The sequence below is a fragment of the Micromonospora andamanensis genome (assembly GCF_016863495.1).
Lineage (GTDB): Bacteria > Actinomycetota > Actinomycetes > Mycobacteriales > Micromonosporaceae > Micromonospora > Micromonospora andamanensis.
Genome location: NZ_BOOZ01000044.1, coordinates 1 through 56,419, shown reverse-complemented (window position 1 = coordinate 56,419; position 56,419 = coordinate 1). Strand labels below are relative to the sequence as shown.

Annotated in this window: 53 protein-coding genes and 1 pseudogene; 21 read left to right on the top strand and 33 right to left on the bottom strand. The window is 70.3% G+C overall.

Features of this window, described 5'->3' with window-relative positions:
- Window positions 1-490: 490 nt before the first annotated feature.
- Window positions 491-1,216 (bottom strand): annotated as a pseudogene (locus Van01_RS33255) (mechanosensitive ion channel family protein); the annotation flags it as partial.
- Window positions 1,217-1,386: 170 nt separating this feature from the next.
- Window positions 1,387-1,992, bottom strand: a complete 606-nt coding sequence (locus Van01_RS26790) for a lytic polysaccharide monooxygenase auxiliary activity family 9 protein (RefSeq protein WP_239099322.1) — start codon at window positions 1,990-1,992, stop codon at window positions 1,387-1,389.
- Window positions 1,993-2,419: 427 nt separating this feature from the next.
- On the opposite strand from Van01_RS26790, the gene Van01_RS26785 reads away from it, so the two are divergent.
- Window positions 2,420-3,628 (top strand): RNA polymerase sigma factor, encoded by a 1,209-nt coding sequence (locus Van01_RS26785; RefSeq protein ID WP_239099321.1) that lies wholly within the window; start codon window positions 2,420-2,422, stop codon window positions 3,626-3,628.
- Window positions 3,629-3,649: 21 nt separating this feature from the next.
- Here the strand turns inward: Van01_RS26785 and Van01_RS26780 are convergent, their stop codons facing one another.
- Window positions 3,650-4,009, bottom strand: a complete 360-nt coding sequence (locus Van01_RS26780) for a YciI family protein (protein ID WP_099845733.1) — start codon at window positions 4,007-4,009, stop codon at window positions 3,650-3,652.
- Window positions 4,010-4,168: 159 nt separating this feature from the next.
- On the opposite strand from Van01_RS26780, the gene Van01_RS26775 reads away from it, so the two are divergent.
- Window positions 4,169-5,743: an FMN-binding glutamate synthase family protein gene (locus Van01_RS26775; RefSeq protein WP_204013222.1), complete on the top strand. Its 1,575-nt coding sequence runs from the start codon at window positions 4,169-4,171 to the stop codon at window positions 5,741-5,743.
- A 108-nt stretch (window positions 5,744-5,851) separates the two neighbouring features.
- On the opposite strand, the gene Van01_RS26770 is transcribed toward Van01_RS26775, so the two are convergent.
- Window positions 5,852-6,550, bottom strand: coding sequence for a hypothetical protein (locus Van01_RS26770; RefSeq protein WP_204013219.1), 699 nt, complete (start codon window positions 6,548-6,550; stop codon window positions 5,852-5,854).
- A 163-nt stretch (window positions 6,551-6,713) separates the two neighbouring features.
- The gene (locus Van01_RS26765; protein WP_204013216.1) at window positions 6,714-8,039 is read right to left on the bottom strand and encodes a hypothetical protein; all 1,326 of its coding nucleotides are present in this window, start codon (window positions 8,037-8,039) and stop codon (window positions 6,714-6,716) included.
- A 153-nt stretch (window positions 8,040-8,192) separates the two neighbouring features.
- Here Van01_RS26765 and Van01_RS26760 point away from each other — a divergent pair, with 153 nt between their 5' ends.
- Genes Van01_RS26760 through Van01_RS26750 form a run of 3 tightly spaced genes read left to right on the top strand, consistent with a single transcriptional unit; the run spans window position 8,193 to window position 10,449 of the window.
- The gene (locus Van01_RS26760; RefSeq protein ID WP_204013213.1) at window positions 8,193-8,909 is read left to right on the top strand and encodes a FadR/GntR family transcriptional regulator; all 717 of its coding nucleotides are present in this window, start codon (window positions 8,193-8,195) and stop codon (window positions 8,907-8,909) included.
- Window positions 8,906-9,733 carry a sterol desaturase family protein gene (locus Van01_RS26755; RefSeq protein ID WP_204013210.1) on the top strand — a complete coding sequence of 276 codons (828 nt, stop codon included), beginning with the start codon at window positions 8,906-8,908 and terminating at the stop codon, window positions 9,731-9,733. Before Van01_RS26760 ends, Van01_RS26755 begins: the two co-directional genes overlap by 4 nt.
- A complete protein-coding gene (locus Van01_RS26750) occupies window positions 9,730-10,449 on the top strand; it encodes a lysoplasmalogenase (protein WP_239099320.1) in 720 nt (239 codons plus the stop codon). The genes Van01_RS26755 and Van01_RS26750 overlap by 4 nt, the downstream gene beginning before the upstream one ends.
- Here Van01_RS26750 and Van01_RS26745 read toward each other — a convergent pair.
- The 9 genes from Van01_RS26745 to Van01_RS26705 form a co-directional block, all read right to left on the bottom strand.
- Window positions 10,385-12,214 (bottom strand): AMP-dependent synthetase/ligase, encoded by a 1,830-nt coding sequence (locus Van01_RS26745; RefSeq protein ID WP_204013208.1) that lies wholly within the window; start codon window positions 12,212-12,214, stop codon window positions 10,385-10,387. The two genes, Van01_RS26750 and Van01_RS26745, sit on opposite strands and share 65 nt — an antisense overlap.
- Window positions 12,215-12,453: 239 nt before the next feature.
- Window positions 12,454-12,981 (bottom strand): gluconokinase, encoded by a 528-nt coding sequence (locus Van01_RS26740; RefSeq protein WP_204013206.1) that lies wholly within the window; start codon window positions 12,979-12,981, stop codon window positions 12,454-12,456.
- Entirely contained in the window at window positions 12,971-14,200 is a 1,230-nt protein-coding gene (gene manD / locus Van01_RS26735; protein ID WP_204013204.1) for a D-mannonate dehydratase ManD, read from the bottom strand. The genes Van01_RS26740 and manD overlap by 11 nt, the downstream gene beginning before the upstream one ends.
- 27 nt (window positions 14,201-14,227) lie before the next feature.
- Entirely contained in the window at window positions 14,228-15,187 is a 960-nt protein-coding gene (locus tag Van01_RS26730; RefSeq protein ID WP_204013202.1) for a sugar kinase, read from the bottom strand.
- Window positions 15,184-15,819, bottom strand: a complete 636-nt coding sequence (locus Van01_RS26725) for a bifunctional 4-hydroxy-2-oxoglutarate aldolase/2-dehydro-3-deoxy-phosphogluconate aldolase (RefSeq protein WP_239099319.1) — start codon at window positions 15,817-15,819, stop codon at window positions 15,184-15,186. Before Van01_RS26725 ends, Van01_RS26730 begins: the two co-directional genes overlap by 4 nt.
- 2 nt (window positions 15,820-15,821) lie before the next feature.
- Window positions 15,822-16,970 carry a galactonate dehydratase gene (gene dgoD / locus Van01_RS26720; protein ID WP_204013198.1) on the bottom strand — a complete coding sequence of 383 codons (1,149 nt, stop codon included), beginning with the start codon at window positions 16,968-16,970 and terminating at the stop codon, window positions 15,822-15,824.
- 7 nt (window positions 16,971-16,977) lie between these two features.
- Window positions 16,978-17,793: a carbohydrate ABC transporter permease gene (locus Van01_RS26715; protein WP_204013194.1), complete on the bottom strand. Its 816-nt coding sequence runs from the start codon at window positions 17,791-17,793 to the stop codon at window positions 16,978-16,980.
- The gene (locus tag Van01_RS26710; RefSeq protein ID WP_239099318.1) at window positions 17,790-18,737 is read right to left on the bottom strand and encodes a carbohydrate ABC transporter permease; all 948 of its coding nucleotides are present in this window, start codon (window positions 18,735-18,737) and stop codon (window positions 17,790-17,792) included. The genes Van01_RS26715 and Van01_RS26710 overlap by 4 nt, the downstream gene beginning before the upstream one ends.
- Before the next feature lie 71 nt (window positions 18,738-18,808).
- Window positions 18,809-20,047 (bottom strand): ABC transporter substrate-binding protein, encoded by a 1,239-nt coding sequence (locus Van01_RS26705; protein ID WP_239099317.1) that lies wholly within the window; start codon window positions 20,045-20,047, stop codon window positions 18,809-18,811.
- 188 nt (window positions 20,048-20,235) lie between these two features.
- Here Van01_RS26705 and Van01_RS26700 point away from each other — a divergent pair, with 188 nt between their 5' ends.
- Complete coding sequence (locus Van01_RS26700; protein ID WP_239099316.1) at window positions 20,236-21,003, top strand: FadR/GntR family transcriptional regulator; 768 nt, start codon at window positions 20,236-20,238, stop codon at window positions 21,001-21,003.
- A gap of 175 nt (window positions 21,004-21,178) precedes the next feature.
- Here the strand turns inward: Van01_RS26700 and Van01_RS26695 are convergent, their stop codons facing one another.
- Both Van01_RS26695 and Van01_RS26690 read right to left on the bottom strand, forming a co-directional pair.
- Window positions 21,179-21,643: a VOC family protein gene (locus Van01_RS26695; protein ID WP_204013189.1), complete on the bottom strand. Its 465-nt coding sequence runs from the start codon at window positions 21,641-21,643 to the stop codon at window positions 21,179-21,181.
- Window positions 21,644-21,719: 76 nt separating this feature from the next.
- Entirely contained in the window at window positions 21,720-22,502 is a 783-nt protein-coding gene (locus Van01_RS26690; RefSeq protein WP_204013187.1) for an aminoglycoside adenylyltransferase family protein, read from the bottom strand.
- 95 nt (window positions 22,503-22,597) lie between these two features.
- Here Van01_RS26690 and Van01_RS26685 point away from each other — a divergent pair, with 95 nt between their 5' ends.
- Window positions 22,598-23,215: a CG0192-related protein gene (locus tag Van01_RS26685; RefSeq protein ID WP_204013185.1), complete on the top strand. Its 618-nt coding sequence runs from the start codon at window positions 22,598-22,600 to the stop codon at window positions 23,213-23,215.
- A 111-nt stretch (window positions 23,216-23,326) separates the two neighbouring features.
- Here the strand turns inward: Van01_RS26685 and sigJ are convergent, their stop codons facing one another.
- From sigJ to Van01_RS26670, 3 genes are all read right to left on the bottom strand, one after another.
- Window positions 23,327-24,208, bottom strand: coding sequence for an RNA polymerase sigma factor SigJ (gene sigJ / locus Van01_RS26680; protein WP_204013183.1), 882 nt, complete (start codon window positions 24,206-24,208; stop codon window positions 23,327-23,329).
- A gap of 108 nt (window positions 24,209-24,316) precedes the next feature.
- Complete coding sequence (locus Van01_RS26675) at window positions 24,317-25,333, bottom strand: CehA/McbA family metallohydrolase (RefSeq protein WP_204013182.1); 1,017 nt, start codon at window positions 25,331-25,333, stop codon at window positions 24,317-24,319.
- On the bottom strand, window positions 25,326-25,451 hold the full coding sequence (locus Van01_RS26670) for a CBS domain-containing protein (protein WP_204013179.1): 126 nt from the start codon (window positions 25,449-25,451) through the stop codon (window positions 25,326-25,328). Before Van01_RS26670 ends, Van01_RS26675 begins: the two co-directional genes overlap by 8 nt.
- 182 nt (window positions 25,452-25,633) lie before the next feature.
- Here Van01_RS26670 and Van01_RS26665 point away from each other — a divergent pair, with 182 nt between their 5' ends.
- The 4 genes from Van01_RS26665 to Van01_RS26650 are packed head-to-tail and all read left to right on the top strand — an operon-like array spanning window position 25,634 to window position 28,953.
- On the top strand, window positions 25,634-26,692 hold the full coding sequence (locus Van01_RS26665; RefSeq protein WP_239099315.1) for a hypothetical protein: 1,059 nt from the start codon (window positions 25,634-25,636) through the stop codon (window positions 26,690-26,692).
- On the top strand, window positions 26,689-27,144 hold the full coding sequence (locus Van01_RS26660) for an ABA4-like family protein (RefSeq protein ID WP_204013176.1): 456 nt from the start codon (window positions 26,689-26,691) through the stop codon (window positions 27,142-27,144). The genes Van01_RS26665 and Van01_RS26660 overlap by 4 nt, the downstream gene beginning before the upstream one ends.
- Before the next feature lie 4 nt (window positions 27,145-27,148).
- Window positions 27,149-28,330 (top strand): sensor histidine kinase, encoded by a 1,182-nt coding sequence (locus Van01_RS26655; RefSeq protein WP_204013172.1) that lies wholly within the window; start codon window positions 27,149-27,151, stop codon window positions 28,328-28,330.
- On the top strand, window positions 28,327-28,953 hold the full coding sequence (locus tag Van01_RS26650) for a response regulator transcription factor (protein ID WP_204013169.1): 627 nt from the start codon (window positions 28,327-28,329) through the stop codon (window positions 28,951-28,953). The genes Van01_RS26655 and Van01_RS26650 overlap by 4 nt, the downstream gene beginning before the upstream one ends.
- 24 nt (window positions 28,954-28,977) lie before the next feature.
- Here Van01_RS26650 and Van01_RS26645 read toward each other — a convergent pair whose 3' ends face one another.
- Together Van01_RS26645 and Van01_RS26640 are read right to left on the bottom strand one after the other, a co-directional pair.
- Complete coding sequence (locus Van01_RS26645; protein WP_204013166.1) at window positions 28,978-29,280, bottom strand: MoaD/ThiS family protein; 303 nt, start codon at window positions 29,278-29,280, stop codon at window positions 28,978-28,980.
- Entirely contained in the window at window positions 29,277-30,392 is a 1,116-nt protein-coding gene (locus Van01_RS26640; RefSeq protein ID WP_204013163.1) for a WD40/YVTN/BNR-like repeat-containing protein, read from the bottom strand. Before Van01_RS26640 ends, Van01_RS26645 begins: the two co-directional genes overlap by 4 nt.
- 240 nt (window positions 30,393-30,632) lie before the next feature.
- Between Van01_RS26640 and Van01_RS26635 the strand changes: the two genes are divergently transcribed.
- Both Van01_RS26635 and Van01_RS26630 read left to right on the top strand, forming a co-directional pair.
- Entirely contained in the window at window positions 30,633-31,058 is a 426-nt protein-coding gene (locus Van01_RS26635) for a hypothetical protein (protein ID WP_204013160.1), read from the top strand.
- Window positions 31,059-31,073: 15 nt separating this feature from the next.
- Window positions 31,074-33,671, top strand: coding sequence for a caspase, EACC1-associated type (locus Van01_RS26630; RefSeq protein WP_204013157.1), 2,598 nt, complete (start codon window positions 31,074-31,076; stop codon window positions 33,669-33,671).
- 19 nt (window positions 33,672-33,690) lie between these two features.
- Here the strand turns inward: Van01_RS26630 and Van01_RS26625 are convergent, their stop codons facing one another.
- The 6 genes from Van01_RS26625 to Van01_RS26600 form a co-directional block, all read right to left on the bottom strand.
- On the bottom strand, window positions 33,691-34,191 hold the full coding sequence (locus tag Van01_RS26625; RefSeq protein WP_204013154.1) for a hypothetical protein: 501 nt from the start codon (window positions 34,189-34,191) through the stop codon (window positions 33,691-33,693).
- Window positions 34,181-35,983: a RyR domain-containing protein gene (locus Van01_RS26620; RefSeq protein ID WP_204013150.1), complete on the bottom strand. Its 1,803-nt coding sequence runs from the start codon at window positions 35,981-35,983 to the stop codon at window positions 34,181-34,183. Before Van01_RS26620 ends, Van01_RS26625 begins: the two co-directional genes overlap by 11 nt.
- 133 nt (window positions 35,984-36,116) lie before the next feature.
- Entirely contained in the window at window positions 36,117-37,730 is a 1,614-nt protein-coding gene (locus tag Van01_RS26615) for a flavin monoamine oxidase family protein (RefSeq protein ID WP_204013146.1), read from the bottom strand.
- Window positions 37,731-37,857: 127 nt separating this feature from the next.
- Window positions 37,858-39,402 (bottom strand): arabinofuranosidase catalytic domain-containing protein, encoded by a 1,545-nt coding sequence (locus Van01_RS26610; protein WP_204013144.1) that lies wholly within the window; start codon window positions 39,400-39,402, stop codon window positions 37,858-37,860.
- A 116-nt stretch (window positions 39,403-39,518) separates the two neighbouring features.
- Window positions 39,519-40,622 (bottom strand): erythromycin esterase family protein, encoded by a 1,104-nt coding sequence (locus Van01_RS26605; protein WP_204013142.1) that lies wholly within the window; start codon window positions 40,620-40,622, stop codon window positions 39,519-39,521.
- A gap of 69 nt (window positions 40,623-40,691) precedes the next feature.
- Complete coding sequence (locus Van01_RS26600; RefSeq protein WP_204013140.1) at window positions 40,692-41,081, bottom strand: MerR family transcriptional regulator; 390 nt, start codon at window positions 41,079-41,081, stop codon at window positions 40,692-40,694.
- 63 nt (window positions 41,082-41,144) lie between these two features.
- Between Van01_RS26600 and Van01_RS26595 the strand changes: the two genes are divergently transcribed.
- Complete coding sequence (locus Van01_RS26595) at window positions 41,145-41,738, top strand: NADPH-dependent FMN reductase (RefSeq protein ID WP_204013138.1); 594 nt, start codon at window positions 41,145-41,147, stop codon at window positions 41,736-41,738.
- Window positions 41,739-41,777: 39 nt separating this feature from the next.
- Here Van01_RS26595 and Van01_RS26590 read toward each other — a convergent pair whose 3' ends face one another.
- A complete protein-coding gene (locus Van01_RS26590) occupies window positions 41,778-42,680 on the bottom strand; it encodes a LysR family transcriptional regulator (protein ID WP_204013135.1) in 903 nt (300 codons plus the stop codon).
- A 79-nt stretch (window positions 42,681-42,759) separates the two neighbouring features.
- Here Van01_RS26590 and Van01_RS26585 point away from each other — a divergent pair, with 79 nt between their 5' ends.
- Together Van01_RS26585 and Van01_RS26580 are read left to right on the top strand one after the other, a co-directional pair.
- The gene (locus Van01_RS26585) at window positions 42,760-43,683 is read left to right on the top strand and encodes an EamA family transporter (protein ID WP_239099314.1); all 924 of its coding nucleotides are present in this window, start codon (window positions 42,760-42,762) and stop codon (window positions 43,681-43,683) included.
- Window positions 43,680-44,306 carry an NAD(P)-dependent oxidoreductase gene (locus Van01_RS26580; protein ID WP_204013129.1) on the top strand — a complete coding sequence of 209 codons (627 nt, stop codon included), beginning with the start codon at window positions 43,680-43,682 and terminating at the stop codon, window positions 44,304-44,306. Before Van01_RS26585 ends, Van01_RS26580 begins: the two co-directional genes overlap by 4 nt.
- Before the next feature lie 5 nt (window positions 44,307-44,311).
- Here the strand turns inward: Van01_RS26580 and Van01_RS26575 are convergent, their stop codons facing one another.
- Entirely contained in the window at window positions 44,312-45,598 is a 1,287-nt protein-coding gene (locus Van01_RS26575) for a serpin family protein (protein ID WP_204013126.1), read from the bottom strand.
- A gap of 337 nt (window positions 45,599-45,935) precedes the next feature.
- On the opposite strand from Van01_RS26575, the gene Van01_RS26570 reads away from it, so the two are divergent.
- Window positions 45,936-49,034: an N-6 DNA methylase gene (locus Van01_RS26570; protein WP_204013123.1), complete on the top strand. Its 3,099-nt coding sequence runs from the start codon at window positions 45,936-45,938 to the stop codon at window positions 49,032-49,034.
- 30 nt (window positions 49,035-49,064) lie between these two features.
- Here the strand turns inward: Van01_RS26570 and Van01_RS26565 are convergent, their stop codons facing one another.
- The 4 genes from Van01_RS26565 to Van01_RS26550 form a co-directional block, all read right to left on the bottom strand.
- Window positions 49,065-50,183 carry a hypothetical protein gene (locus tag Van01_RS26565; RefSeq protein WP_204013120.1) on the bottom strand — a complete coding sequence of 373 codons (1,119 nt, stop codon included), beginning with the start codon at window positions 50,181-50,183 and terminating at the stop codon, window positions 49,065-49,067.
- Between the two features lie 108 nt (window positions 50,184-50,291).
- Window positions 50,292-50,672: a hypothetical protein gene (locus Van01_RS26560; RefSeq protein ID WP_204013117.1), complete on the bottom strand. Its 381-nt coding sequence runs from the start codon at window positions 50,670-50,672 to the stop codon at window positions 50,292-50,294.
- The gene (locus Van01_RS26555; RefSeq protein WP_204013114.1) at window positions 50,669-51,001 is read right to left on the bottom strand and encodes a hypothetical protein; all 333 of its coding nucleotides are present in this window, start codon (window positions 50,999-51,001) and stop codon (window positions 50,669-50,671) included. The genes Van01_RS26560 and Van01_RS26555 overlap by 4 nt, the downstream gene beginning before the upstream one ends.
- A gap of 60 nt (window positions 51,002-51,061) precedes the next feature.
- Complete coding sequence (locus tag Van01_RS26550; RefSeq protein WP_204013111.1) at window positions 51,062-51,316, bottom strand: DivIVA domain-containing protein; 255 nt, start codon at window positions 51,314-51,316, stop codon at window positions 51,062-51,064.
- Window positions 51,317-51,541: 225 nt separating this feature from the next.
- Between Van01_RS26550 and Van01_RS26545 the strand changes: the two genes are divergently transcribed.
- From Van01_RS26545 to fxsT, 4 genes are all read left to right on the top strand, one after another.
- The gene (locus tag Van01_RS26545; protein ID WP_204013108.1) at window positions 51,542-52,429 is read left to right on the top strand and encodes a helix-turn-helix domain-containing protein; all 888 of its coding nucleotides are present in this window, start codon (window positions 51,542-51,544) and stop codon (window positions 52,427-52,429) included.
- On the top strand, window positions 52,422-52,634 hold the full coding sequence (locus tag Van01_RS26540) for a DUF397 domain-containing protein (protein WP_204013106.1): 213 nt from the start codon (window positions 52,422-52,424) through the stop codon (window positions 52,632-52,634). The genes Van01_RS26545 and Van01_RS26540 overlap by 8 nt, the downstream gene beginning before the upstream one ends.
- A 176-nt stretch (window positions 52,635-52,810) precedes the next feature.
- Window positions 52,811-53,110: a trypco2 family protein gene (locus tag Van01_RS26535; RefSeq protein WP_204013104.1), complete on the top strand. Its 300-nt coding sequence runs from the start codon at window positions 52,811-52,813 to the stop codon at window positions 53,108-53,110.
- A 9-nt stretch (window positions 53,111-53,119) separates the two neighbouring features.
- On the top strand, window positions 53,120-56,419 hold a 3,300-nt coding region (gene fxsT, locus Van01_RS26530), incomplete at its 3' end, for an FxSxx-COOH system tetratricopeptide repeat protein (protein ID WP_204013102.1).

Here is a 56,419-nt window from a genome sequence, read left to right as displayed (position 1 = left end):
CGGATGACGGATCAATGTCGCCAGGTCATGCCGTGATGCTAACCCTCACTCGGCGATCTCGGTGAGCTGGACCCGGCCGGGGCGGAACGGGACCGCCGTTGGTCCCGTTCCGCCCCGGTGCTCAGCGCTGCTCGCCGGTCTTTGGCAGCACGATCGTCGAATCGCTGTCGGCGGAGTCGCGTTGCACCGGCACCTGCGCAGAGTTCGGCACCACCTGGGTGGCGTCCGGGTCGCTCGCCAGCGACGCCGAGGACTCCGGCCCGGTCTGTGGAGTGGCCGGGTCCTGACGCGGCAGCGGAGTGGTCGCGTCGGGGTCGATGGCGGGTGCGGTGACGACCTGCGTCGCCTCCGGGTCGTCCCCGGTGACCGGCGAGCCGGCGGCGGTCGGTGCGGTGCGGTCAGCCGGCTCGCCGGCCACCGGCTGGATGGTGCTGGACTCGGCGGTGGCCGGCGCGAACGCGGACGCGCCGGCATCCGACGCGGGGTACGGGTCGACGGGCGGCTCGGCGGTGTCGCGGCGGCCGGCGGAGTAGGCCCGGGCGTGCTCGGCGATGGTCCGCGACTCCTGCTCGGCCCGGGCGAGCCAGGACTCCCACCGGCTCTGCATCGGACGGACAAGTCCCCCGCCGACGCCGACCACCAGGATGCCGCCGATGGTGGCGAGCACCGCGATCAGCACCGGCGTGGTCACCGCGGTGGCGACGCCGATCTGGTTGAGCGCGGCGATGATGCCGAGACCGAGAATGAACGCCGAGGCTACGGTGGCCAGCAGCCGCCCGTAGGACAGCCCGCCCAGCGCGCCGGAGATGATGTCCTTCACCGCGCTCGCGATGGCCGCGGCGACCACCACGATGACGATCGCCACGAAGGCACGCGGCAACCAGGCGATGACCCCGCCAATCAGGTCGGAGATCGGGTTCGGCCCCCAGACCCCGAAGGCCAGGTAGAGGGTGAGCAGCAGAATCCCGTAGTAGGCGAGCCTAGCGACGATGTCGCTGGCGTCGTAGCGGGACCGGGCCAGGGCTCGACGGATGCCGCCGCGTTCCACCGCGCGGTCGAAGCCGACCCGTTCGAGCAGTCGGTTCACCAGCTTCAGCGCGGCCTTGGCGATCAGCCAGCCGACCACCAGGATCGCCACGAAGGCGAGCGCCTTGGGCAGGAAGAGAAGTATCGAGCGGAGGGTATCCCCCACCGCGTCGCCGAAATTGTCTCGCATCGGATGGTCCTTCACAGAGGGGGCGGGTGGTTCGTCCGGCCCGACCTACCCGGACACACCGGAACAGAAACACCGCCCCGTCGACGCGCCCGTCTGCCATCGAACAGCACTCCGACCCAGGACGGCAGGTCCTGGGTCGGAGTGCTGGGACGGGTTGTCGAGCTTGTCGATCAGACGAAGTTCACGTCACTGCACCACATGTACGCCTGGTCGAGGTGCGAAGCCTGCCAGATGACGAAGACGATGTGGCGTCCGGTGTAGCCGGAGGTCGAGACGTTGAACGAGATGTTCTGCGCAGGCGCGTACCTGCCGGTCTGCGTGATGAAGTCGAGGTTGCCCCAGCCGAGCTGCTGGGTGGTGGGGTCGAACCCCTGCTTGCTGACGTAGACGCGGAAGTAGTCGGCGCCGTGGCTGGCCTGGTCGTACAGCTGGACGGTGAAGTTGCGACTCACGTTCGTCGCCCGCCACGCGCCAGGCTGGTTCAGGCTGTTGTTCCGGGACAGGCCGTTGCTGCACAGCTGCCCGTCTGGGGTGCGGCCCTGGAAGTTCCCGCCCAGCCCGTCGCGCAGCGCGCTCATCCAGTTCCACATGGTGTCGGGATTCGCCTGGAACGCCTGCCAACACATGGGGTCCTGCTGCTGCATGGCCGGATTCGTGTGCTGGCTGCCCCAGCTCTGCCAGCATTGGTAGGCGCGGGAGGCCGGGTTGATGATGGTGCCGTGGGCCTGGACCGGGCTGCTCCAGGGCAGCACGCCGACCATCATCGCGAGCAGCACGGCAAGCACCCGAAGGGGCTGGCGAACGGCCGGCCGGGATCGCCTGCCGGTCTGATCGGGCCTGCTTGAAGGCATGGTGCGTCCTCCGTTTCTTCGGCGGTGTCGGTGTGGGAGCGCTTCCAACCACAGACAAGCATCGGTCTGGATAAATGTCAACAATGATCTATTTTGGTATTGGTGTGTGCCGAGTTGGTCGGAGTCGGGGCTAAGGCCGACATTGCGGCATCTACCTGGGACGACGGGGCGTCCAACGGCCTGAACCTCGGCCGATCGACGCGCCGGATCGAAACTTTCGGTGGTTGACACCGCCCGACCCTGACTGCGGCGGCAGCCCGGTCTCGAGGTACCCGCGGCACACACCACATTGACAGCCGGCAACCGGGACGGGCGGACGCAGCAGCGCCCGCCGGTGTTGCAGGCTGGGGCGGTGGACGACGTGGCGGATCTGCTCGACCGGCTCTGGCGGACGGACGCGGTTGGGATGCTCGGTGCGCTCAGCCGACGGCTCGGTGACTTCGACCGGGCCGAGGAGGCGCTGTCGGACGCGCTGTCCGAGGCTCTCAAGCGCTGGCCCGAGGAGGGTGTGCCGGGCAGCCCCACAGGTTGGCTGGTCACCACGGGTTGGCGCAAGGCGCTGGATCGGCTGCGCCGCGAGAGGGTCGGACGCGACAAGGCCACGCTTGTGGCGACGGAGCCACCCCGCGAGCCGGGCGTGGACGATCGACTGGCCACGATCTTCGCCTGCTGTCACCCGGCTCTGGCCGAACCGTCCCGGGTCGCGCTCACCCTCTACGCCGCCAGCGGCCTCAGCGCAGCCGAGATCGCCGCCGCGTTCCTCGTACCCCAGCCGACGATGGCGCAGCGGCTGTCCCGGGCGAAGCGGCAGCTACGCGAGCTCGGCATCCGGTTCGAGGTGCCGGCGCCTGACGAGTACGCCGACCGGCTGCCGGCCGTACTCGCGGTGATCTATCTGGTGTTCAACGAGGGCTACCTGTCCAGCGGCCGGTCCACCCAGCGGCGCGAGCTCGCCCGGGAGGGAGTCGAGCTGGCCGGTCAGCTCGCCGGGTTGCTGCCCGCCGAACCCGAGGCCGCCGGGCTGGCCGCGCTGCTGGAGCTGCACCAGGCCCGGGCCGCGGCACGGTTCGACTCCTGGGGGCGGATCGTGCTGCTCGACAAGCAGGATCGGCGGCTGTGGGACCGGGCGGCGATCGAGCGGGCGGCGCTGCGGTTACGGGCGGCGGTACGCCAGGGCCGGCCCGGGCCGTACCAGTTGCAGGCCGGCATCGCCGCGCTGCACGCCCTGGCCGGATCGTACGAGGCCACCAACTGGACCGAGGTTCGCGCGCTGTACGACAGGTTGTACGCGGTGAACCCGTCGCCCGTGGTGCTGCTGAACCGCGCGGTGGCCACCCGGTTCACGCTCGGCGCGTCCACGGCGCTGACCGAGGTGGACGCGCTGGCGGACCGGCTCGCCGGTTACCACCTGTGGCACGCCACCCGGGCCGACCTGCTTGTCACTCTCGACCGGCCGGCCGAGGCACTGGTGGCGGCGGAGCGGGCGCTGGAGCTGGCGACGAACCCGGCCGAACGGGAGCTGATGTCCCGCCGGGTGGGTGAGCTGAGGCACCGGCCGTGAGACCGGTGCCCCGCCGCACCGCTATTCGCGGCTCATCACCGGACGGATCTCCACGGCGCTCATCCCCGCGCCGAGTGGCCAGGTGGCCGCGACCCTGGTGGCCTCGTCGAGGTCGTCGCACTCCAGGATGACGATCCCGCCGATGATCTCCTTGAGTTCCAGGTACGGCCCGTCGGTGATGACCGGCTGGCCGTTCCCGCCGGCGCGTACCGTCTTCGCCGTGGTCCGAGGCTCCAACTCGGCACCACCATCGGCGATCTTGCCGGCCGGCTGCCACCGCTCGTACCACGCGTAGACCTGCTTCATCAGGTCCTCCTCGTCGGCCGGGGACAGGGCGGTCCACTCACGGTCATCGCCGAAGATCAGCATCGCGTACCTCATCGTCGCTCCTCATCGTGGGAAGGGTCATCGTCCAGGTGACGAACGGCGGGCACCCGTCCTCGACACGGTCCACCGGAATTTTCGCGCACCTCGGTGAACCGGCCCTGAGCTGCGCGGTCAGGACGTTTGACCGGCGCCGGTGGCGGAAAGTGTGGCGGGATGAGATGGGCCCGTCACGCCGTACCCGCCGCCGTCACCGCCCTCGCCGCGCTCGCCGCCCGTGACCTGCTGCAACGCGAGCACGCGTTGCGACGAAACTTCCCGCTCCTGGGTCGGGCCCGCTACCTGCTCGAATCACTCGGGCCGGAACTGCGGCAGTACATCGTGGCCGGCAACAACGAGGAGCGGCCGTTCACCCGGGACCAGCGCCGCTGGGTGTACGCCTCGGCGAAGCGGCAGAACAACTACTTCGGGTTCGGCACCGACAACGACATCGAGTACACCCCCGGATATCCGATCATCAAGCACCGCACCTTCGGCCGAGCGGTACCTGCGTCGACGCCGACGATCGGGCACGAGGTGCGGCTGCCGTCGGCGAAGGTGCTCGGGGCGGCCCGGCGTCGCGCCCACGCGTTCCGCCCCGAATCCGTGGTGACCATCTCGGGGATGAGTTTCGGCTCCCTGTCCGGTCCCGCCGTGGAGGCGTTGAACCGTGGCGCGGCGATCGCCGGCTGCCTGCACAACACCGGTGAGGGCGGGCTGTCGCCGTACCACCGCCACGGCGGCGAGCTGATCCTGCAACTCGGCACCGCCTACTTCGGCTGCCGCGACGATCGGGGCCGGTTCGACCTCGCCCGACTCAAGGACGTGGTGGCCGGCGCACCGGTACGCGCACTGGAGATCAAGCTGAGCCAGGGTGCCAAGCCCAGCCTGGGCGGCCTGCTGCCGGCGGCGAAGGTGTCGGCGGAGATCGCCGCGACCCGGGGCATCCCGACCGGCCGGGACTGCGTCAGCCCGTCGCGGCACGCGGAGTTCTCCGACTGCGACAGCCTGCTCGACTGGGTGGAACTCCTGGCCGCCGAGACCGGCCTGCCGGTCGGCATCAAGTCCGCAGTGGGCGACCTCGACTTCTGGACCGAGCTGGCCGACCTGATGCGCGACACCGACCGGGGCGTCGACTTCGTCACCGTCGACGGCGGCGAGGGCGGCACCGGCGCGGCACCGCTGATCTTCACCGACTCCGTGTCGCTGCCGTTCCAGCAGGGCTTCGCCCGGATCTACCCCATCTTCGCCGAACGTGACCTGCACGAGCAGGTCGTCTTCATCGGCTCGGGCAAGCTCGGCCTGCCCGACAACGCGGTGGTCGCGTTCGCGCTCGGCTGCGACATGGTGGCCGTCGGCCGGGAGGCGATGCTGGCGATCGGCTGCATCCAGGCGCAGAAATGCCACACCGACACCTGCCCCACCGGAGTGGCCACCCAGAACGCCTGGCTGGCCCGAGGGCTGGACCCGGCATCGAAGGCCGTCCGAGCGGCGCACTACATCAAGACGCTGCGACGGGACCTGACGAAGGTCGCCGAGGCGTGCGGGGTGGAGCATCCGGGGCTCATCGATACCGACGCCGTGGAGATTCTCGGCGGACGGACAAGCGCCACCCCGCTGCGCGAGGTGTACGGGTACCGCCCGGGCTGGGGTCTACCGTCGGCGGCCGACCGCCAGGCGGTGGTGAAGCTGATGTCCACCGAGGCACCCCAGGGCGGCAGCGCTCCCCCCTCGCCTACCGCCCAGCGCTGAGACCCACCGTCCCGGCGGGTCAGCCCGACCCTTCGGCGGCCGTTCCGTGAGCCGCAGCGCGCGGGTCGGCCGGGGCCGACCCGCGCGCGTCCGTGCCGTCCGGACGGATCAGCCGCAGGCGACGCCCTCGGCGGCGGCTACCCCCACCGGCCCGGTCAGAGCCGGTGGCCCGGCGGGTCGTACCTGTCGCGCCGGAGCCGTGGACGGGGTGATCCGGACCGACGGTGCCGGCCGCCAGAGCAGGTTGATCGTGACTCCGTCAGGACGCGACAGACGGTGCCGGACCCGGTAGCCGAGTCGCCGGTAGAGGCGGATGTCGTCGGGGCCGTGCACCTCCGCGTAGCTGGGCAGGCCGAGATTGTCCATGTACCGGTGACTGCCGGCGAGGACAGCGGCGGCCTGACCGGCCCGGTCGGCATCCGGGGGTGCGGCGAGGAAGGCGAGGTGGTTGTGCGCCTCGACGGGACGCCGCGCGGCGAGGATGTGATCGACCCGGCGGAAGCGCACGGCATGTTCGCCGCTGGCGTCGTCGAGCCGCTCGTCGTAGCGAGGTGGCGGCGGGATCGGGCGATAGCGGTGGAACCAGACGGTGGCGGCGGTCCCGTCCTTGAGCAGGAACGCGTCGCCGAACAGCAGGGCGTGCTCGGTCCAGATGCGGGCCACGGCGGCGATCACGGCCGGGCGTCGGCGCTTGTCGGGTACGAGCCACGCGCCGAGGGCGGTCGGGACGATCGTGGCGGTGAGCAGGTCGACGATCCAGTCGAGGTCGCACCATCGGGCACGGTTGACCGGCAGGGTGACGTGCATGGGTACTCCTGGTTGGGCGTGAGGTCGCGAGGATGGTGTCGAGGCCGGCACCGCGAGGCTGTGCGGGCGGGCCGGGGACGGTCGGCGGGGTACGGCCGACGTCAGGTGTCGCGCCACGAGGCCACTACCGCCGTGGCGGCACGGGCGGTGGCGGGCGCTGCGGTCAAGCCGGTCGGCTGCCCGGGCGCGGCGAGCGGGAGGGCCGGTGCCGGGTGGGCGGCAGCCGGGTCAACCGGCTACTGACCGCAGGCGGCGACCAACCGGCCGCCGCCGTGTCGGCCGAGCCGCTGTGCGAGATCGGGGTCTGCTCGGCGCCGCTTGTCCCCGGTGCCGGCGACAGGGGCGGCTGCCCCGACGGACGTTCGGCCTGCCGGTCCCGGTCGTGCTGTCCCCCGGCCTCGATGGATCGTGACAACGATGCTGGCGAGCCGCGGTGCCCGTGCCTGGTGATCTGGTCGGCGGAGCGGACCAGCCGCGCGGTGTCCTGGCCGGGGTGGGCCCGGACCGGTGCGACCGGCGGCACCGGGTCGACTCCCGCTCCCGGTGGCTCGACGGGATCCGGCTCGGGCTGGGTGCCCGGATCGGCAGGCGTCGGCACCGGGGCGGGCTGGGGTGGACCGTCGGCTGGTGGCAGCACGTCGAGCACCGGTTCCAGCAGGTCGAGGATCGGGGCCAGGACAGGATCCAAACCACCCACGACGGAGTCGAGCGACCCGGAGCCCAGGAGTTCCTCGAGGACGGCGAGCAGCGGGTCGGTGAGGGGCCCCGCGGCAGCGACCACGGCGGCCACCTCGTCGCGTACCGCCTCGGGTAGTGGCTCGAGCAGTCGTGCCACCGTCTCCGCGGACCGGTCGTGCGGGCTCGGTGCCGGTGGCCCGGCCACCCGGTCGGCTGGCGGCGCCTGATCCGCCCGGTCGGGAGCAGCCCGAGGTGACGCCGGGTGCGAGGGTGCCGGGCCCGACGTGGTCGGATCGGTCGACAGTGGAGCGCTCCCGGCCGGGGTTGTCGCGACAGGCGGTGACGCGGTGTCCTGCGGCGGCTGCCCACCGGCAGGCGCCGGCAGTTCGGCCGGGCCGGCGGCGGGAGGTCCGGGCTGGCCCCCCGGCGGCGCCTGGTCGGCCGGCCCCGCCGGCACCTGTCGCCCGGGCGGCTCCGCAGGCGCGTCACCCGTCGGTGGTGGCGCGGGCGCGGGCCGCCCCGGGCGCTCGTCGGACGAGGGCGGTCGCGGCGGATCGGCCACCTGCGGAGGGGGCGGTGCGACGGGTTCCGGGGCGGGCCGATTCGCGGCGAGCACGGGCGTGAGCAGGTCCCGGACGAGGTCGGCGGTGCGGGTCACAGGGCCGTCCTGGGTGGCCGCCGGCGGCTTCTCGGCGGCCCGGGCCGGAGCCGCCGACGCGGCGTCATAGGCGCACCAGGCGGCCCCGGCGAGCACGGTCAGGAAACCCAGGCGCAGGACCGCGCGAACGAGGCCACGCCGTCGTCTCGTCACCGACGCCTCCCGTGCCCGTCCGCCACCCGCTGCCAACGCACCCTAACTCACCGCGACGGTCCGGTCACGAGTCGCCGGGCGTGTCGATATCGAGCGTCGCCTACTGGTCCAACCAGTTGACGGGTTGATATGTGCTGGGCCACACTGCCCGGCATGGCATTCGTCCCCGTCACCCGGGCCTCCGTCGCCGACCTGGTCTTCGGGCAGCTGCGCGACGCCATCGTCAGCGGCACCTACCGCACCGACGACACCCTGCCCGGTGAGCGCGAATTGGCCGCGACCTTCCAGGTGAACCGGCACGCGGTACGGGAGGCGCTGGGTCGGTTGCAGCAACTCGGCCTGGTCCGGGTCAGCCAGGGCGGGGCCACCCGGGTGTTGGACTGGCGGGTGCACGCCGGCCTGGACCTGGCGCTGTCCCTTGTCCGCTCCGGCGACGTCCTGCCGGTCACGACCCTGGTGCGCGACATGATGGACATGCGGGCCTGCATCGGCGTGGACGCGGCCCGTCTCTGCGCCCGCCGGGCCGACGACGCGACGCGCCGGCGGATCGTCCGCGCGGTCGAGGAGTTCGCCGACCTCGCGCCCGACCTGACCGCGATGGGCGAGGCCAACATCGCCGTGTGGCGGCTCATCCTGGACGGCTGTGGCAACACCGCGTACCTGCTGGCCTTCAACAGCCTGGTGGCCGGCGCGCTGGCGGTGGCCGAGGTGCCGCCGCAGCGACGCGCCACCGAACTGCTCGACGTCGCCGGGCACCGCCGGCTGGCCTCGGCCGTCGCCGACGGCCGGGACGTCGAGGCCGCCGAACAGGCCCGCTCGCTGCTCACCGCCGCGCTCGCCGCCCCGACCAGAAAGGACAGCCGGGCATGATCCCCGCCGTGCTCTACGCCATCCCCGCGTTCCTCCTGCTCATCACCGTCGAGGCGCTGTCGTACCGGTTCGCGCCCGACGACGCCGAGCGGGGCTACGAGGCCCGGGACACCGCCACCAGCCTGACCATGGGCGCCGGCAGCCAGGTCATCGGTGTGCCCTGGAAGCTGCTCACGGTCGGTCTGTACGCCGCCGCCTACACCATCTCGCCGTGGCAACTCTCCCCCGGCGACTGGTGGGTCTGGGTGCTGCTGTTCTTCGCCGACGACTTCGCCTACTACTGGTTCCACCGGGCGCACCACGAGGTCCGGCTCCTGTGGGCGGGGCACGTGGTGCACCACTCAAGCGTGTTCTTCAACTTCTCCACGGCGCTGCGGCAGAGCTGGACACCCATGACGTCCCTGCCCTTCTGGCTGGGCCTGGCCCTGCTCGGCATCCCTCCGTGGATGATCTTCCTTCAGCAGTCGATAAGTCTGCTCTACCAGTTCTTCCTGCACACCGAGCGGGTCAACCTGCTGCCCCGACCTGTCGAGCTGGTGTTCAACACCCCGTCGCACCACCGGGTCCATCACGGCTCGAACGCCGATTACCTGGACCGCAACTACGGCGGCATCCTGATCATCTGGGACCGGCTCTTCGGGACCTTTCAGGCCGAGGGAGACCCGGTCCGGTACGGCCTGACCAAGAACATCGCCACCTACAACCCGCTGCGGGTGGCGACCCACGAGTACGCGGCGATCTGGCGGGACCTGCGTACCGCCAGGTCCTGGCGGGAACGGCTCGGGTATCTGCTGGGCCGCCCGGGCTGGCAGCCGGCCCGGTGAACACCGCGACCGGCGCCGACCCGAGGCGACGACCCGCTGTCGTACGGTGGCCGGACCGGGACGCGGCATTGCTCTGGGCATTCGCCGTCGTGGCGGCCGTCGAACTGGTAGCCGTCGCCACCGACGTGCCCGCGGCGCAGTGGTTGGCCAAGCCGCTGCTGGCGCCGCTGTTGCTGGCCTGGCTCTGGCAGGTCCACGCGGCCGACCGGCCGATCGCCGTGGGTCTGGTCCTCGCCACCGCCGGGGACGTCGCGTTGCTGATCCCGTCGGACACCGCGTTCCTGGTCGGGATGGGCTGCTTCCTCGGCACCCAGGTCGCGTTCAGCACCGCCTTCATCGGTCACCGCCGGCCCCGACCGGCGGCGGTGGCCGGCTACCTGACGCTGTGGGCGGTGGCGAACGCACTGCTCTGGCCCCGACTGGGCGACCTGCGGCTACCGGTGCTCGGGTACAGCCTGGCGCTGAGCCTGATGGCGGCGACCGCCACCGCCGTCGGCCGGCGGGTCGCGGCCGGCGGTGCGCTGTTCCTCTTCTCGGACCTGCTGATCGGGCTCGGCGCGGGCGGTACCCGGCTGCCCGGGCACGACGTGCTGGTGATGGCGACCTACAGCGCCGCGCTCTTCATGATCAGCATCGGCTGGGCGGCGCGCGCTAGTGACCGTGGTAGAGGGCGGCGACCTCGTCGGCGAAGTGGTCCCGCACGGCCTCCCGCTTGATCTTGAGAGTGGGGGTGAGTTCCCCGTCGGCCTCGGTGACATCCCGGTGCAGGATCCGAAAGGTCTTAACCTGCTCGGCCCGGGAGACGCTCCGGTTGGCCCGGTCGATCGCGACCTGGATCTCCCCCCGCAGCCTCGGGTCGTCCCGCGCCGCCGACACCGACGCACCGGGGAGCCCGTGCTGCTCCCGCCAGCGCGTCCACGCCTGCGGGTCCACTGTGACAAGTGCGGCGACGTACGGGCGGCCGTCGGCGACCAGCATCACCTGGCTGACAAGTGGATGCGCGCGGATCCGCTCCTCGATGGGTGCCGGCGCGACGTTCTTACCGGCGGCCGTGACCATGATCTCCTTGGTCCGGCCGGTGATCCGCAGAAAACCGTCATCGTCGATCCTGCCGAGATCGCCGGTGCGCAGCCACCCGTCCTCGGTCAACGCCGCCCGGGTGGCCTCCGGGTTGTGCCAGTAGCCACCGAAGACCACCTCGCCCCGGGCGTGGACCTCGCCGTCGTCGGCGAGCCGGATCCGGACCCCCGGCAGTGGCCGTCCGACAGTGCCGATCCGCATCGCCGTCGGCAGGTTCGCGGTCAGCGCCGGCGAGGTCTCGGTCAACCCGTACCCCTCCAGTACCGTGATGCCCGCCCCCCGGAAGAAGTGCCCCAGCCGCTCCCCCAGCGGCGCGCCGCCCACGATCGCCATCCGGCACCGCCCGCCGAGCGCGGCGCGCAACCGGCGGTACGCGGCGAACTCGAACACCAGGTGCGCCAGGCGGAGCAGTCTTCCGGGCCCATGCGCAGTGTCCAGCGCGCGGCTGTACCGCACGGCAACCCACTCGGCGAGACCGAACAGCCATCCCCGGTGTGCGTCCTCGGCGGTCTGGCGGGCCTGGTCGTGCATCTTCTCGAACATCCGGGGCACGGCGAGGATGAAGGTGGGCCGGAACCGGCGCAACTGGTCGAGCACCCCGGAGATGTCGGCGCTGTGCACCATCGTCGCCCGGGTGTGCACCATGCCGACCTGGATCAGCCGGGCGAAGGCGTGCGCCAGCGGCAGGAACAGCACAGTCATCGCACCCGGATGCAGGAGCTGGGGCAGCACCGCCGTGGCGTTGCCGATGTCCGCGGAGAGGTTTCGGTGGGCCAGGACGCAGCCCTTCGGTGGCCCGGTGGTGCCGCTGGTGTAGACGATCGTGGCGATGTCGTCGCCGGTCACCGCGGCCCGGCGAGCGTCCACCTCGGCCACGTCGACGGCACGGCCCTGCGCCACCAGCTCGATGAGCTCGCCGGCATCGATGCGCCAGGTCTGCCGCAACTCGGGCAGCTCCGACCGCAGCGCGGCCACGCTGACGGCGTGGTCGGCGGTCTCCAGTACGCAACCGACCGCACCGGAGTCGCCGAGCATCCAGCCGATCTGTTCGTCGCTGGAGGTGTCGTAGATCGGCACGGTCACCGCACCTATCGACCAGAGGGCGTAGTCGACAAGCGTCCACTCGTACCGGGTGCGGCTGAGCAGACCGACCCGGTCGCCGTGCGCGACACCGGCGGCGACGAGACCACGGGCCACCGCCAGCACGTCGTCGCGGAACTGCCGGCAGGTCACCGGCAGGGCGCCGCCCCGACCGGAGCGGCGGACCGGCCACGACCGGGGGTCCGGGTCGGGCCGCACGAACTGCACCGCGTCCGGATCCTCATCCGCGTTGCGCCACACCCGCTCCGCCAGGCTGCCGTCGTCACCACTGACGATCGGCTCGACCGCTGTCTCCCGCACGCCCGCCCACCTGCCGTCGCGTCACCGCCAACCGTTCCCGGCCAACGCCCCAGATGGTCACCCGTCACCCCCCTCCCCACCCCCAAAACCCCCAAACCCACCCCCAACCCCACCCCCCCGTGCTACCCACCCCACCCCCACCCCGTCGATCTTGCACTTTCGGTCGCCGAAGTACCCCTTTCACGAAAAGTGCAAGATCGACGCGCGCTGGGTGGCGCGCTGGGTGGGGTGGGGTGGGGTCAGGGGTGGTGGGGGAGGTTTAGGTGGTTGACGGTTTTGGTGATCAGGTCGTCGGTGGACAGTCGCAGGTCCAGGACGAGGGCCTGTTCGTCGGGGCTGAGCGGCTCCAGGGTGGCGGTCTGGGAATCGAGCAGGCTCGCCGGCATGTAGTGGCCGGCGCGCAACGCCAGCCGCTCCCGGATGACCTCGGTCGGCCCGGCCAGGTGCACGAAGTCGACGGCCGGCGGCCCCTGCCGCAGCACGTCCCGGTACGAGCGCCGCAGCGCCGAGCAGGCCAGCACCGTCGACACGCCCTCCCGGTGACGGGCGGTCATCCAGTCGGCAAGGGCACGCAGCCACGGCCAGCGGGCCGCGTCGTCCAGGGGTACGCCGGCCCGCATCCGGGCCACGTTGGCCGCCGAGTGGAACTCGTCGGCCTCGGCGAAGGTCAGCCCGGTGACGGCGGCGACTCCCCGGGCCACAGTCGTCTTCCCGGCACCTGACACACCCATCACCACCACGTGCCGGGTCGCCGGTTCACCAGTCATGGACGGTGCCGTCCTGGAGCCGGTTGAACGGCAGGTACGCCGGCTGGTACGGGAACCGGGCAGCCGCCTCCTCGTCCAACTCGACGCCGATACCCGGCTGCTCACCCGGGTGCAGGTAGCCGTCGGTGAAGCTGAACGACTGACGGAACACCTCGTTGGTGAGCGACCCGTGCCGCATGTACTCCTGGATGCCGAAGTTGTGGATGGCCAGGTCCAGGTGCAGGGCGGCGGCCATGCCGACCGGCGAGATGTCGGTCGGCCCGTGGATACCGGACTTGATCTGGTACTGCGCGGCGAAGTCGAGCAGCTTACGCATCGCGGTGATGCCACCGGTGTGGGTGACTGCCGAGCGGACGTAGTCGATCAACTGTTCCCGGATCAGGGTCTGGTAGTCCCAGACGGTGTTGAAGACCTCGCCGATGGCCAGCGGCGTGGTGGTGTGCTGGCGGACCAGCCGCAGCGCCTCCTGGTTCTCCGCCGGGGTGCAGTCCTCCAGCCAGAACAGGTCGTACGGTTCGAGGGCCTTGCCCAGCTTGGCGGCCTGGATCGGGGTCATCCGGTGGTGGCCGTCGTGCAGCAGCGGCAGCTCCGGCCCGAACTCGTTGCGGACCGCCTCGAAGACGCCGGGCAGGTGACGCAGGTACGCCCGGGTGTCCCAGTCCTCCTCGGCCGGCAGCGGGGTGCGCTGCGCCGGCTCGTAGTCGTACCGCTTGCCGTCGGTGCTGGGCTGCGCGGCGACCCCGTACACGGCGTTGATGCCGGGCACCGACGTCTGCACCCGGATCGACCGGTAGCCCTGGTCCAGGTGCGCCCGGATCGAGTCGAACAACTCCGGCAGGTCCCGCCCCGAGGCGTGACCGTACGCCATGATGCCGGTCCGGGACGCGCCGCCGAGCAGCTGGTAGAGCGGCATGCCCGCGGCCTTGGCCTTGATGTCCCAGAGCGCCACGTCGACCGCGGCGATGGCGGCCATGGTGACCGGTCCGCGCCGCCAGTACGCCGAGCGGTACAGGAACTGCCAGGCGTCCTCGATGCGGTGCGCGTCCCGCCCGATCAGCAGCGGAACGACGTGGTCACGCAGGTACGAGGCGACCGAGAGTTCCCGCCCGTTGAGGGTGCCGTCGCCCAGGCCGGTGATGCCATCCTCGGTTGTGATCTTCAAGGTGACGAAGTTGCGGTCCGGACTGGAGACGATGACGTCCGCAGCGACGATCTTCACGAGGGGTGCCTTTCTCGCAGGTGTTGCTCAGCGAAGGGTGGTGCCGGCGGCGCTGCCGGTGATCAGGGACAACTCGTCGCGGCGGGGCAGGCCCTCCCAGTCGCCGTGGCCGGCGACCGCGAACGCCCCGAGCGCCACCGCGCGCCGGAGCCGGTCGGTCAGGTCCAGCCCGTCGAGATGCCCGGAAAGGTAGCCGGCGGTGAACGCGTCACCCGCACCGACGGTGTCGACGGCGGTGACCGGCACCGCCGGGACCTGCTCCACCCCGTCGGCGGTCCAGGCGCGGGCGCCGTCGGCGCCGAGCTTGACAAGCACCGTCGACACGCCCCGCCGGAGCAGGTCGGTGGCGACGGCGCGCTCGTCGGCCCCGGCCCCGGCGACCAGGTCCAGCTCGTCGGTGGAGGCGACGACGACCGAGGCGTACCCGGCCAGTGGGGTCAGCGTCGCCCGGGCGTCCGCCCGGGACCACAGGCCGGCCCGGTAGTTGACGTCCAGGCTGACCGGGATGCCGGACTCGGCCGCCGCGCGTACCGCCCAGGTCACCGCGTCCCGCGCGCTGGCGGACAGGGCCGGGGTGATGCCGCTCAGGTGCAGCAGGCGGGCACCCGCGGCGAGCGGTGCGCGCAGGTCGTCGACGTCGAGCGCCGCGCCCGCCGATCCGGCCCGGTGGTAGCGCACCCGGGACACGTCGGCGGTCCGCCGCTCCAGGAACATCAGCCCGGTCGGGCGCTGCGGGTCCCGCCGCACGTCGGTGGTGTCGACGCCCTCGGCGCGCAGCTGCCGCAGCACGAACTCGCCAAGCTCGTCGTCGCTGACCCGGCCCGCCCAGGCCGCCCGGTGTCCGAGTCGGGCCAGGCCGATCGCCACGTTGGACTCGGCGCCGGCCAGGTGCATGCTCAACGGCCCGCCGGCGGCCAGCGGACCGGAGGACCGCAGCGACACGAGCGCCTCGCCGACGGTGAGCAGATCCCGCTGCCGCTCGGTCATGACAGTGCTCCCCGCACCGCGTCACGGTATCGGCGGGCGCGGTCGCGCAACGCGTCGAGGTCGCCGCCCGAGGCCGCGTCACCCACCAGCGGGCCGCCGACGCCCACCGCGATCGCCCCGGCCGCCAGGTAGCCGGGCAGCTCGGCCAGGCCCACCCCGCCGACCGCGACGAACGGGATGTCCGGGAACGGGTCACGGACCGCCTTGAGGTAGCCGGGGCCACCGACCGAGGCCGGGAAGAGCTTGACCACGCTCGCCCCGGACCGCACCGCCGCGTACGCCTCGGTCGGGGTCAGCGCGCCGGCCGCGACCGGCAGGCCCCGCCGAGCCGCCTCGGCTATCGACTCGACCACGGCGGGCGTCACCACGAACTGCGCGCCGGCCGCCGCCACGTCGGCCACGTCCGACCCGGTGAGCACCGTGCCGGCACCGACGAGCGTGTCCGCCGGGGCGTCGGCCCGGATGGCCGCGATGGCGTCGAGCGCGCCCGGGGTGGTCAGCGCCACCTCCACCACGCGTACGCCCTCGGCCAGCAGCGCCGTGCCGGCGGCGATGGTGGCGGCGGTGTCGGTGCCCCGGATGATGGCCAGCAGCCGGGTCTCGGCGAGTTCGGCGGCGAGATCCAAGGTCATGGTCACCACTCCGCGTACGCGCCGTCGGGGTGCCGGAAGGTGGGGCTGCGCCACGCGTGGCCGCGCTTGTCGGCCGCGCGTACCGCCTGCTCGTCGATCTCGATGCCCAGCCCCGGCGCGGTGAGGCGCTGCACGTACCCGTCGACGAAGGACAGCGGCTGCTGATCGACGCAGTAGTCGAGCACCTCGGCGCCGAGGTTGTAGTGGATGCCGATGCTCTGCTCCTGGATCAGGTAGTTCGGGGTGGCGAAGCCGACCTGGAGGCAGGCGGCCAGCGCGATCGGTCCGAGCGGGCAGTGCGGGGCGAGTTGCACGTCGTACACCTCGGCCAGCGCGGCGATCTTGCGTACCTCGGTGATGCCGCCGGCGTGCGCGAGGTCCGGCTGGGCCACCGCGATGCCGGCTTGGAGGACCGGCAGGAACTCCTGCCGGCTGTAGAGCCGTTCCCCTGTCGAGACCGGAGTGGTGGTGGCCCGGACGAGTTCGCCGATCAGGTGGGAGTTCTCCGGCACCACCGGCTCCTCCAGGAACAACGGCCGGTACGGCTCGAGCAGCGGCGCGACCCGGCGCGCGTTAGCCAGGGTGAAGCGGCCGTGGAAGTCGACCGCCACGTCCCGGTGCTCGCCGAGCACCTCCCGGGCGGCGGCGACCCGCCGCACCACCGCGTCGAGTTCGGCGACGGAGGCGAGCGGGCTCATCCGACCGGAGGCGTTCATCTTCACCGCGGTGAGGCCGGCCTCCACCCGGCCCGCGATCTGGTCGCGGACCTCGTCGGGCTCGTCGCCGCCGACCCAGCCGTAGACCCGGATGCGGTCCCGCACCGGTCCGCCGAGCAGTTGGTGCACGGGCGCGCCGTACCGCTTGCCGGCGATGTCCCACAGCGCCTGGTCCAGACCGGAGACGGCGCTGGCCAGGATCGGGCCGCCCCGGTAGAAGGACGCCTTGGTCAGCACCTGCCAGTGATCCTCGATCCGCAGCGCGTCCCGGCCGATCAGCAGCTCGCTGAGCTGCTCGACGGCGGTGCGTACGGTCTCGGAGCGGCCCTCGCAGGTCGCCTCGCCCCAGCCGACGATCCCGTCGTCGGTCTCCACCCGGACGAAGAGCCAGCGCGGTGCGACGAGGAAGGTCTCGACGCGAGCGATGGTGGTCATGATCGCCTCAGCCCTTCGTCGCACCGGCGGTGAGGCCGGAGACGATGTACCTCTGCACGAACAGCGCGATGACCATGATCGGCAGGGTGACCACAGTGGTGGCCGCCATCAGGCCGCCCCAGTCGATGCTGGCGTAGCCGACGAAGTCGAAGATCGCCACGGGCAGGGTCTTGGTGTCCGCGCCGGACAGGACCAGGGCGAACATGAAGTTGTTCCAGGAGAAGATGAAGGACAGGATGCCGGCGGTGGCGATGCCCGGTACGGACAACGGCAACGTGATCCGCCGGAAGGCGCCGATGTGGGTGAGGCCGTCGACGAGCGCCGCCTCCTCCAACTCCTCCGGCAGGCCGTCGAAGAAGCCCATCATGATGTAGACGATCAGCGGCAGCGAGACGAACATGTGGCTCAGGATCAGCACGCTGAAGCCGCCGACCATGCGCAGATTCGAGAAGACGTAGTACCAGGGCACCAGCAGCGAGACGCCGGGAATCACCCGGGCCATGAGCACCACCAGCGCCGACTTGCGCATGTTGAACCGACTCATCGAGTACGCCGCCGGCACGCCGAGCAGCAACGACAACGCGGTCGCCGCGAAGGCCACCCAGAGGCTGTTCACGATGAACTGCACGTAGTTGGCCTGTTGCAGCACCGTGCCGTAGTTGTCCAGGGTCGGCGTGAAGACCAGCGCCTTGGCGGAGTCGTAGATGTCGACGTTGGTCTTGAACGAGGCGGCGACCATCCAGATCAGCGGTGCCACCAGGGAGAGCACCACGACGGTGAGCGCGATGGTGCGGAACACCTTGAACCCGGTGCGTGGCTTCATCGTCCGGCCCCCTTCCGACGTGCGGTGAGCGCCCACATCGAACCGATGATGATCAGGAAGAACAGAATCAGCACCGTCGAGGACAGGCCGTACTCGTTGTAGTCGAAGCTCAGGCCGTAGGCGTACACGTTCAGCGTCTCCACCTCGTGGAACGATCCGCCGCCCCGGCCCTTTGTCGCGTACAGGATGTCGAAGGTCTTCAGCGCGTCAATGCCGCGCAGCAGGATCGCCACGATCACGGTGGGCATCAGCAGCGGCAGGGTGACGTGCCGGAAGCGCTGCCAGGCGCTGGCGCCGTCGATCATCGCGGCCTCCTGCGGCTCGTCGGAAAGCGAGGTCAGGCCGGCGAGCAGGATCAGCACGACCATCGGCGTCCACTGCCAGATGTCGATGAAGATGGTGGTCGGCAACGCGGTGTGCTGTCCGGCGAGCCACGGCTGCGGGCCGATGCCGACCCAGCCCAGCGCCTGGTTGGCCAGGCCGATGTTCGGGTCGAAGATGAGCCGCCACATCATGCCGACCGCGACCGGGGTGGCGACAAGCGGCAACAGGATGGCGACCCGGACCCACTTCTCGCCCCGGAACGGCCGCCACAGCAGCAGCGCGACAGCCATGCCCAGGACCACTTCGAAGAACAACGCGACACCGGTGAACGCCCCGGTACGCGCCACCGCCGGCCAGAACCGGTCGGTGTCGGTGAGCACCTCGACGTAGTTGCCGAAGCCGATGAACTCCGACTCGGCGCGGACGGAACCCGCCGAGTCGGTGAGGCTGAGATAGCCCGTCCAGGCGAGCGGGAAAATGATCAGCGCGGCGACGAAGGCCATGGCCGGGGCCGCGAAGAGCCACTTGCGATGGTCGTTGGCCCAACGCGCCCAGCCGGGCGTGTCGGGCATGACGGAGGCGCCGCGGGGCGCCCTCTCGGGGGCGGTGACTGCTGGCATCGGATCTCCGTGGTGGACAGAGCCGGGCGGGGGTGGCGGGGCGGTCGGCCCCGTCACCCCCGCGCTCGGGCTCAGCGGGCCTCGTCGTCCAGGAACTTCTGGAATCCCTCGTTCGCGGCGTCGGCCGCGGCAGCCGCGTCCTGGCCGGTGATCGCGTCGACGATCGGCTGCCCGACGATCTCCCGGGCCTGCGCCACCCGCTCGACCACCGGCCGGTCGTGACCCACGCCGTTGGCCAGGCTCACCGTGATCGCGTCAGCCATGTCCTTCGGGTAGGTCGCGATGCCTTCCGGGTTCTCCCAGACGGAGGTACGGGCACCCGGCACGCCGGCCTTCTGCTGCGCCAGCGTCTGCTCCTTGCCGGCGGCCCACTCGATGAACTTCCAGGCGTTGCTCTGGTTTTCCGAGGCCTCGTTGACGGCCAGACCCCAGGAGGGGATGTTGTACGGCTTGGAACCGGCCGGCCCGGCGGGGAACGGCGCGAATCCGACGGTCTCGGAGACCTTCGACTTGGCCGGGTCGGTGGCGTTCTTGTAGAGCGAGTTCGCCTCGGTGTAGAAGGCGGCCTGCCCCTGCGTGAAGATGGCCATCGCCTCGGACCAGCTCATGTCGGTGCTGATGTTGGCCGGGCCGTGCTCGCGCAGCAGCCCGCCGTAGTAGGCGTACGCCTGCTTGGCGGCGTCGCTGTTGACGGCGGCCTTGCCGGACGCGTCGACGAAGTCGCCACCGAAGCTGTAGAGGAAGCTGGAGAACTGGGTGACCGCGGCGGCCTTGCCGGTCCGCGACACGAAGCCGGCGACACCCGGGTTGTCCGCCTCGATCTTGGCCGCCTGAGCCTTCAGCTCGTCGAGCGTCTGCGGCGGCGCGGCGAAGCCGGACTTCTCCAGCAGGTCCTTGCGGTAGTAGAGGACCTGCTGTTCGGTGATGATCGGAATGCCTACCACCTTGTCCTCGTAGGTGGTCGCACCCAGCGGCGTCTCCTGGAAGTCGTCCAGGCCGAAGTCGGCGCTCTCCTTGGCCTTGTCCGTCAGGTCGGCGAGGTACTTGTTCTTGGCGAACAGCTGACCTTCCTGCAACGGCCGGTACATCATCACGTCGATGTCGCGGGAGCCCGCGTTGAGCTTGACGTTGTACTGGTCCGAGAGCTGGTCCTCGCCGAGCTGGGTGACCTCGACCTTGAGCCCGGTCGCCTGCTCGAACTCCGGCAGCGCCTTCCGGATGTTCTCGGTCCAGACGTGGTTGACGAGCGTCACCCGCACCGTGTCCGAGGCCCCGCTGTCCTCACCGCCGCCGCAGGCGGACAGGGTCATTGCGGCCACCACCGCCAGAGATGTCCCAATCACTGATCGACGTCCCACGTCCGTCTCTCCTTCTGTCCTGGTCGGCGCATCGGGGGGACGAGCGCGACCTCGGCCGTTTACATCCGCTTAACGTCCGGATGCTAGGCCGAAAAAGCAGACTTAAACAAGTGGTAGACCCAACTGATATGATCCGAGCCGTGGATCTGACCTCCCCGGGGGCCGCGCCCGCCCAGACCGCCCCTGTCGAGGCCGGGCTGCACGGACGCGTCCTCGATCACCTCGGCACCGCCATCTGCGGCGGGGAAATCCCGCCCGGGGCGGTGCTCAACATCGACGACCTGGTCGAGCGCTACGCGGTGTCCCGTTCGGTGATCCGCGAGGTGCTCCGGGTGCTCGCGTCGATGGGGTTCATCGAGACCCGACGGCGGGTCGGCGTCATGATCCGCGCGGCCGGCGCCTGGAACGTCTTCGACCCGCAGGTGATCCGCTGGCGGCTCGCCTCGGCCGGGCGCATCGCCCAGCTCCGCTCGATCACCGAGCTGCGTACCGCGGTCGAACCCCACGCCGCCTGGCTCGCCGCGCACCGGGTCGACCACGACGAGGCGAGCGAACTGGTCGGCCTGGCCGCCAAGATGTGGGCCGCGGGCAAGGCCGGCGACGAGGAGCGCTTCCTCAGCCTGGACATCGAGTTCCACCGCCGGGTGCTACGCGCCTCGGGCAACGAGATGTTCGTCAAGCTCCAGGACCTGGTGGCGGAGGTGCTCACCGGCCGCCACCACTACCACCTCATGCCCCACCACCCGCACGAGCAGGCGTTGCAACTGCACGCCGACGTCGCCCAGTCGATCCAGCGCCGGGACGGCGACGGCGCCCGCCAGGCGATGAAGCAGATCATGGAGCACGCGTTCGACGAGATGGCCTCGATGTGGGAGCAGGAGCGCACCCCAGAGCCACACCCCGCCTGACCCCCACCCCACCCTCCCACCCTCCCACCCTCACGCCCAACCTCGTCGATCATGCAGTTGTGGCACCTGAGAATCTGGACATTCTTCCCATTCCAGGTGCCGCAATTGCATGATCAGCGAAGCGGGCCGGCGGGGTGGAGTGGAGTGGGTCAGGACGACGCGGAGATGTCGGTGGTCAGGCGGCAGTTCGGCCCGGATCGGCGATTCGGGCCTGTTCGGCGAGGATCCCGGTGGCCTGGCCGACCTCGATCAGGTATCCGTCCGGATCCCGCAGATAGCAGCGGATCTCCGCAGCATGGTCCTTCGGTTCGGTCAGGAACTCCCCGCCACGGGCCCGCCACTGCTCGTAGACCGCGTGCACGTCGGTCACCCGAATGTTGATCGCGCCGCTGAGGGTGTTCGAGTCCGTTGGGGCCTGGGCTCGTACGGTCGGCTTGTCGTCGGTGGGGCCACCCTCGTCGTTGAGCACGATGTAACTGTTGTGCAGGCGCAGGACGGCCGGATTGAGCTCGCGCACCACAGTCGCGCCCAGGACTCCCCGGTAGAACTCCCGGGAGCGGTTGACGTCACGCACGATCAGCAGGTGGGTGAGGACCATGCCACCCTCGGGCTGGAAGTAGTCCGGCGCCTCGTCGGCCATCTCGGCTCCCTCGTCGAAAGCCGGCGCCTACCCGCCGAGCACGCCCGCACACCTGCCCGCTGTCAGGTTCTCCCGATCACCCGCGAGCCACCGCCTCACCGGGGCGCACGGCCCGTTCGAGGTGGCGCAGCACCTCGTCGACGTGTGGGCGGACCTGGGCCAGCAGGGTCTCGCTCCAGCGTTCCTGCTCGTAGCGGCAGTCCAGGTACAACTGGCGGGCGTGGGCCAGGACCGGCCGGTGTTCCGGAGGCAGGCGGGCCAGGGCCCAGTCGGCTGCGGCGTCCTTAGCACGGATCTGCCCGGTGGCCACGGTGAACCAGACGCGGGCGAGGGTGAGCAGCACGTTGCGGGTGTCACCGTCGAGGTCGTCCAGCAGTCCCGGTACGCCGGCCAAGCTCGCCCGCACCACATCGGCTCGGGGCACCGGCGCCAGCACCCGCGCCGGAGGCGGTCCGACCAAAGGGTGATCGCCGGCACGGGCCGCCGTGGCCAACAGCGCCAGGTCCGCCATCGTCTCCGGTTGCGGAACCACACCGGACAGGTACGCCTCGCGTAGCCACTCGCCGTACTGGAAGTCCACAGTGGGCGGGAAGCGCCACGGCCGCACCTCGGTGCCGACGACAACTGTCAACTCGACCGGACGGGCCCGGTGCACCGCACCGGAGGTGGCCAGCAGGCCGTCCAGCAGCCGCCGCCGCTCCCGGTCGGTCAGGCTGCCGGCCGCGACGACGAGCACGTCGATGTCGCTGGCGGGCCGCAGTCCACCGAACACGGCCGAGCCGTGCAGGTAGGCGCCGACGAGCCGGTCGCCGAGCACCGCCCCGACGAGTTCGGTGAGCTCCCGGAGCTGGTCCGTCATCGGCCGAGTCTGCGCCCGGTCCGAGCGCCGACGCCACCGTTTTCCAGCCGGCCCGTGGGCGGCCGTCTGGTCCCGATGTGCGTACGATGCGGCACATGGCGTTGTTGCACCGAGCAGACATCCGTCCCGCCAAGCTGGACCTGTTGGCGACCTGGCTGCCGACCCGCGACTGGTACGCGGGCGGCGGCGACGTGACGCGCGTGGCCGCGTACCGGTTCGACGATCCGGCCGGCCAGGTGGGCATCGAGACGCTCCTGGTCCGGGGCGGTGACGGGCCGGTGCACCAGGTGCCGCTGACCTACCGTGGGGCACCCTTGGACGGTGCCGACGAGTGGCTGGTCGGCACCACCGAGCACTCGGTACTGGGCCGCCGCTGGGTCTACGACGCGGTGGGTGACCCGGTGTACGCGGCTGCCCTGGCCGCCACGATCCTGGCCGGCACCGCTCAGGCCGAGGAATACTTCGAGGTCGACGGCCGGCGGGAGGTGCGCCCACCCAGCATGGACATCACAAGCGACACCCCCGCCGCCGACGCGCCCCCGGTCGGGGCGGTGCGTCAGGTGGTCGACGGCGACCCGACGCTCATCGTCACCGACGCCGTCGAGCTGGGGGTGATCCGCCGCCCCGGATCCACCGCCGCCCCGGCCGTCGCCACGCTCACCGGCACCTGGGACGACATCCGCGCGCCACTGGCGTACGCCGCGCCGCGCTGATCCGCCGCGGGCGCAGCGCACGGCTGCGCCCCGACCCGGCCGGTCGAGGCGCCGGGCCGTCGGAGCGCCGTGCCGGACGGACACCTCAGCCTGTCGGGTGCCGGTCGGCGATCACGTGAAGGCGGAGAGGTCGAAGGTGGCCAGGCGATCCGGGTCGGCGAGCACATCGATCTCGGCGATACGCCCGTCGCGGACACCGAACGCCATCACCGACAACGGGCGACCCGACGCCATGACCACCACCCCGGCAGCGCCGTTGATCACCGCGTGGCGGGCGAACGGCGAGAACCGGCCGAAGGTCGTGGCCTGGGCGGCCACCGCCCGCGCGCTGGTGATCACGGTGGTGTGGCGGGTGCGGGTGGCGCCGCCGTCGGACCGCAGCACCACGTCCGGATGCAACACGGCGACGAGCCCGTCGATGTCGCCGTCGCGGGCGGCGGCGAGGAACGCGCTGACGACCACGCGCTGACGGGCCAGGTCGGTGTCGGCCGGCGGCGCCTGGCCGCGTACCCGCCGGCGGGCCCGGCTGGCCAACTGTCGGGTGGTCACCGGCGTCCTGTCGATCATCGAGGCGATCTCGTCGAAGGGCACCCCGAACATGTCGTGCAGCACGAACGCCAGGCGTTCGGCGGGGCTCAGCGTGTCGAGCACCACAAGCAGCGCCAGTCCCACCGAATCGGCGAGCACGGCGGCGTGCTCGGGGTCGTCGGGTCCGGCGGGCGTGATCACCGGGTCGGGTACCCGGATGTCCAACGGCTCCTCGCGCCGCCGCTGCCGGGTACGCAGGATGTTCAGGCACACCCGAGCGACGACAGTGGTCAGCCAGGCGGCGAGATTGTCCACCTCGTCGGAGTCGGCGCGGGACAGCCGGAGCCACGTCTCCTGCACCGCGTCCTCCGCCTCGCCGAGCGACCCGAGCATCCGGTAGGCCACCGCATGCAGGTACGGCCGCTGCTGCTCGAACCGATCGGCCAACCAGGCGGGCTCCCGCATCGCCACTCCCCTTCCCCTGAACCCCTCACTCCCTCGACCCCGGCCGGACCCTGGATGTGACCGGGTCGCGCTGCCCGGCGTCGGCGACGCCGCGCCACCTGACACCGGTCAGGTCAGGATCACGGGGTTGGTCAGGGCCGCCATCTGCCGGTCCGGATGGCGCACCTCGGCCCGGACGAAGCCGCCGTCCCGCGCCGTGGTGCGCCAACGGATCGTGCCCGCGCCGTCCCCGGGCAGTCGCTCGCGGAGCACGGTGCCGCGTTCGGTGTGCAGGCTGACGGTGCCGGACGGCACCCCGGCCACCCGCACCCGCACCTCGATCGGCTCGCCGCCGGAGTCCAGGCGCTCACCGACGCCGACAGCGCGGCCACCTGTCGCGGCGGTGAGCACCAGGTCGACGGCGGTGGAGCCGGCGATCCAGCTCCGGCCGGCGCGCAGGCCGGCGAGGACCGCGTCGACGCTCAACTCCTCGGCGTGGACCACCGTGTGCGGTGTGCCGAGCTGACCTGCGAGGTGGGCGTCGCTGTTGCCGACCGCCGGCCACCACCGTCCCTGATGGATGTCGTGGCCGAGGTTGCGCCCCCACTCGGCCAGCGCCGCCTCGTTGTCGGCGTTCCACGGCAGGTCCGAGCGCCACTGTCCGTTCCACACCTCCACCGCGTCGAAGCACCGGTACGGGTAGGCCAGGGTCCCGGACTCGTACGGCGCGTACGGGTGCGCGGCCACGCAGAGCCCGCCTGATGCGCGTACCTGGGCCAACCGGTGCTCGATGGCATCGTCGCGCACGCCGTACCGCCACTCGACCTGGTGTCCGGGTTCCAGGCCGAGGGCGAGCCAGTGCCCGGTGTGGGTGGTGACCTCCTGACCGAGGATCACCAGCAGGTCGTCGCCCGCGTACCGGCTCCAGTCACCGTGCCCGGCCGAGGTGTTGTGCTCGGTGGTGGCGACGAAGTGCAGCCCGATCTCCCGGGCGGCGGCGGCTAGCTGCCCTGGGGAGAGTTCACCGCCTGCGGAGAGCACCGTGTGCAGGTGGACGTCGCCCCGGTACCAGCCGGGCCCCCGGCCCGCCACCTGCCGGGCCGGGTACTCCGCCGCGTCGGAATGCCGGAGTCGCTCGTCAGTCACGCGAGGGCCGCAGCTCGTCGACCACCTCGCGGTACGAGGTGTCGGGCCGCACCGACAGGACGTCGCGGGTCATCACGTCGCCGACCGTCCAGTGCGTCGTCTTCTTCAGGGTGGTCATCGTCGCCTCCTCACCCCGCCAGGCTGCCACCGCCCCCGCGCCACCGACAGAGGCGTAGGGCCCTGCTCACAGGGGCCGTTGCCGGTCTCCTACCCAGGGAGGAGACGGCCACCCACCACCGGCCGCGATCGGGGCCCGAGGTCGGGCGACGGCCGGCCGTACGCCGACAAGCATCTACAGGCATGACTGACAACCTGTCGCGGCGGGCGTACTGGCACCGCCCCCTGATGGTCTTCGTGGCGGCGATGGCGGTGCTGGCCGTCGTCTGCGCGGTCGGCATCGTCGCCGACCAGCGGGTCCTGACCGGCGCGCCGATCTGGCTCAAGCCGTTCAAGTTCTCGGTGTCCTTCGTGCTGTACGGCGGCACCCTGGTCTGGCTGCTCTCCCTGCTGCGTCGTCGCAGCCGGATCGCGGAGTGGGCGGTCACCGTGGTGGTAGCCATGGGTGTGGTGGAGATGAGCATCATCGTCGGGCAGGTGGTACGCGGCACCACCAGCCACTACAACGAGACCACCCCGTTCAACGCCGTACTGTGGCAGCTGATGGGTGCAGCGATCATGGTGTTGTTCGTCGCGCACGTCGTCATCGGCGTCGCGGTGCTGCGCCAGCCGATCGCCGACCGGGCCGGCCGGTACGCGATCGGTCTGGGGCTCGCGCTGGCCGCGCTCGGCATGCTGGTGGCGGTGCCGATGACGCTGCCGGATCAGGCTCCCGTCATGGAGGGCATCGCCGGGGCGCACAGTGTCGGCGTGGCCGACGGTGGGCCGGGGCTGCCGCTTGTCGGCTGGAGCACGACAGGTGGAGACCTGCGGATCGGGCACTTCGTCGGGCTGCACGGGATGCAGGTGCTGCCGATCCTGGCGTTGCTGCTCAGCCGGTTCGCCGGTGGCTGGCTGGACGCGCGTACGCGGGCGCGGCTGCTGCTCGTGGTGGGTGTCAGCTACGGCGCTTCGACGGTGCTGCTGACCTGGCAGGCGCTGCGCGGGCAGCCGTTGCTGCGCCCGGACACGCTCACCCTGGCCGCCGTCGCGGGGCTGGCGATCGTGACCGTCGCCGCTGCCGGCGGCGTGCTGGCAGCACGTAGGGTGCCGACAGCCGGAGCCGAACACCAGTCGGCTCCGGGTGAGCAGCACCGGTCGGGTTCGGGTGAGCAGCGTTCGGCGGGGCCGGGGGTGGCGCGGTCAGCGGGACCGCACGACGACGGGGTCGAGGGTGACGCGCGGGCGGAGGTGACCGCGTGAGCGCCACGTTGTTCACGCTTACCTTCGCGGTGGCGGCACCCTTCTGGGCGCTGATGATCCTGCTGCCGAACTGGACGGTCACCCAGCGGATCATCCGGTCGCCGCTGATCGTGATGCCGGTCGTGGTGATCTACGCGATCCTGGTGGTTCCGGCGTTCGGTGAGGTCCTGCCGGCAGTGGTGGACCCCACCCTGGACGGCGTACGGGAGTTGCTCGGCGGTGCCGACGGCGCGGCGGCGGCCTGGGCACACATGATCGCCTTCGACCTGTTCGTCGGTCGTTGGGCCTGGCTCGACAGCCGGGAACGGGTGGTCCCGTCGCTGGTGATGGCGCCGGTGCTGCTCCTGACGATCCTGCTGGGTCCGCTCGGCCTGGCGGCCTATCTGGTCGTTCGCACCAGATGGGCCGGCCCGTCGGCCACTTCTGGCCTCGACGAGCAGCGCCTAGGCTGAGGCCGTGGGCTGGTTGGGGCGGCTGTTCGACGCGCGCGACAGCCTCGCGCGGATGGTGCTGCTCATCCTGTCGGGCCTGGGCTATCTGTTCGTCGGCGCCCAGGTCGCGCCGACGAACACCCAGTTGATCCTCGCGGTGCTCGCCTTCGCGGCCGGGTTGTCGCTGCACCACCGGCCACATGTCAACCTGCTGGCACAGACGATACTGCTGGCGGTGGCGATCTGGCTGGTCGACGACTTCACGATCAACCAGGTGGGGGCCAGCTGGGCGCTGCTCGAACTGACGATGGTCGCCCGCCGAGGGCGGACCATCTGGCTGGCGGCGGGGCTGCTGGCCATTGTCGACCTGACCGACTCGATAGGTGATCCGCTGCCGCGGCTGCTCTCCGGTGTGTTCGGGCTGCTCCCGGAGGTCGGTGTACCGCTGCTGCTCGGACTTGTCATCCGGACCACCCGGGAACTCGGTCAGCAGTCGCGGCGGCGGGCCGAGGAGGAGCAACGGCGACGCGAGTCGGAGGGTCGGGCCGCGCGCGCCGACGAACGCAGCGCCATCGCCCGGGAGTTGCACGACGTGGTCGCGCACCACGTCGCGTCGATGGTGCTGCGGGTCGGGGTGGCCCGGCACGTCCTGACCGACCTGGACCCCCGGGTGAGCGCGGTCTTCGACGACGTGCACGGCACCGGCACCGCCGCCCTCGCCGACCTGCGCCGGCTGGTCGCGGTGCTGCGTGACCCCGACGGCGTACGCGGCGACGCCGCGCTGACCGCCATCGAACCGTCCGCGCTGCCGGCCGCGCTCGGCGGCGCGGTGGACCGGGCCCGTCAGGCGGGTGTCACGGTGGTCGCCGACATCGACCCGGCGGTCGGGACCCTCGACGCGGTACGCGGCCTCGCGGTGCTGCGGCTCAGCCAGGAGGCGCTGACGAACGTGGCAAAGCACGCCGGTGCGGACGCGGTGGCGCACCTGTCGGTGAGCGTGGTCAACGGCGCGGTCCACTGGGAGGTGACCGACGACGGGCGTGGCTGGCTGCCGGTCACCGTGCCGGCCGGCGGTGGTCACGGCATCACCGGCATGCGGGAACGGGTGGAGGTGCTCGGCGGCCGGTTGACCGCCGGCCCGACCGGCACGGGGTGGCGGGTCGCCACCGTGCTGCCCGCCCTCCACCGGGCGACGGAGCGCGCGTGATCCGGGTGCTGCTGGTCGACGACCAGCAGCTCATCCGGGCCGGTCTGCGCATGCTCTGCGAGGCTCAGCCCGACATCGAGGTCGTGGGTGAGGCCGACAACGGCCGCGACGCCATCGCGCTCGCCGCCCGGCTGGTGCCCGACGTCGTGGTGATGGACCTGCGCATGCCGGGCGTCGACGGGATCTCCGCGACCACCCGGATCCTCGCCGACCGGCCCGGTGCCCGCGTCCTGGTGCTCACCACGTTCGGCGACGACGACCACCTCTACCCGGCGTTGACGGCCGGTGCCTGCGGGTTCCTGCTCAAGGACGCACCGCCGACGGATCTGCTGGACGGGGTGCGCCGCGCCGCGGCCGGCGACAGCCCGTTCAGCCAGGAGGTGCTGCGGCGGTTGGTGGACCGCGCGGTGCACGCCCGGACCGGGACGCCGTCGCCGGTCGCCGGGCTGACCGCCCGGGAGCAGCAGGTGCTGGACCTGGTCGCCGACGGGCTGTCCAACGGTGAAATCGCCGAGCGGCTCCACATCGGTGTCACCACCGTCAAGTCCCACATCACCAGCCTGATGACCAAGACGGACAGCCCCAACCGGGTGCGTCTGGCGCTGTTCGCCCGCGGCGTCTGACCGCGCCCACCGCCCGGCGCCGCGCTATCCCCCGGCCATCGCGCCGAGGACGATGAACGGCTCCTCGCCCGCAGCGACCCGGTCGGGCAGGGGCGTGTCGGGTGAGCTGTTGGACAGGTCCTCCTCGCAGGCGTAGAAGCGGACGAAGGCGCGGCGCGTGCCGCTGTGCCGGTCCCGGATGGTGCCGAGCAGCATCGGGTAGCGGGCCTCGATGGCGTCGAGCACCAGGCGCTGGGTGGCCGGCCCGGGGCCGGCCACCTCGACACGCACCTCACCGGTCACCCCGGCGAGGGTCTTCAGGTGAGCCGGGAGGACGACCCGGATCACGGCAGGACCTGGACTTCCACCGAAAGCACGGGCGGCAGGTCCCGGACGATCGGCGCCCAGCTGTCGCCGCCGTCGGCGGAGCGGTAGACCTGGCCACCGGAGGTGCCGAAGTAGATGCCGCAGGGGTCGAGCGTGTCGACGGCCATCGCGTCGCGCAGGACGTTGACGTAGCAGTCCGCCTGCGGCAGCCCGTCGGTCAACGGCTCCCACTCGTCCCCGCCGGTCCGGCTGCGGTAGACGCGCAGCTTGCCCTCCGGCGGGTAGTGCTCGGAGTCGCTCTTGATCGGCACCACGTAGATGGTCTCCGGCTCGTGGGCGTGCACCGCGATCGGGAAGCCGAAGTCGGACGGCAGGTTGCCGCTCACCTCGCGCCAGTTCGCCCCGGCGTCGTCGCTGCGCATGACGTCCCAGTGCTTCTGCATGAACAGGGTGTCCGGGCGCGACGGGTGCTGGGTGATGTGGTGCACGCAGTGGCCGACCTCGGAGTCCTGGTCGGGAATCTCGCCCGAACGCAGCCCCTTGTTGATCGGCAGCCAGCTGGTGCCGCCGTCGTCGCTGCGGAACGCGCCGGCCGCCGAGATGGCTGTGTAGATCCGACCCTGGTGGACCGGGTCCAGGATGATCGTGTGCAGGCACAGGCCACCGGCCCCGGGTTGCCAGGACGGCCCGCTCGGGTGGGTGCGCAGGGCGGTCAGCTCGGTCCACTTGCCGCCGCCGTCGTTCGACACGTAGAGCGCCGCGTCCTCAGCGCCCGCGTAGACGGTGTCCGGGTCGTCGCGGGACGGTTCGAGGTGCCAGATGCGTTTGAACTCCCACGGCCGCGGCGTTCCGTCGTACCAGAGGTGGTCGCCGACGTCACCTGCGTAGGCGAAGTCGTTGTCGACTGTGGTCCAGGTCCGCCCGCCGTCGTCGGAGCGCTGGATCAGCTGCCCGAACCAGCCGCCGGACTGGGAGGCGTAGAGCCGGTCCGGGGCGGCCGGCGACCCGGTGAGGTGGTAGATCTCCCAGCCACCGAAGTGCGGCCCGTCGACAGTCCAGTTGTCGCGCCTGCCGTCGGCGGTCAGGATGAACGCGCCTTTTCGCGTCCCTACCAGCACGCGTACACCACTCATATTGGTTCCTCTCGCCCTCGTCGGGCCGGCGGGCCGGCTCGACGGCCCCCGGCACCTACATGGATCGGTCCTGGTCGGTCTACTCCCCAGGTACGACGAATTGGCATCAGCGAAACGGACAGCAACCGGCGCCTGTCAGAATCACACAGCTTCTGTCGGATGCCCGTCACATCCGGCCCTGACCCGTATCCCGCCGTGGCGGCCCTTGCACCGCGTAGTGCCACCGACCACGATGGGATCATGATCGATGGATTGATCTTGCAGGTCGCGTCGGACGGGCCGGTCAGCGACGAGGAACTGGCCGAGCAGGCACGCCACCTCAAGGACCACCTGAACCAGCTTCCGGGTGTCGAGGCCAACGAGTTGACCGCGGAGGCCGCGCCGGGCACCCGGGACACCGCGAGCTACATCTTCGGGGTGATCGCCCTCGCCGTGTTCACCGTGCCCACGGTCAAGCGGGCGGCGGCGGACATCCGGCACCTGGCCGAGGTCATCAAGCGCTTTCAGGACCGCAACAAGGGCAAGCGGCTACGCATGACCCTCCCCGACGGCACCGAGATCGACGTCCGGGACGTGTCGGAGAAGACCCTGGCCGAGCTGATCAAGTCGGTGTCGGTGCCCCGGCAGGGTACGGCGGCCGTACCCGAGAAGGTCGACGGTGACTGACCGGGCAGGTTCACCGTGAAGCGGGCGCTGCTGGTCGGGGTGGGCAGCTACGCAAACGAGGCGCTGCCCGCCCTCGACTCCCCCGCCAGCGACCTGAAGGCCTGGGCCCGGCTGCTGCGGGATCCGACGCTCGGCGCCTTCGACGACGTACGCGATCTCCTGGACGCCGACTCGCACCGCCTCCAGCTCACCCTCTACGACTTTCTGACAAGCGCCGATCGGCACGACTTCCTGCTCGTCTACTACTCCGGCCACGGGCGGCTGCACCACGATCACCGGCTCTACCTCACCGCCACCGACACCGACCCGGACCGGCTCCCACCCACCTCGGTGCCCACCGACGAGTTCCGCCACTGGGTCGACGAGTGCCGCGCCGGTGAACTGGTGCTGATCCTCGACTGCTGCCACGCGGGCGCCTTCGGCGACCTCAAACAGCGCGGCGACCGCAGTCGGATCGTCGTGGTCTCCGCCGGGGCGACCGAGCTGGCCCACGAGGGTGACGGCCACAAGCAGCACGCGCTGCCGTCGGCGTTCTCCGGTCCGTTCCTGGAAGGACTGCGCACCGGCGGCGCCGACCGGGACGGCAACGGGATCATCAGCGTGCGGGAGGCGTTCGAGTACGCGGCCGTGCGTATGGTCGATCGGGAACGCCGGCAGACACCCCAGATGCGCGCCGCCGGGGTCGGGGACCTCATCCTCAGCAACGCGCCGCGTCGGCCCGAGTTGATCCCGGAGGAGCTGCTGGCGCTCACCCGCAGCCGGCTGGCGGCAGCACGGGTGCTGGCCGTGGACGAGCTGAGCAACTGGGCGTACGGCCACCAGCGCAGCCGGGAACAGCTGGTCGCCGCCTTCGAGACGCTGGAGAGCCTGGAGCGGGATCCGGCGGAGCGGGTGGCCGAGCGCGCCCGGCAGGCCCTCTCGGGCCGGCTGCGGGTGACCCGGGCCGAGGTGACCGAGGATCCCGGGCCACCGGAACCGCTGGGCGAGCCGGGCTGGGCGGCCGGCAGCACCTTCTACGAGGTGAACGTCCGGTTCTTCTACGACTCCGACGGTGACGGCCACGGTGACCTGCGGGGTGTCACCGAGAAGCTGGACTACCTGCGCCGCCTCGGGGTCGACTGCCTGCTGCTCAACCCGATCATGGCGGCCCCGTCGCCTGTGGACGGTCGGGCGGCGGCCGACTTCGAGGCGATCGACGAGGGCCTCGGCGCGCCGTCGCACCTGCTGGAGTTGCTCAGCCTGGCCCACCGGCAGGGGCTGCGGGTGGTGCTGGACCTGGTCCTCAACCACACCAGCGACAAGCACAAGTGGTTCCAGGCCTCCCGCAGCGACCCGACCGGACCGTACGGCGACTTCTACGTCTGGAGCGACAGCGGCGAGGGCTACGCCGAGGCCGACGACCCACTCGGCAGCCACGGCGCGGGGTGGACCTACGACACCCGCCGCCGCCAGTACTACTGGCACCGTTACAGCCGGTCCGAGCCGGACCTGAACTACGACGCGCCCGAGGTACGCGCGGCGATGCGCGACGTGATGGCCTTCTGGCTCCGCCAGGGCGTCGACGGGCTACGCCTGCTCACCGTCCCGTACCTGTTCGAGCGCAGCGGCACCTCCAGCAAAGGGCTCGACGAGACCCACGGCTACCTACGCGAGCTGCGGTCCTGGTTGGATGCGACGTACCCGGGCCGGATCCTGATCGCCTGGAGCGAGGACTGGCCGGAGGGGGCCGGCGCCTACTTCGGCACCGCCGAGCACCCCGAGTGCCATCTGGTGATGTACGCCTCGCTGATGCCGAGCCTGCTGCTGGCCATGCGGCGGGAGGCACACCGGCCGGTGTCCCGGGTGCTGGCGCAGATGGGCGACCAGCCGGCCGACCGGCACTGGGCGGTGTTCCTGCGCAACGGCGATGAGATGTCGCTGGGTCTGCTGCACGAACGGGAACGCGACGACCTGCTGCACGCGTACGCGCCGCTGGCCCGGATGCGGGGCGCGACAGGGATCCGGCGCCGCACGGCGACCCTGCTCAACGACGACCGGGGGCAGCTGGAACTCGCCTTCGCCCTGCTGCTGTCGATGCCCGGCGTGCCGGTGCTGTACTACGGCGACGAGATCGGCATGGGCGAGAACCTGGCGCTACCGGGCCATCTGGCGTTCAACACGCCGATGCAGTGGGCGCCGGACCGCAACGGCGGCTTCTCGGTGGCCCAGCCGGAGAACCTGCCGGCTCCCCCGATCCACGAGTCGATCTACGGCTACATGGCGGTGAACGTGGAGAACCAGCTCCGCTCGCGGTCGTCGCTGCTGCACGTGGTCGAGAAGCTGATCGAGACCCGGCACGCCTGGCCGGCGTTCTCCCGACCCGGCTGCCGGATCGTCCGCTCCACCAACCCGGCCGTGCTGGCGTTCCTGCGCGGTGAGTCCGGCGACGAGGTGCTCTGCCTGTTCAACTTCTCCCGCTACCCGCAGACCACGACGCTCGACCTGGCCTCACACGTCGGTCGCCGGCCACGGGAGCTGATGGGCGGAGCTGAGTTCCCGCGGGTGCCGGACTCGGGCGAGTACGACCTCGGCGTCGCCGGTCACGGCGTCTTCTGGCTGTCGGTGGCCGGGTAGGGCGTCGGACAGCTCGGGACTAGCGAGTCCGCCGCGCGTCGGCGGGCCAGATGACTGTGGTGGGGATGCCCCGCTCGCGGGCCCAGCCGACGGTCCGGTCGGTCGACGCGTCGTGGCAGCCCGGCTTGCCGTCCCAGACCGCCAGCAGCTGCTGCACCCGCAGCAGCAGTTCCCGGTTGGCGGCCACGTAGGCGGCGGTGCCGGAGATGCGGTGGCCGGTGTGCAGGACCCGGGTGGCGCTGGCCAGCAGCTCGTCGAAGGTGCCCCGGGCAGCCGGGGCGATGGTGTCCCGGTAGTCGGGGGCCGGCAGGATCACCTCGTACGTGCCGCCGCCGTCCAGCACCGCGCGGGCGAAGATCTGGTCGGTACCCGCCGCCAGGCAGGTGACCCCGTGCACCGGCCGGTCGCTGATCCGGCGCAGTTCGATCCGAATCGCCTCGGCGACCAGCCGTTCGGTGGCCGGGGTCAGGTTGATGTGCCCGGTGACCCCGACCCGGACCGGTTCCCGTTCAGGCGGCATCGGCCGCTCCCTCCCGCTGGACGGGTACCGCGGGACTCAACCGGATCAACTCGAATCCGCTGTCGGACAGCACATCGGGCAAGGCCCGGATCTCCTCCCGGTTCTGTTCCTTCGCTGCCGGTGGCAGCTCGTCCCACGGTCGCAGCAGATGATGCCGGCGCCGGACGTCGTCGCGCGGCTCACCGTACGTCCACCCCTCGGAGCGCCGCTCCCGGCACCACCGCTCGTGTTCCAGCCGGGCCAGTTGCTCGATCCGGTCGTCGATGGCCCGGCCGGCGGCCGAGGCGTCACCGGCACCGCCCTGCCGGGGAGCCACCACGCAGCCCAGGTTCAGCAGTTTGGCGGCGATGTCCTGGACGTGGCTGCGGTTGGCGCGGCGCAGCGACTCCGGCAGCCGGGACCAGGGCACCATGGCCGGCGCGTCGCCGAGGCGCACGCCGGCCCGCTGCTGGGCGTGCAGGTACCGCCTGTGGATCTGCTGGGCGAGTCGTTCGGTGAGGTCCTCGGCGATCAGCCGGGCGTCGCAGGCCTGCGTCAGCACCGGGTACAGCCGCAGCTTGCCGTGCACCTCGTCGAGCAGGTCGTGGCGGGCGTCGCCGTGGAACGCGGCGGCGAGCGCCGCCTGCCGGTAGACCGGCACGAAGACGATGCTGCGCGCCCCGCGCCAGAGCGCCGGGGTGTCCAGCGCGAAGCGCAGGCCGCTGATCTCGTCGGTGGCGCAGATGTAGATGCGGTCGTAGCTGCCGGGGGCGAACTGGTCCAACCCGATCAGCCCGTCGATGTCGCGGTCGTACCCGGCGAGCCGGCAGACGTCGTTCAGGAACGGATAGCGGGAGGTGGCCAGGGCGAGTTCGGCGCGGGCGTCCGGTGCCACCACGTCCACCCGCAGCCGGCGGTCGGGCCCACCCTGGTCGGCCTGGTACGCCCGCCAGTGCCGGGCGGTCTCCACCAGCAAGGCCCGGCGGAAGCTGCCGTCACCGGCGATGAGCACTGTCGTCGGCCGGTCCGGCGCCGACGGCAACGGATGGTGCCGGTGCAGCGCCCGGGCGGCGATGTCGTCCACGTGGAAGTAGTCCAACCGCAGCCGGCTGGACCCGGCGGCACCGAGCCGCCGGGCCTGCAACGACAGGCACATCTCCGGGTCGTGGACCTGCACGTACACCCGGGGCGGGTGCCGCCGGTCCTGGATCAGCCGGTTGGCGGTGTTGGCGATGGCGTGGTTGCGGTCGTCGTCGTCGGTACAGGCGTAGACGGTGTGTGCCCGGGGCAGGCCGGCACCCCGCAGCACCTCCTCGTTCGTCGGGTCGCCGACCACGCCGAGGTAGCGGCGTCGCCGGTACTCCAGGGGCCCGAACGCTTCGGAGCGGACGACGACCACCCGGCCGCCGTCGGCGTGCAGCCGGTCGGCCAGCATGTGCGCGAACTGCGAGTCGCCGCAGACGACGGCGTGGCCACTGGCCCGGCGGGCCCGCCGCCGCCGGATCTCCGCGGCCAGCAGCAGCCGACCGGCCTCGGCCACCGCCAGCAGGGTGAACAGTGGAGCCATGAACCGGGCCACCTGCAACTGCCAGGGATAGGGGCCCGGCTCCTCGAAGAGTTCGGCGCTGAGGAAGAACAGTTGCAGGTCGTAGTAGAGGATGTCGTACCGGTCCGCGATGGCGTCGGGCCGTACCCGCGACAGGCGTTCCAGTCCGATGTAGCCGAGCACCGAGGCGACCAGGCCGATCACCCCGAAGACGACCCGCAGCCACCACGCGGCGGGACGGGCCGCACCGGGGGCCGGCTGGGTCATCGCACCAGCCACCGGACTACGACCATGCGCGCCATGCTATTGGACAAAGTCGATCACCAGGGCCTGCGACGTGCCCGTCGGCCAGGCACTTTTCGCAGGTGACGCCGTTTCACCGAGGTCGAGCTGTCGGAGTTCAGCTCGACATGACCCGGGCGTGCAGGTCGGTAACGACCTTGCGGGCCGACTCGAACGCCCCGGCCTGCCAGGCGATGTAGTGACTGAGGTGGTCACCGGCGAAGTAGACCCGGCCGTCCGGCTCCAGCAGCCGACCGTACTGACCGTTGCTCCGCGACGGCCAGGACACCCAGCCGCCCTCGGAGTAGCGGGTGCGTTCCCAGGCCACCGAGAACGACGTCTCCAGTTCCGTGCGGTACGCCTCGCCGTGGATCTTCACGCCCTGGGCGACGGCGCGGGCCTCCCGCTCGGCGGGTGTCAGCGCCGCGTACGCCTGGGCGTTGGCGCCGAAGTTGTAGTAGCCGACCACCACGCCCTTCGCGCCGTGGTAGCCGTAGGAGGGGTACCAGACGGTGGCGAGGTCCAGGTTGGTGTTGGTGATGCCGGAGTAGATGTTCTCGTCCTGCTCCCACCACCGTCGCCGGTACTGCAGTCCGATCTTGCCGGTGGCGTTCGGGACCGGGTAGGCCAACGCGTCCCGGACCGGTTGGGTGAGATTGGCCGGAATCTTCGCCAGCACCTGCGGTGGGATGGTGCACACGCAGAAGTCGGCGGTTGCGGTACGCGTCCGGCCACCCGGCCCGTCGTAGACCACTTCGACGCCGGCGCCGGTGTTGGAGATCGACCGCACCGCGGCGCCGTAGGTGACGAGGCGGCGGCCCACCGCCGCTTCGAGGGCGTACGCGATGCGGTCCATCCCGCCGACCGGCTGGAACATCAGCATCGCCTGGTCGTAGCCGAACTCGAAGGAGAAGTACCTGCCGATGCCGCTGGCCAGCACGTCCGTCAGCGGGTACGGGGTGAGTTTCGGGGTGCCCGCCTCGAAGCCGGCGCCCGGCTCCACCAGGTAGCCGCGCCGGTTGGTGCCCGCGTACCGCCAGCTGGCCGCCGGGTCGTCGGCCACCCGGCCGCCGATCGCGCCGAAGCCGCGCAGGAACTCCAGCAGCCGCTCCTTGTCCTCGCCGGTCAGGTAGGTGTCGAGCGCACCCTGGTCGGTGGCCTTGGCGAGCAGTTCGGAGACGTACCCGTAGACGTCCGCCTTCGCCTCGCGGTGCCGGATCGGCCGGCCGGACAGCGCTCCGGCGTTCTCGTTGACGTAGTAGGCGTCGGCGTTCTGGTTGCCGAAGATCTCGATCGGCACGCCGAGTTCCCGGCAGTAGTCGAGGGTCACCATGTGCTGGGCGATGCGGGCCGGTCCGGCGTTGAGGTACTGGCTGTCGGCGAAGCGGGCCCGCTGGGTGCGCCCGTCCAGGTCGGTCTCGGTGGTGCCGCCCCGCACCGTCCAGTTGCGCCCGCCGGGCCGGTCGCGCGCCTCCAACAGCCGCACCCGGTAGCCCGCCTTGCCCAGCTCGTACGCGGTGGCCAGGCCGGCGATGCCGGCCCCGAGCACCAGTACGGACTTCGCCGACCGTCCGGTGAGGGTGAAGTCGGACCGGTTCGGCGCCCGGAACGGTGGGGCCGCCTGCGCGGCGGGCGCCAGGCCGAGGGCGCCCATCGTCCCGTAGAGCACACCCGCCCCGCCGGACACCCCGACGGCCTGGAGGAACTGTCGCCGTGTCGTCGGTATCGTCACCGCCACCTCCCGCTCAAGATCGATGCCCGACGATCTCAGCGGTGGGTTTCATCGACGGATCCCTGTTGTTACGCGTGGATCACCGGCCCGGTTTCGGCAGGTGATCCACGCGAGTGGCGGGAGAACGTCAGCGGTAGCCGGCGGCGATGATGTTGGCGTGCACGGCGTTCTCGGTGGCGTCGGAGGGATAGCCGGCGACCATGGCGCCCTCGTAGAAGGTGCCGGCGCTGAGGTTGGCCCCGCCGTCGGGCTTGCAGCAGTCCCCACCGCTGCCCAGGACGATCGCGCCCTGCTTCTTCATCGGGCTGTAGCCGGGCGGCAGGGGTCCTTCGTAGAGCGTGTAGAGGCTGCCGGACTGGGCGTTGCTGCCCTTGATGGCGAAGCGGGTGGTGCCGTTGTTCTTCAGGGTGGCGGTGACGAACTTGTGCGGGAAGGAGCGCTGGTTCGGGTTCCACGACTGGCTGCCGCCGGGGAACAGGCCCCACTCCAGGTCCGCCTGCACCCACGGGCCGGTACCGGAGCACCCGCCGAACCAGCACTGGGTGCTGAAGTTGATCGCGTCCATCGCGCCGGCCGCGTCGGCCTTGCGGGTGGTCTCGCTGTTGCCGTAGTCGAAACAGCAGCCGTTGTTGACGTGGGTACCACTCGTCACCATGTACATGCCCTCGGGTGCGCTGCCGGTCGGCACGCCGGTCAGGTGACCGTCCCGCCAGTAGCTGTTGCCTGGGTTGATGTACAGCGAGTACGCCTTGCTGCCCCCGACGGTCAGCGACTCGGTGGTGGCGATCGCGGGGCGGCTCTGCGGCGAGCCCGGGACGACTGTGGAGCCTTGGTACCACAGGTCGTTGCCCCGGCCGGACTGGTCGTAGATCACCGTGATCACGCACTGCGTGCCGGCGCAGAACGAGTCCTGCGTGGCCGCGTTGGCGGTGCCGCCGGTGGTCAACAGACCGATGTCGCGGGTCGTGTTGTCCGACGAGCGCCGCACCTGGTAGAGGTTACCCCGGTACGCGGAGTACAGCGCCCGGGTCGTGCTGTGCGCCGCCACGCACGCCGTACCGCCGGCCGCGTAGATGTCACAGGGCAGCGACCCGGCCGGCGGGGTGGGTGGCGGGCTCGTCGGCGGGGGCGCCGGCGAGGTCCACTGCTGGTTGGTGCCGCCGTGGCAGGACCAGAGGATCATCTTCGTGCCGTTGCCGGTGCCGGCGTTGTTGGCGTCCAGGCAGAGCCCGGACTGCACGCCGGTGATGGTGCCGTTGGCGTTGACGTTCCACTGCTGGTTGGTGCCACCGTGGCAGTCCCAGATGATCACCTGGGTGCCGTTGCTGGTGCCGGCGCCGTTGGCGTCCAGGCATTTGGTGCCGTACACCTGGAGTTGCCGTCCGGAGGTGTAGGTCCAGGTCTGGTGGGCTGCGCCGGAGCAGTCCCACAGTTGGGTCTGGATGCCGTTGGTGGTGCTCGCGTTCGGCACCTCCAGGCACCGTCCCGACGCCACACCGGTGATCACGGCGCTCTGGCCGGGGACGATGGCCTCGGCGATCACCGCGCCCGGTGCGGCGACCGCGACCTGGACCTGCGGGGCCAGGATGGCCCCGCCCGCCAGGATGAGAGCTGACGCGCCGATGGCCGCCAGCCGTCGGGGACGATGACGGCGACCTCTCAAAACGATCATGATGGATTCCTCCGGGGGTGGTGGTGGAGGTCTGGTGCGACTTCCGGAAGCATAGAGGAACTTAAACATAATTTGTATGACGTCCGACGACACTCGATGCGCGGGCCGTTGTCGCCCTACTGCGGCAGCGGATGGATCGGGGCGACCGTGGGGACAAAGGCGAGCACGTCGAAACTGCTGGCCAGTGTGGGCAGGTCGTAGTAGTGGTCCGCGTCGTGGTCGGCCCGGTAGAGACCGGAGATCAGCCGGGTCCGGCACGGCCTGTCGATCCGGTCGGCGAGGTACGCGGGGGCCGAGCGCAGGTCGATGATCTGTTCACCGGGTTCGTGGAGCAGCACCGCCTCCAGTGACGACGGGACGGGGCGTGGGATGTCCGTCGCGGGGATCCGGCCGTGGCCGAAGGTGAGGTGGACGGCCGCGTACTCCTGGCCGAGGGCCGCCCGGAGGTGTGCGCCTGTCATCGTGTCGCCGTGCGCCGCGACGTGGGCGCTGCCCTCCCAGAACACCACCCGGTCGCCGGTGCGCCGCTGGTGATCGAGGAGTCGCTCGGCCGCCGCACGCTCCTCCGCTGCCGCGTCGTAGCCGGCACCGAGGGCGTGCGCGTGGAAGTCGACGATCCCCTCGATCAGCTGTAGCGCCTCGTCACGCCCCGGGCTGTCGGGCAGCTCGGCGGCCAGGTCGTGGGCGGTGCGGGCGAGGTCGACGAAGGGCACGCCCGGGTGGGTGCCACGCAGGCGTTGGACATGCTCACCGTTGTCGTGGGCGGTACGGATGACGGCGAACATCTCGCCGATCCGCGTCGCGGCCGCCGGGTCCGACGGAGCGAGCAGCGCCACGACCCGGTCGTAGTCGGCCGGCAGCGTGCGGCGCCCGTTGACGGCGATCAGGCGTACCGGATCGTCGGGGTGACGCTCGTTGTGCCGGCGCAGCCGGACGAGCGCGTCGCGCATCTCGACCGTCCGCCACGGACCCCACGCCTGGCTGAACGCCGCGTCCAGGTCGATGTCCTCGCCCCGGACGTACCTGTCGTAGAGGTCGCCGACCCGCTGGTTGTCCAGCAGCGCGACGACCCGGAAACCGCGCCGGATCAGCGCGTGCGTGGCCTCCTCGACCAGCCGGAAGGTCTCGGTGGCCTCCCGGGTACTGGTGCCGAGGCCGACGATGGTGGCCGTCTCGACCAGGGCGGCAAGCGTACGGGCGGACGAACGGGAATCACTCATGCACCCGACGATCGGGGTTGAACATATGGTGAAGTCAAGTCCGCGACGACTGCCACCTTCGCGGAACGATCACCGCGCGGGATCGTCCCGCCCGATTTCGCACAGCCGGGTGCCCGACTCCATCGCCGCGAGCTGCGCCTTGAGGTCGCGGACCCGCTCCTCGACCTCGGTCACCAGCCGACGGGCGACATCCGCCCACTCGTCGGGCGTCGGGTCGGCCGACAGGTCGGCGAAGAGCGCGGCGATCTCGCGGACACTCAGGCCGGCCCGCTGGGCGAGTTTGGCGACCTGGATCCGGCACGCTGCGGAACTGTCGAAGCGACGTTGGTTGCCGGCGGTGCGTACCGCGTTGATCACCCCGTGGGTGTCGTAAAACCGGACGGCGGACGGCGCGACGCCGCTGTCGACGGCGACCTCACTGACGCTGAACGTCCGAGGCGGACCCGTGAGCACTGTCATGAACGCAGGGTAGGCACACCGGGACTTGACTTCAACATATGTTGAACCTGCACGGTCTCGGACATGAGCATTTCGACAGACCACCGCAGCAGCCTCTCCCCCGCCGGCCGGCGCGTGGCCGTGATCTCGGGCAGCGTCCGCAAGGACCGGATGGGCCCGACGATCGCCCAGTGGGTGGCCGCCGCACTCGACCCCGCGCAGCTCGACCTGATCGATGTTGCCCAGGTCGAGCTGCCCGACGACAGCCTCCTCTATCCCGGCGGCGGGCCGAAGAGCGAGGTCGCCGACCGGATCGCCGCAGCCGACGCGTTCGTGTTCGTCACGCCGGAGTACAACCACAGCTACCCCGCCTCACTGAAACGCCTGATCGACTGGCACTACGGCGAGTGGCGCGTCAAGCCCGCGACGATCGTGGCCTACGGCGTGCACGGTGGGTACGCGGCGATCGAGCATCTGCGCGGGGTGCTCGCCGAACTCAGCGTGGTGACCACCCGCCGCGCCCTGGGTCTGCGGGCACCCTGGACGTGCCTGGACGACCAGGGCCGCTACACACCGGACGCGGAGGTCGCCCGGGGTCTGACCGCGAGCCTGGCCGAACTGCGCTGGTGGGCGGAGGTGCTGGCCGACGCGCGCCGGGACCGCCCCCTCACGATCTGAACGCCGTGCCGGCAGCCGGTCACGGCGGCGCGAGCCGCCTCACCTGTCACCACCGCTTCCATCGTCGGAGACTGAGATGTCCAGTTCGGTGAGGAACGCCGTCGCCGCGGGGGTCAGCGTGCTCCGGTTCCAGATGAGGTGCTCGATCCGGGCCGGAGCGTCCCGCACCGCAATGGTGACCACACCCGGCAGGTGCGGCGCGTAGTTCGACGGCAGCAGGGCGATGCCGAGCTGCCGCCGGACGAGGCGGGTCATCATCGAGTCGACGGTGCTCACCTCGAAGGCGACCTCGCGGTGCACTCCGGCTGCGGCGAACGCCTGGTCGGACTGGGCCCGCCCCGCCGTACCCGCCGGCAGGTCCACGAACGCCTCGGTGGACAGCCGGGCGAGGTCGACCTCGGCCTGACCGGCAAGCGGATGTTCGGGGGCGACCACGGCCACCAACCGGTCGTACGCCAACCGCCTGGCGACCACCCCTTCGGGCCGGGCGGTCACCGGAAGTCCGAGAAATCCGATGTCGACAGCGCCCTCCTTGACCTGGTCGATGAGCTGTTCGCTGCCACCGACGCGCAACCGGATGCGGACGTGCGGATACCGCTTGTGAAAGGCGTCAAGCGCGGCCGGGATGTCGACAGCCGCGACGGTCGGGATCATGCCGACGGTGAGTCGGCCCCGGACCTCCCCGACCGCCGAGGCGACCTCGGCGGCGGCCCGCTCGGCCGCGTCCAGGCACTGACGGGCCGCCGGAAGGAACGCCTCACCGGCCGGGGTCATCCGCACCCGGCGGCTCGTCCGGTCGAAGAGGCGGGCGCCGAGTTCCCGTTCCAGGCGGGCGATCTGATGGCTGAGCGCGGACTGGACGACCAGGCAGCGCTCGGCGGCACGGGTGAAGTTCCGTGTCTCGGCGACGGCCACCACGTACCGCAGCTGTTGAAGCTCCATCCATCAATCGTGAATCACGATTGATGGGCTGACAAGGATGTGTTGGACTCATGGATGCGGGGCGTCGATCCTGATTCGCGTGACGAACCTGGTGCCACCTCCGGCCGCGGGTCGCCTCGCCGCCACCGCCACGACCGCCTTCGCACCGGCCGTGTGGGGCACGACGTATGTGGTCACCACCGAACTGCTGCCGGCCGGCCATCCGCTCTTCGCCGGGCTGATCCGGGCACTGCCGGCGGGCCTGGCCGCATTGGCGATCGGCCGGACGCTGCCACGCGGCACGTGGTGGCTCAAGGCGGCGGTGCTTGGCGTACTCAACATCGGTGTGTTCCTGCCGCTGCTGTTCGTCGCCGCCGAACGGCTTCCCGGAGGGGTGGCCGCCACGCTCGGCGCGGTGCAACCACTGGCCGTGGCGATCCTGGCCGTCGCCCTGCTGCACCAGCGCCCGTCGGCCTGGAGCTTCGCCTGGGGAATCGTCGGCGTCGCCGGGGTCGGGCTGCTGGTCATCGGCCCCGACGCCGACGTCCACGTGATCGGACTACTGGCCGGTCTCGGCGGCGCCGGGGCGATGGCGGTCGGGGTGACACTCACCAAGCGATGGGGGCGACCCGAGGGCGTAGGCCCCACGGCGTACGCCGGCTGGCAACTCGCGGCCGGCGGTCTGTTCCTCCTGCCTGTGACGTTGCTGTTCGAGGGGGCGCCGCCGGCCGTCGACGCCAGCGCCGCGCTCGGCTACCTCTGGCTCGGCCTGCCCGGCGGCCTGCTCGCCTACATCCTGTGGTTCCGTGGCATCGCCACGCTGCCGGTCACCTCCGTCGCGGTGCTCACCCTGCTCTCGCCGATGGTGGCGGCCCTGCTGGGTGCGGTGCTGCTCGACGAGTTGCTCACCCCGGTCCAGGCGGCCGGCTTCGTCCTCTGCCTCGCCGCGATCGTCGCAGGCCAGGTCAGCCCGACGCGAGCCAAGGCCACCACCAGACTCACCAAGGAAAGGATCAACAAATGAGGATCACTGTCGTCGGAGCCACCGGCATGGTCGGCTCGCGCGTCCTCCGCGAAGCCCTCAACCGAGGGCACCACGTCACAGCCGTCTTCCGCAGCCAACCACCGGCCACCCTGCCACCCGCGGTGATCGCCGCACGGGGCGACGCCATGGACGCCAACCAGATGAAGAACCTGTTCGCCGACGCCGACGCGATCGTGGGCGCCACCCGTCCCGCGCCAGGCGCGGAAAACACCGTCACCGCGACCACCCATGCCCTGCTCGACGCCGCCGCCGCGACCGGGATCCGCATCCTGCTGGTAGGCGGATCCGCGCCGCTGCTGAGTCCGTCGGGTGGGCTGGTGCTCGACGATCCCCGGTACGTGCCACCAGCGGTACGCGACATCGCCGCCGCGAGCGCCGCCCAACTTGACGTCTGTCGGACCCATGCCGCCGACTGGGTCTACCTGAGCCCACCCGCTCTCCTCGAACCCGGCGTGCGGACCGGCGGATACCGACGCGGCGGGGCCACCCTCATGGTGGCCCCGGACGGCTCGTCCCGGATCTCGGCGGAGGACCTGGCCGTCGCCGCCGTCGACGAGGTGGAGCGGCCCGGCGGGGACCGCCACTTCACCGTCGGCTACTGAGCAGGTCAGCCGGTGACCAGCGGGTCGTGAACCCGGCCGAGGAACAGCGGCACGCCGGTGACCCGGTCATGGATGACGTACAGGAACGGCCGGTTCACGAAGAACTGCGGGCCCTGCGGGATCGACGGTGGCCGGATGATGACTGCCGACGCGGCCGCCGCCTCGACACCCTTCTCGTCCACCCCGATGAACGTCTCGTGCACCACGTCGTCGATGCACAGCGCCGGGTCGGTGGTGCTCATGCCGGTGAAGTCGGCGTACGGCGTGAACGCCGTGGGCATCCCGAGCCCGCTCAGCGCGCCGCCCAACTGGGCCGGCAGGCGGAACGTCCACCGGGGCATCCGCAGTTGAATGTCGGTGAACTGGAAGCCGGCGAACAACGCGCCAAGCCACGCCCCGTCGACGTTCGCCTCGACCGCGGTGAGGTTGTCGCGGGTCGGCATGACAATGGCCATGGCCAGCCCGTCACCCGCGAGCGGCACGTCGACAGCCCGCCAACCGTCGCCCAGGACGTGCCCCATCCGGTCGAACGGGCCGCGCATCATCGGCACCTGGACGACCGTGCCGTCGTCCCTGGTGAACGGTTCCTCCAGGGTGGCCGACGCCCGGAAGGGGTAGTACCAGGCCGCCTTGAGGTAGGCCGTGTTGGTGAGCATCAGGCTGGTGTCGGGGCGCACCGAGTCCGGGGCCAACAGCTCCGGGATCTTCGCGTTGGTCCGATCGGACACCCAGGTGTTGATCTCCTGACGGGCCGCTTCCGGCGCACCACGGAAGTCCACCGGGTGCGCGACCGCGCCGTAGTAGCCGGCCAGAGTGTCCCGGAACCCGGACCGCAGGCCCAGATCGAGGCGGGTCCACACGGCGTTGGCCGTGGTCACCCGGGGCTGCCGCACTCCGTCGCCATCCTGGAACCGCGCGGCGAGCGACTGGTCGACGGTGTTCAGCCCGCTGTCGAGCGCGCCGGGCCGTGGATGCGGCGCGTGCAGCACGGCATCCATCTCGTCCGCAGTGGTCGATCCGGCACCCGCCCGGGCCATCGCAAGCGCCAGTTGGACCGAGTACGGCGCACACACCACGTTGCCGCCGGCATGGCTCGACGCGATCGTGCGGTAGAGGTCGGCGGTGAAGCCGCGTACCGCTGCCGCGGCAGCCTGCATCGTGGCCGGGTCGGGCGGTACGCGTTCCGGGTCGGTCGAGGTGGACGACCCGTTGAGCCGGGCGTGACCTGGGGTGGCGGTAAGGGCGACGGCGGCGAGTGGCACCGCCCCAAGAATCGATCGACGCGAGACCATGTCCCGACGGTAGTGCAGGGTTACCTGGACGCGACGGACCAAGGTCCAGTATGCATCGAAGTTAACCAATGTTCGTTCCTTGCGTACGGCTTCCTGACACCCGACGAGGGCACATTGGCCGAACGCGCGACGCCAAGTCGGACAGCGGCCGACACGAACGGCAGGCGGACTTTGCACGACCTGCCCCGTATCAGCAACTCCCCCTCCATCGGAGCCGGCATGCCCAACGCAATCGGGATCCCGGCCGCTCGACTGATTACCTTAAGTGACTGTCCTCTATCCGACAGTGATTCACTTTCCTCTTGGATTCACCGAGCCGCAATCTCCACACTGGTGTATGGCCTGCTCGGACGGTACGCCAGACGGAAGCCAGAGCCGCCTCGCATCTTCCCGGCCCCAGGTACGCGCGCCCGACGGCTTTCCCCCGTCACTGCAGTCGCTGCTGGCGCGGATCTCCGACCGGCGTGCCGCCCGTAGTGAGGCAACCCTGCAGGCCGACATCCGCCAGCTTCTGCTGGCCGCCGACTTCGGGCTCTCCGAGGCGAACCTCGACGAGGTCAACCTTGAGGCCCCGGCTGGCGGCGGCCGACGCATCGACATCGAAGTCGGCTACACCATCATCGAGGTCAAGCGACGGCTACAAAGCGGGCGCTCGCTGTTGGAGGCGGAGCGACAACTGGGCAGCTACATTCGGTCGCGGAGTCTGGAGAGCGGCCAGCGATACGTCGGCATCCTCACCGACGGTGCCGCCTGGCGTGCGTACCAGCTGGCCGGCGATGCGCTGACCCTGATTGACACCCACACGGTCGCCGCCACCCGCCCGAACGGCTTGTCCCTCTTCTACTGGCTGGAAGGCGTGCTGGCGACGAGCCATCGGGTCCGGCCGGCTCCCGCCGAAGTGGCTCGCCGCCTCGGCGCGCAGAGCACCTCGCACAAGCTGGATCGCGCCGCGCTCGCCGCGCTCTACGCGGAGCACGAGCAGCTGCCGACCGTGAAGCTGAAGCGGAAGCTGTGGGCGGAGCTGTTGGACAGCGCCCTGGGCACCCAGTTCGTCGACGACCCGGATCTGTTCGTCGAGCACACCCTGCTGATGAACAGCGCGTACATCATCGCGCACCTCGTCGTCGGCATCGACGCCCTGGAGTTGCAGCCGCAGGACCTCATCACTGGGCAACGGTTCGACCAGGCCCGCATCCTGGGCGTCGTCGAGCACGACTTCTTCGGCTGGACCACCGAGGTCCCCGGTGGTCGCGAGTTCATCCAGGGACTCACCCGGCGACTGGCCCGGTTCGACTGGCTGCGGGCCGACCACGACATCCTCAAGGTGCTCTACGAGTCGATGATCGGGACCGAGACGCGCAAGCGTATGGGCGAGTACTACACCCCCGACTGGCTCGCGGAGCATCTCGTCGACACTGTCGCCACCGATCCGCTGCGGCAACGGGTGCTGGACCCCGCCTGCGGCTCCGGCACCTTCCTCTTCCACGCCGTACGCCGGTATCTTGCCGCCGCCGAGACGGCGGCCGTGCCGCTGGACGCCGCGCTGACGCAGCTCACCCATCATGTGGTCGGCGTTGACCTGCACCCCGTCGCCGTGGCGCTCGCGCGCGTGACCTACCTGCTCGCCATCGGCCACCAACGGCTGACCGACCAGCGGGGTGCCATCACCATCCCGGTCTATCTCGGCGACAGCATGCAGTGGCGGGAACGCCGCGACCTCTTCACCGAGGAGCACGTACGGATCAGTGCCGGCTACAACGCCAGCGAGGTCGAGGAGTGGCTCCGCTTCCCGAAACGCCTGCTCGACGAACCGAGCCGCTTCGACCAGATCGTGGCGAGGCTCGCCAGTATCGCGGCAAAACCGCGAGATTCGGACAACCCACCGTCACTGGCGGCGTTCTTTCACCACATGAAGATCGAGCCGAACGACCAGCCGATGATTCACGGCACCTTCGAGGCGATGTGCCGGCTGCACGACGAGGGACGCGATCATATCTGGAGCTACTACTTGCGCAACCTGGCCAGGCCCGTCTGGCTCGCGATGGACGACAATCGGGTGGACGTTCTGATCGGCAACCCGCCGTGGCTCGCCTACCGCCACATGCCTCCCGGAATGCAGGCGATGTTCAAGAAACTCTCCCGTGATCGCGGGCTGTGGCGTGGAAACCAGTTCGCGACGCAGCAGGACCTCTCCGCCCTCTTCGTCGCCAGGGCCGTCCAGCTGTACCTCCGCGACGGTGGCGCGTTCGCCTTCGTCCTGCCCAACGCCGTGCTCGACCGCGAGCACTTCGAGGGGTTCCGCAGTGGCTGGTACAAGGACGAGGTCGAGCCGACGGCGGTTTCCTTCACCGACTCCTGGGACCTGCGCCGCCTGCGTCCCCACCCCTTCCCGAGGGGCGCCAGTGTCGTCTTCGGCAACAAGGCAGCCACACACAGCCCTCGTGGTCTTCCATCGGTCACCGAACGGTGGACGGGACGCCTCGGCGCTGATGCCAGGAGGTGGAAGCAGGCGGCGGCATCCATCCATCGGGAACGCGTCCCCCTCGCGGGGGCGTTCCTCGCCGAGTCACCGTACAAGCCACACGTGCGCAACGGCGCGACGATCTTCCCCAAGATCTTGTTCTTCGTCGAAACTGATACTGGCGGACGGCTTGGGCTCGGTGCCGGCCGCCACGTCGTACGTTCTGCGCGCAGCAACATGGAGAATCCCCCGTGGAAGGATCTACCCGCCCTCGAAGGCGTCGTGGAGAGCGAGTTCATCCGGCCCGTGCTGCTCGGCGAGACGCTGCTGCCGTACCGGATCCTGCCTGCGAAGAAGGCGGTGCTGCCGCTCGACGGTTCCACGCTGATGACTGGGCCGGGCTCTCGACTCGACTACTACTTCGGTCTGGCCGAATGGTGGCGGAAGGCGGAAGCCACCTGGGAGGCGCATCGCAGTAGCGCGCGCCTGACGCTGGGTGAGCAACTCGATTTCCGACGCAAGCTGACCGCGCAGCTTCCCGCACCGCCTCTCCGCTTGGCCTACTCCGCCTCCGGGATGCACGTCGCCGCCGCCATCGTCGATGACCCAGCCGCGATCATCGAGCACGCGCTCTACTACTGCGCGATCGACAGCCGGGCGGAAGGTCACTATCTCAGCGCGGTCCTGAACAGCCCAGCTCTCACCACGCTCGCCCGTCCCCTGATGTCCTATGGCAAGGACGAACGGCACATCGACAAACACGTGTGGAAACTACCCATCCCCCGGTACGACGACGGGAACGTTCTGCACAGACAGCTCGCGGAACTCGGTCAGCAGCAGTCTGAGACTGTCGCCGGGCTGCACCTGTCCGAGGGCACGAACTTCGTGGCCTTGCGCCGCCAGGTCCGAGCCGAACTCGCGCGACACCCTGCCACTCCCGAAATCGACACGGTCGTGATGGAGATGCTCGGTTGATGGACCCCGTCGGGATTCCGGCTCAGCGGGTCAGACTCGGCGGCAGCGATCTCGAAGCTCGGAGATGACTGCCTTCTCGAGCGTGTTGGCGGCACCATCCACAGTGACCACGAGGTCGGCCGCGTCGAGGACGTCACTTAGGTCTCCTGGCTCGGCGTCCAGGCGTCGCCATACCTCGGCGGGGTCGATATCGACAACGTGCTCGAGCTGCCTATCGACCACCTGATGCTGATCCCGGACCAGCCTCACCAAATGCCGCATCAACAGCGTCTCGTCGTCCGCAATTCTGTGGTCCGCCGTGATGACGAGCCACGCGACCCACAGCATCAACTCGGGGTGCTGACTCCGCCTGCTCAGCCTCTCGGCGAGTTCGATCACCCGCGCCTCGTTTCGAAAGACGGCTCGCGCGTGTCGGCCCGCGAGCAGCGTCGTATAGCGGTTCAACACCACCGCAAGTGGAACGCCGACCACAGGGATACCGATCTTGATGACGTTGCGTTGCAGGAGGAACTTTCCGACGACGGGGAGGCTCTTCGCGGCGTTCAGCACCGCCCCGGAGTAGAAGCGCTTGATCAGCGGCCGCACTACGACCGGGACCGCCTTGACCATGCCTTCGCGGACCATTTCCCCGCTCTTGATCGTGAAGGCCACCCGGATGAGCTTCCACATGTCATCGAGGTCGGACAGGTCTAGCGGGACTTGGTAGAGGACGGCGACGTCGTAGGCCAGGCGGAGCTGGAGCCGGGTGGTGTACGCGACGTCCACCATGAAGGTCGCAACGGCGGCCGGGACAGTCGCCGGCGAGGCACCACCAAAGCTCCCGAGGGTGGCGACGATAGCCGCCGAGTAGGCCCCGGCGGAGAGCCCACCTTCGAGCGCGGCATATCGCGCCGCCATCTTGATCCGCTGATCCACCATGGCATCAGCGGGTACGCCCTTATACCGCTCCTGGAAGTACTGCCAGTCGACCCTCTCCGTGTAGGAGCGCAGGCCCTGAGCGATGAGCTTGGTGAACCAGCCGCCCGACTTGATATCGTCCGGGCTCAGCCCCTTGATGAACTCCCGCAGCTCGGCCCGCTCATGCTCGACAACCTCCCGGGCGGCGTCGTCCCCGGCGTCGTCGACAGCGTCCTTCATGGCTTCGGTCATGGCGAGTCCTCCCGGGGCGATCAGCGCCCAGCAAGGTTGCCAGGCTTTGCACAGTCCCGCTGACCCGACGGGGAACGTGTCAGGTGCGCGCGCGCCAACACTCACCTTTTACCCCTCCGCTCGCAGCGCGGCGACCCGGGCCAGCACCGGCCGGAACGCACCATCCTGATCGTCCGGGCCGATCTCGACGCCTTCGAGCCACACCCATTCGCCGTCGTACCACTCGCTGAGGTCCGGCCGGACCCGGACGATCCGGAGCCGGAGCGGACCGTCCGCGTACCGGTAGTCGGACTCGGCGAACTGGACCACGTCCCCGGGGGCGACGGACACACACAGGACGACCGAAACCCGGGCAACCGCCGCCGCCCCGGCGCGATTAGGCGGGCGGGCCGGCGGCAGGCGTCCGGTCCCAGCGGCCAGCGCTGCCCGTCGTGCCCGCAGGATCAGCCGGTTGCGGATCTGCGCGGGCGACAGGTCGAAGACGTTCATCGCCAGTACGTCCGCAGGCAGCGCACGATGATCGAGTCGGCCCAGTCCGCCCGGGGACAGGTGCCGTCGACCCGGCAGTCCGGGCACTTCCTGGTACGCGGATCCTCGGCGGGGCTTCGCCAGTGCACCTCGAACAGCGCCGGCCGTTCCTCGGGCCGCTCGTAGACGAGCGCACCGTCGCACCGCGAGGTCACCCGCAGCTCTGGTACGAGATGCTCGACCGACACCCGCCGGAACCGCCCCGGCACGTCCCCGTCCGGCACGGCCTGCCCGGTCAGGTCCAGCGCGACCGGCCCCGGCCGCAAGAACCACTTCCACCGCCTACCCATGCCCCGCCCCTGCCCCGTGGCCGGAGAGGACGACCGCCGTTCTGTTGCCACAGCGGCGGCTCATCGGTCACTGTCCCGGGCGCGGGCCCGCGCGGACTGCCAGTCACGCAGCGCCGCCTTGACGCGGGCGGTCTCTCGGTGACTCTCGGCGAGCGCCTGCTGGACGGTGGCCAACTCACCGGCGACCCGATCGAGGAACGCATACACCTCGTCGGGAGCCAGACCGCGACGTCCGAGCCAGACGCGGCGGAACCGGTGCCCGCGCACCTGCCAGGGCAACAGACCGGAATACGCAGTGGAGCGATAGGTCGACATGTCGCCGCCTTTCCATGGTGGGCGGGGCTGCGATCGGAACGCGGCGGCCGTCCGGGGGGAATCGGCCAGCCGCCGCGCTGTGACCATCCTGGAACGCTCCGCAGTGGATTAGCAACGTTCCACAGCAAGATTTCGTGCTTATGCATTGACTTTCTTTCTCGGAACCGATAAGCGTTACAGCAGCAGGTGACGCAGTGTTGCGAGCCGGAACCAGGGAGTGTGCCAATGGCCGAAGACATCGGATCGACAGTGCCGCGACGGCAGCTCGGCCGGCTCCTGCGCCAGTTCCGCAACGAAGCGGGCGTGACGCTCGACGCCGCCGCCGAGGCCCTGGAATACAGCCGGCAGAAGATCTGGCGGCTCGAATGCGGCATGGGCTCCGTCCGGGTGCTCGACGTCAAGGCGATGTGCGAGCTGTACGGGGTGTCGCCGGAGATGACCGAGGCGATGCGCGGCCTCGCCGTCGAGACGAAGTCCAAGGGCTGGTGGCACGCTTACGGCGATGCCGTGCCGAGCTGGTTCGAGCTGTACGTCGGCCTGGAATCCGCCGCTTCGCGGCTGCGCGGCTATGACGAATCACTGATCCCCGGGATCCTCCAGACCAAGGAGTACGCACACGCGCTCTACCGCCTCGGCGGGCGGCTGAGTGAGGAGGATCGGGAGCGAGCCGTCCAGGTTCGGCTCCAGCGGCAGAGCCTGCTCGTCCGACGCCTGCCGGCGGCTCCCCGGCTTGAGGCGGTGCTGTCCGAGGCGGTGCTCCGACGCGGCGTGGGTGGCCCTGCGGTCATGGGCGGTCAGCTCGACCAGCTGCTCAAGCTGTCCGAGCTGCCGAACCTGTCGGTCCGGGTGCTACCACTGGCAGCCGGGCCTCAGCCCGGCGCAGTCGCCGGATCCTTCGTCATCCTCGACTTCCCTCCCACCAAGGGTGGTCGGACCGCACCGGAGCCGTCGGTCGTCTACAGCGAGTCGTTGACCGGCGCGCTCTACCTCGACAAGCCTGATGAACTGGCGGCATACGAACGGGTCTGGCGGGGACTGGATGCGCTCGCCCTCGGCGAGGCAGAATCGAAGGACATGATCAAAAGGCTCATCGGGGAGATCCGGCATGACTGACCTGACCGGCGCCGTCTGGCGCAAGAGCACCCGCAGCGGCGACAACGGCGGCGCCTGCGTCGAGGTCGCCACCAACCTCCCCGGCCTCGTCGCCGTCCGCGACTCCAAGGATCGGGGTGGGCCTGCCCTGACCTTCACCCCCGGAACCTGGTCCGCATTCGTCTCCGCCATCGGCGATGATCGGCCCGCTCCTCGACGTTGGTAGCCCCACACACAAAACGGCTCGATGGTCGATAGAACAAGGCCGAGCGGGCCACCGCACCGGCCCAATTGGTGGGTGCCTTCGGCAGTCTCATTGGCGAGACTGGGTGAACTCACCACCGTGCGACGATCGCCGAGCGTTTCGAATCGCTGCCTGGACCAGTTGGGAGAAAGCCGTCCGTGATCGAGCTGGCAGATTTCGTTCGTGAGCTGCGCCGTGAATTGGAGACCGCGGTTGCTGCGGCCCCCGAGGAGGGCCTGCGGTTCGAGCTGGGTCCGATCGAGATCGAAGTGTCTGTCGGGGTCGAGAAGACGGCCAACGCCGCAGCCAAAGCGCGCTTCTGGGTGCTGGAACTCGGCGGCGAGGGGACGGTGGCCAGGTCGTCCGTCCAGACCGTGAAGCTGACCTTGAAACCACATGTGGGTAGTTCCGGCCTGCCACCATACGTCTCTGGGCAAGAGGCCGAACGAGAGCGCTAAGGGGTGACTATGCCGAGAACCCCATGCGCCAGTGTCGATATCGGTCGAGTTGCCGAGGTCATCGTCAAAATCCAGGGAACTGGGCAAGGACGCCGGGGATCGGGCTACCGGTCGTCGCCCGGTCATGTCATCACGGCCGCGCACGTGGTGAAGGACGCCGCGAGCCTACAAGTACGGTTCTCCGCCGACCGACCCGATGAATGGGTCGCGGACGCAGCAGTGGCCTGGGTGAACCCGGAAGTGGATCTGGCCGTTCTGGCCCTCGTGCCCGAGCCCGACACAGGTCCGGTCGCACCTCTCGCGTTCGGTCTCGTGGCTGACGTGGATCACACGCTGACCTGCAGCGCGGTGGGCTTCCCCCGCTCCAAGCTGCGAGAGGACCGCATTCGGCGACTGCCAGACGGCCGGCCCCAGCAGTACCGCGACTCCTTCCACATGATCGGAGAGATCGCGGCACTCTCGCACCGTCGTGAAGGGACGTTGGCGATCATCACCTCCGAGCCGGAGCGTGATCCCGACCCGGCGGTTTCCCCATGGGAGGGCATGTCAGGTGCGGCCGTTTTCAGCAACGGCAGTCTACTCGGGCTGGTCTGCGAACATCACCGCTCCGATGGGCTGGGAACGCTGTCGGCAACCCGAGTGGACCGCTGGTACGAGGTGCTCGACCCTGCGGCTCTGGGCCAGCTTCACGCATTGATCGGGCTGCCACTCGACGTCACCGGGCTACACGAGATAGCCCCCGCCGATCCCGATAATTCTGCCGAGGCCAGCGGTGGTTCTCCCAGAAAGCAAGTATGGAACATGCCGCCGAAGAACCCGCGTTTCACCGGCCGAGAGGAAAGCCTGGCCGAGCTACGCCGGCGGCTTACGACTGCCAACGCGGTTGTGCTGCACGCGCTGTACGGGATGGGCGGTATCGGCAAGACCCAGATCGCGATCGAGTACGCGCACCGATTTCGCGATGAGTATGACGTCGTGTGGTGGGTTCCGGCCGAGCAGGCCGCAGTGACGAAGGCCCAACTGGCGCTGCTGGCGAGCAAACTGGGGATAACCCATCGCTCCGGACCGTCCGACCTCGCCGCAGCCCTCACCGCACGCGGTCGATGGCTACTCATATTCGACAACGCGCAGTCAGCCAAAAACCTTCACGACCAACTTGCGCTTGAGGGCGGGCACGTGATCGTGACCTCCCGTAACCCGAGCTTCGGGGCGGTCGGTGAGCGACTCGAGATTCACGTGATGCGCCGCGAAGAGTCGGTGGCGTTGCTGAGCCAGCGGATCACGTCTATGACAAGGGAGCAGGCCGAGCGACTCGCCGAGGAACTCGGGGACCTTCCGCTCGCGTTGGAACAAGCTGCCGCCTACATCGAAATTGTTGGCCTGCCAGTCGAAGATTACCGCCGCATGCTCAGAGAGCGGCCGGGTGACATGCTCGCCGAAGGCGAGGTGTTGGGCACCGATGCGCGGGTGAGCACCGTCTGGGATCTGTCGCTTGAGCGCCTAAGAGACGAAGACCCGCCTGCTCTTGCCATTCTCGAAATGATATCCCTGCTGGCCCCGGAACCGTTTCCCCTGCACCTTATCAGCGACTACGCCGAGGAATTCGAAGAGCCGCTCCGGGCGGTCGCCGACGACGAGGTCGCCCTGAATCGCGCTATCGGCGCCATCCGGCGCTACTCGCTGGCTCAACGCAGCGGAGGTGCGATACAACTGCACCGTCTCCTGCAATCACACATCAAAGCGTCGATGACCGAAGAGATCCTCGGCGTACGACTCCGGCAAGCCATGGACATGGTCCTGCAAGCCTTTATGGACATGTTCGACACCCACGAGCTCTGGCGACAGGGTGAGGAACTGTTGCCGCACGCACTCGTGCTTGGGGCAGATGATCGAGCGGATTCGGCCGCACCGGAGTCCGCAGCATCGCTACATTCCCTGTGTGCTCTCTATCTGAGCGGTCTAGGAAACGTGCAGGCCGCCTTCGACGAGGCCCGACGGGCCTTGTCTCTCGCCGAGCAGGCACTCGGGCCGGACAGCCAGGAAGTGCTGTCTTTTTACCTCCCTCTCGTCGCCGAACTGGCCATTAGCCAAGGTCGACCCGAGCTGGCACGCTCGCTCCTTGAGCGGGCGTTGTCGACGGCGGCATCAAAGGGTAGCCAGCTCGGGAGGATGAGGATGATGGCGGCCCTCGCCATGAGTCTGCTCCACCTCGGCCGGCTGCCTGAGGCTCTGGATCTGACCGAGCAGTTGATGACGTCATTATCAGCGGCACCGATACCAGACGACGAAAGGGATGCGATAACGCTGTCCGTGAGTATCGTGGCCAGCCAGGTGTACGCCCGAGCCGGGCAGCGCGCGAAAGCCCTGGAGGCCGCCGACCGCGCGATTCAGCTCACGGAGACTCTGGTGGGGCCGATGATCCCGTCAGCTGTCAACCTGCGAATTGCTCGTGAGAAAATCGCCAGCGACATTGGCCTTATTACCGACGCCCAGCAGGCGCTACAGACAACCTTGGATTCAGTCAAGGAACACTTCGGCGAAAATCACCGGATCACCTTTCAGTCCACGCACGTCATGGCGACCGCGCTGCACGAGATGGGCAAATATGCCGAAGCCGCGGACCTGCACAAGGAGATCCTGCAACAGAGGCGGGCCGCCCTCGGCGAGAATCACCCCGACACCCTACGCAGCGCACACGAACTCGCGGACAATCTTCGGCACTTGGGTGAGTACGCCCAAGCCCTCAAGGTCGGCGAGGATGTGCTACGGATACGCCGGGCCGTCCTCGGCGAAAACCACCCCGACACCCTACGCAGCGCACACGAACTTGCCCGCACCCTCCACGCGATGGGCGATCACAGCCAGGCCCACGACCTCAAAAGGAAGGTCTTCCAACAGCGCCACGCCGCGCTCGGCGAGAACCACCCCGACACCCTGGCCACCGGGTACTCCCTCGCGGTCACCCTGTACGTGATGGGCAAGTACGACCAGGTCCACGACCTTGAGAGGAAGGTCCTCCGACAACGGGAGGCCACGCTCGGCGAGAACCACCCCGACACCCTCGCCTCCGGACACAATCTCGCCACCACCCTGTACGCGCTCGGCGAATACGCCGAAGCCGCGGATCGGTACCGGGACGTCGCGCAGCGACGCCAGACCACCCTCGGCGAGAGCCACACCGACACCCTGGCTACCGGGCACGCCCTCGCGGTCACCCTGCACGCGATGGGCAAGTACGACCAAGCCCACGACCTCAAGAAGAGGGTCCTCCAGCAACAGGAGGCCACGCTCGGCGAGAACCACCCCGAC

Excerpts from the sequence above, each read along its gene's own strand:
- Van01_RS26590 (WP_204013135.1), bottom strand. The coding sequence starts at position 42,680 with ATGGAGCTTCAACAGCTGCGGTACGTGGTGGCCGTCGCCGAGACACGG.
- Van01_RS26605 (WP_204013142.1), bottom strand. The coding sequence starts at position 40,622 with ATGAGTGATTCCCGTTCGTCCGCCCGTACGCTTGCCGCCCTGGTCGAG.
- Van01_RS26690 (WP_204013187.1), bottom strand. The coding sequence starts at position 22,502 with ATGACGGACCAGCTCCGGGAGCTCACCGAACTCGTCGGGGCGGTGCTC.
- Van01_RS26760 (WP_204013213.1), top strand. The coding sequence starts at position 8,193 with ATGGCATTCGTCCCCGTCACCCGGGCCTCCGTCGCCGACCTGGTCTTC.
- Van01_RS26625 (WP_204013154.1), bottom strand. The coding sequence starts at position 34,191 with ATGCCGCCTGAACGGGAACCGGTCCGGGTCGGGGTCACCGGGCACATC.
- Van01_RS26540 (WP_204013106.1), top strand. The coding sequence starts at position 52,422 with ATGACTGACCTGACCGGCGCCGTCTGGCGCAAGAGCACCCGCAGCGGC.
- Van01_RS26580 (WP_204013129.1), top strand. The coding sequence starts at position 43,680 with ATGAGGATCACTGTCGTCGGAGCCACCGGCATGGTCGGCTCGCGCGTC.
- Van01_RS26685 (WP_204013185.1), top strand. The coding sequence starts at position 22,598 with ATGGCGTTGTTGCACCGAGCAGACATCCGTCCCGCCAAGCTGGACCTG.
- Van01_RS26610 (WP_204013144.1), bottom strand. The coding sequence starts at position 39,402 with ATGATCGTTTTGAGAGGTCGCCGTCATCGTCCCCGACGGCTGGCGGCC.
- Van01_RS26755 (WP_204013210.1), top strand. The coding sequence starts at position 8,906 with ATGATCCCCGCCGTGCTCTACGCCATCCCCGCGTTCCTCCTGCTCATC.
- Van01_RS26560 (WP_204013117.1), bottom strand. The coding sequence starts at position 50,672 with ATGAACGTCTTCGACCTGTCGCCCGCGCAGATCCGCAACCGGCTGATC.
- Van01_RS26640 (WP_204013163.1), bottom strand. The coding sequence starts at position 30,392 with ATGAGTGGTGTACGCGTGCTGGTAGGGACGCGAAAAGGCGCGTTCATC.
- Van01_RS26635 (WP_204013160.1), top strand. The coding sequence starts at position 30,633 with ATGATCGATGGATTGATCTTGCAGGTCGCGTCGGACGGGCCGGTCAGC.
- dgoD (WP_204013198.1), bottom strand. The coding sequence starts at position 16,970 with ATGACCACCATCGCTCGCGTCGAGACCTTCCTCGTCGCACCGCGCTGG.
- Van01_RS26665 (WP_239099315.1), top strand. The coding sequence starts at position 25,634 with ATGACTGACAACCTGTCGCGGCGGGCGTACTGGCACCGCCCCCTGATG.
- Van01_RS26775 (WP_204013222.1), top strand. The coding sequence starts at position 4,169 with ATGAGATGGGCCCGTCACGCCGTACCCGCCGCCGTCACCGCCCTCGCC.
- Van01_RS26730 (WP_204013202.1), bottom strand. The coding sequence starts at position 15,187 with ATGACCGAGCGGCAGCGGGATCTGCTCACCGTCGGCGAGGCGCTCGTG.
- Van01_RS26780 (WP_099845733.1), bottom strand. The coding sequence starts at position 4,009 with ATGAGGTACGCGATGCTGATCTTCGGCGATGACCGTGAGTGGACCGCC.
- Van01_RS26595 (WP_204013138.1), top strand. The coding sequence starts at position 41,145 with ATGAGCATTTCGACAGACCACCGCAGCAGCCTCTCCCCCGCCGGCCGG.
- Van01_RS26770 (WP_204013219.1), bottom strand. The coding sequence starts at position 6,550 with ATGCACGTCACCCTGCCGGTCAACCGTGCCCGATGGTGCGACCTCGAC.
- Van01_RS26710 (WP_239099318.1), bottom strand. The coding sequence starts at position 18,737 with ATGCCAGCAGTCACCGCCCCCGAGAGGGCGCCCCGCGGCGCCTCCGTC.
- Van01_RS26670 (WP_204013179.1), bottom strand. The coding sequence starts at position 25,451 with ATGACCACCCTGAAGAAGACGACGCACTGGACGGTCGGCGACGTGATG.
- Van01_RS26620 (WP_204013150.1), bottom strand. The coding sequence starts at position 35,983 with ATGACCCAGCCGGCCCCCGGTGCGGCCCGTCCCGCCGCGTGGTGGCTG.
- Van01_RS26740 (WP_204013206.1), bottom strand. The coding sequence starts at position 12,981 with ATGACTGGTGAACCGGCGACCCGGCACGTGGTGGTGATGGGTGTGTCA.
- Van01_RS26705 (WP_239099317.1), bottom strand. The coding sequence starts at position 20,047 with ATGACCCTGTCCGCCTGCGGCGGCGGTGAGGACAGCGGGGCCTCGGAC.
- Van01_RS26545 (WP_204013108.1), top strand. The coding sequence starts at position 51,542 with ATGGCCGAAGACATCGGATCGACAGTGCCGCGACGGCAGCTCGGCCGG.
- Van01_RS26725 (WP_239099319.1), bottom strand. The coding sequence starts at position 15,819 with ATGACCTTGGATCTCGCCGCCGAACTCGCCGAGACCCGGCTGCTGGCC.
- Van01_RS26600 (WP_204013140.1), bottom strand. The coding sequence starts at position 41,081 with ATGACAGTGCTCACGGGTCCGCCTCGGACGTTCAGCGTCAGTGAGGTC.
- Van01_RS26570 (WP_204013123.1), top strand. The coding sequence starts at position 45,936 with ATGGCCTGCTCGGACGGTACGCCAGACGGAAGCCAGAGCCGCCTCGCA.
- Van01_RS26565 (WP_204013120.1), bottom strand. The coding sequence starts at position 50,183 with ATGACCGAAGCCATGAAGGACGCTGTCGACGACGCCGGGGACGACGCC.
- Van01_RS26695 (WP_204013189.1), bottom strand. The coding sequence starts at position 21,643 with ATGGCCGACGAGGCGCCGGACTACTTCCAGCCCGAGGGTGGCATGGTC.
- sigJ (WP_204013183.1), bottom strand. The coding sequence starts at position 24,208 with ATGCGGGAGCCCGCCTGGTTGGCCGATCGGTTCGAGCAGCAGCGGCCG.
- Van01_RS26575 (WP_204013126.1), bottom strand. The coding sequence starts at position 45,598 with ATGGTCTCGCGTCGATCGATTCTTGGGGCGGTGCCACTCGCCGCCGTC.
- Van01_RS26715 (WP_204013194.1), bottom strand. The coding sequence starts at position 17,793 with ATGAAGCCACGCACCGGGTTCAAGGTGTTCCGCACCATCGCGCTCACC.
- Van01_RS26550 (WP_204013111.1), bottom strand. The coding sequence starts at position 51,316 with ATGTCGACCTATCGCTCCACTGCGTATTCCGGTCTGTTGCCCTGGCAG.
- Van01_RS26555 (WP_204013114.1), bottom strand. The coding sequence starts at position 51,001 with ATGGGTAGGCGGTGGAAGTGGTTCTTGCGGCCGGGGCCGGTCGCGCTG.